The 57,671-nt window shown below is 60.9% G+C and carries 52 protein-coding genes (2 of these 52 only partly in view); 26 read left to right on the forward strand and 26 right to left on the reverse strand.

Features of this window, described 5'->3' with window-relative positions; genetic code table 11:
- Positions 1-704 carry the end of a tetratricopeptide repeat protein gene (locus tag BX592_RS03400; RefSeq protein ID WP_134190237.1) on the forward strand. It extends 715 nt beyond the left edge of the window, so 704 of the gene's 1,419 nt are visible here — the last part of the coding sequence; its start codon lies beyond the left edge, outside the window; the stop codon is at positions 702-704.
- Here the strand turns inward: BX592_RS03400 and BX592_RS03405 are convergent, their stop codons facing one another.
- A complete protein-coding gene (locus BX592_RS03405; RefSeq protein ID WP_134190238.1) occupies positions 705-1,715 on the reverse strand; it encodes a DUF2891 domain-containing protein in 1,011 nt (336 codons plus the stop codon).
- Between the two features lie 62 nt (positions 1,716-1,777).
- The gene (locus BX592_RS03410) at positions 1,778-2,512 is read right to left on the reverse strand and encodes a FadR/GntR family transcriptional regulator (protein ID WP_134190239.1); all 735 of its coding nucleotides are present in this window, start codon (positions 2,510-2,512) and stop codon (positions 1,778-1,780) included.
- A gap of 232 nt (positions 2,513-2,744) precedes the next feature.
- On the opposite strand from BX592_RS03410, the gene BX592_RS03415 reads away from it, so the two are divergent.
- The 4 genes from BX592_RS03415 (at position 2,745) to BX592_RS03430 (ending at position 6,252) form a co-directional block, all read left to right on the forward strand.
- Positions 2,745-3,851: a mandelate racemase/muconate lactonizing enzyme family protein gene (locus BX592_RS03415; RefSeq protein WP_134190240.1), complete on the forward strand. Its 1,107-nt coding sequence runs from the start codon at positions 2,745-2,747 to the stop codon at positions 3,849-3,851.
- Between the two features lie 117 nt (positions 3,852-3,968).
- Positions 3,969-4,910, forward strand: a complete 942-nt coding sequence (locus BX592_RS03420; protein WP_134190241.1) for an AEC family transporter — start codon at positions 3,969-3,971, stop codon at positions 4,908-4,910.
- A gap of 213 nt (positions 4,911-5,123) precedes the next feature.
- A complete protein-coding gene (locus tag BX592_RS03425) occupies positions 5,124-5,786 on the forward strand; it encodes a VOC family protein (protein ID WP_134190242.1) in 663 nt (220 codons plus the stop codon).
- Positions 5,787-6,063: 277 nt separating this feature from the next.
- The gene (locus BX592_RS03430) at positions 6,064-6,252 is read left to right on the forward strand and encodes a carbonic anhydrase (protein WP_134190243.1); all 189 of its coding nucleotides are present in this window, start codon (positions 6,064-6,066) and stop codon (positions 6,250-6,252) included.
- Positions 6,253-6,308: 56 nt separating this feature from the next.
- Here BX592_RS03430 and BX592_RS03435 read toward each other — a convergent pair whose 3' ends face one another.
- Positions 6,309-7,355: a GGDEF domain-containing protein gene (locus BX592_RS03435; RefSeq protein ID WP_134190244.1), complete on the reverse strand. Its 1,047-nt coding sequence runs from the start codon at positions 7,353-7,355 to the stop codon at positions 6,309-6,311.
- 280 nt (positions 7,356-7,635) lie between these two features.
- On the opposite strand from BX592_RS03435, the gene BX592_RS03440 reads away from it, so the two are divergent.
- Positions 7,636-8,049, forward strand: coding sequence for an ACT domain-containing protein (locus tag BX592_RS03440; protein ID WP_134190373.1), 414 nt, complete (start codon positions 7,636-7,638; stop codon positions 8,047-8,049).
- A gap of 122 nt (positions 8,050-8,171) precedes the next feature.
- Here BX592_RS03440 and BX592_RS03445 read toward each other — a convergent pair whose 3' ends face one another.
- From BX592_RS03445 to BX592_RS03475, 7 genes are all read right to left on the reverse strand, one after another.
- Positions 8,172-8,843: a SagB/ThcOx family dehydrogenase gene (locus BX592_RS03445; protein ID WP_134190245.1), complete on the reverse strand. Its 672-nt coding sequence runs from the start codon at positions 8,841-8,843 to the stop codon at positions 8,172-8,174.
- Between the two features lie 219 nt (positions 8,844-9,062).
- Positions 9,063-9,971 (reverse strand): SMP-30/gluconolactonase/LRE family protein, encoded by a 909-nt coding sequence (locus BX592_RS03450; protein WP_134190246.1) that lies wholly within the window; start codon positions 9,969-9,971, stop codon positions 9,063-9,065.
- Between the two features lie 15 nt (positions 9,972-9,986).
- The gene (locus tag BX592_RS03455; RefSeq protein ID WP_134190247.1) at positions 9,987-10,811 is read right to left on the reverse strand and encodes an FCD domain-containing protein; all 825 of its coding nucleotides are present in this window, start codon (positions 10,809-10,811) and stop codon (positions 9,987-9,989) included.
- Positions 10,812-10,848: 37 nt separating this feature from the next.
- Positions 10,849-11,799: a 3-hydroxyacyl-CoA dehydrogenase gene (locus BX592_RS03460; protein ID WP_134190248.1), complete on the reverse strand. Its 951-nt coding sequence runs from the start codon at positions 11,797-11,799 to the stop codon at positions 10,849-10,851.
- Between the two features lie 21 nt (positions 11,800-11,820).
- Positions 11,821-12,873: an ABC transporter permease gene (locus BX592_RS03465; protein ID WP_134190249.1), complete on the reverse strand. Its 1,053-nt coding sequence runs from the start codon at positions 12,871-12,873 to the stop codon at positions 11,821-11,823.
- A 21-nt stretch (positions 12,874-12,894) separates the two neighbouring features.
- Positions 12,895-14,412 carry a sugar ABC transporter ATP-binding protein gene (locus BX592_RS03470; protein ID WP_134190250.1) on the reverse strand — a complete coding sequence of 506 codons (1,518 nt, stop codon included), beginning with the start codon at positions 14,410-14,412 and terminating at the stop codon, positions 12,895-12,897.
- A gap of 2 nt (positions 14,413-14,414) precedes the next feature.
- Entirely contained in the window at positions 14,415-15,662 is a 1,248-nt protein-coding gene (locus BX592_RS03475) for an ABC transporter substrate-binding protein (RefSeq protein ID WP_134190251.1), read from the reverse strand.
- Positions 15,663-15,972: 310 nt separating this feature from the next.
- Between BX592_RS03475 and BX592_RS03480 the strand changes: the two genes are divergently transcribed.
- Positions 15,973-16,404 carry a hypothetical protein gene (locus BX592_RS03480; protein ID WP_134190252.1) on the forward strand — a complete coding sequence of 144 codons (432 nt, stop codon included), beginning with the start codon at positions 15,973-15,975 and terminating at the stop codon, positions 16,402-16,404.
- A gap of 64 nt (positions 16,405-16,468) precedes the next feature.
- Here BX592_RS03480 and BX592_RS03485 read toward each other — a convergent pair whose 3' ends face one another.
- Together BX592_RS03485 and BX592_RS03490 are read right to left on the reverse strand one after the other, a co-directional pair.
- Positions 16,469-16,885: a hypothetical protein gene (locus BX592_RS03485; protein ID WP_134190253.1), complete on the reverse strand. Its 417-nt coding sequence runs from the start codon at positions 16,883-16,885 to the stop codon at positions 16,469-16,471.
- Between the two features lie 13 nt (positions 16,886-16,898).
- Complete coding sequence (locus tag BX592_RS03490) at positions 16,899-17,300, reverse strand: YidH family protein (RefSeq protein WP_208327836.1); 402 nt, start codon at positions 17,298-17,300, stop codon at positions 16,899-16,901.
- A gap of 423 nt (positions 17,301-17,723) precedes the next feature.
- On the opposite strand from BX592_RS03490, the gene BX592_RS03495 reads away from it, so the two are divergent.
- From BX592_RS03495 to BX592_RS03515, 5 genes are all read left to right on the forward strand, one after another.
- Positions 17,724-19,142: an anaerobic sulfatase maturase gene (locus tag BX592_RS03495; RefSeq protein ID WP_134190254.1), complete on the forward strand. Its 1,419-nt coding sequence runs from the start codon at positions 17,724-17,726 to the stop codon at positions 19,140-19,142.
- Between the two features lie 168 nt (positions 19,143-19,310).
- Positions 19,311-20,801 carry an arylsulfatase gene (locus BX592_RS03500; RefSeq protein WP_134190255.1) on the forward strand — a complete coding sequence of 497 codons (1,491 nt, stop codon included), beginning with the start codon at positions 19,311-19,313 and terminating at the stop codon, positions 20,799-20,801.
- Positions 20,802-20,910: 109 nt separating this feature from the next.
- Entirely contained in the window at positions 20,911-21,714 is an 804-nt protein-coding gene (locus tag BX592_RS03505; RefSeq protein WP_134190256.1) for a hypothetical protein, read from the forward strand.
- A gap of 121 nt (positions 21,715-21,835) precedes the next feature.
- Positions 21,836-22,360 carry a GNAT family N-acetyltransferase gene (locus tag BX592_RS03510; RefSeq protein ID WP_134190375.1) on the forward strand — a complete coding sequence of 175 codons (525 nt, stop codon included), beginning with the start codon at positions 21,836-21,838 and terminating at the stop codon, positions 22,358-22,360.
- Positions 22,354-22,923, forward strand: a complete 570-nt coding sequence (locus tag BX592_RS03515; protein WP_134190257.1) for a GNAT family N-acetyltransferase — start codon at positions 22,354-22,356, stop codon at positions 22,921-22,923. Before BX592_RS03510 ends, BX592_RS03515 begins: the two co-directional genes overlap by 7 nt.
- A 48-nt stretch (positions 22,924-22,971) precedes the next feature.
- Here BX592_RS03515 and BX592_RS03520 read toward each other — a convergent pair whose 3' ends face one another.
- A complete protein-coding gene (locus BX592_RS03520) occupies positions 22,972-24,438 on the reverse strand; it encodes a metal-dependent hydrolase family protein (protein ID WP_243849276.1) in 1,467 nt (488 codons plus the stop codon).
- A 923-nt stretch (positions 24,439-25,361) separates the two neighbouring features.
- Here BX592_RS03520 and BX592_RS03535 point away from each other — a divergent pair.
- The 5 genes from BX592_RS03535 to BX592_RS03555 all read left to right on the forward strand — a co-directional run bounded on the left by BX592_RS03535 (position 25,362) and on the right by BX592_RS03555 (position 31,317).
- Positions 25,362-25,739: a DUF2946 domain-containing protein gene (locus BX592_RS03535; protein ID WP_134190258.1), complete on the forward strand. Its 378-nt coding sequence runs from the start codon at positions 25,362-25,364 to the stop codon at positions 25,737-25,739.
- 92 nt (positions 25,740-25,831) lie between these two features.
- Positions 25,832-28,279, forward strand: coding sequence for a TonB-dependent receptor (locus tag BX592_RS03540; RefSeq protein WP_134190259.1), 2,448 nt, complete (start codon positions 25,832-25,834; stop codon positions 28,277-28,279).
- A 75-nt stretch (positions 28,280-28,354) separates the two neighbouring features.
- The gene (locus BX592_RS03545) at positions 28,355-29,842 is read left to right on the forward strand and encodes a PepSY-associated TM helix domain-containing protein (protein ID WP_134190260.1); all 1,488 of its coding nucleotides are present in this window, start codon (positions 28,355-28,357) and stop codon (positions 29,840-29,842) included.
- A gap of 337 nt (positions 29,843-30,179) precedes the next feature.
- A complete protein-coding gene (locus BX592_RS03550) occupies positions 30,180-30,443 on the forward strand; it encodes a hypothetical protein (RefSeq protein WP_134190261.1) in 264 nt (87 codons plus the stop codon).
- Positions 30,444-30,450: 7 nt separating this feature from the next.
- On the forward strand, positions 30,451-31,317 hold the full coding sequence (locus tag BX592_RS03555) for a hypothetical protein (protein WP_134190262.1): 867 nt from the start codon (positions 30,451-30,453) through the stop codon (positions 31,315-31,317).
- Between the two features lie 405 nt (positions 31,318-31,722).
- On the opposite strand, the gene BX592_RS03560 is transcribed toward BX592_RS03555, so the two are convergent.
- The gene (locus tag BX592_RS03560) at positions 31,723-32,154 is read right to left on the reverse strand and encodes a hypothetical protein (protein WP_134190263.1); all 432 of its coding nucleotides are present in this window, start codon (positions 32,152-32,154) and stop codon (positions 31,723-31,725) included.
- 382 nt (positions 32,155-32,536) lie between these two features.
- Here BX592_RS03560 and BX592_RS03565 point away from each other — a divergent pair, with 382 nt between their 5' ends.
- A complete protein-coding gene (locus BX592_RS03565; protein WP_341803183.1) occupies positions 32,537-32,785 on the forward strand; it encodes a hypothetical protein in 249 nt (82 codons plus the stop codon).
- 25 nt (positions 32,786-32,810) lie between these two features.
- Here BX592_RS03565 and BX592_RS03570 read toward each other — a convergent pair whose 3' ends face one another.
- The 10 genes from BX592_RS03570 to BX592_RS03620 all read right to left on the reverse strand — a co-directional run bounded on the left by BX592_RS03570 (position 32,811) and on the right by BX592_RS03620 (position 44,128).
- Positions 32,811-33,164, reverse strand: a complete 354-nt coding sequence (locus tag BX592_RS03570; RefSeq protein WP_134190264.1) for a BON domain-containing protein — start codon at positions 33,162-33,164, stop codon at positions 32,811-32,813.
- A 146-nt stretch (positions 33,165-33,310) separates the two neighbouring features.
- Positions 33,311-34,303 (reverse strand): ABC transporter permease, encoded by a 993-nt coding sequence (locus tag BX592_RS03575; protein ID WP_134190265.1) that lies wholly within the window; start codon positions 34,301-34,303, stop codon positions 33,311-33,313.
- Between the two features lie 16 nt (positions 34,304-34,319).
- The gene (locus BX592_RS03580) at positions 34,320-35,315 is read right to left on the reverse strand and encodes an ABC transporter permease (protein ID WP_134190266.1); all 996 of its coding nucleotides are present in this window, start codon (positions 35,313-35,315) and stop codon (positions 34,320-34,322) included.
- Positions 35,316-35,400: 85 nt separating this feature from the next.
- Positions 35,401-36,927, reverse strand: coding sequence for a sugar ABC transporter ATP-binding protein (locus tag BX592_RS03585; protein WP_134190267.1), 1,527 nt, complete (start codon positions 36,925-36,927; stop codon positions 35,401-35,403).
- 68 nt (positions 36,928-36,995) lie between these two features.
- Complete coding sequence (locus BX592_RS03590) at positions 36,996-38,126, reverse strand: substrate-binding domain-containing protein (RefSeq protein ID WP_134190268.1); 1,131 nt, start codon at positions 38,124-38,126, stop codon at positions 36,996-36,998.
- A gap of 110 nt (positions 38,127-38,236) precedes the next feature.
- The gene (locus BX592_RS03595; protein WP_341803236.1) at positions 38,237-38,593 is read right to left on the reverse strand and encodes a DUF1330 domain-containing protein; all 357 of its coding nucleotides are present in this window, start codon (positions 38,591-38,593) and stop codon (positions 38,237-38,239) included.
- Positions 38,594-38,896: 303 nt separating this feature from the next.
- Positions 38,897-40,201 carry an NAD(P)/FAD-dependent oxidoreductase gene (locus BX592_RS03605; RefSeq protein WP_134190269.1) on the reverse strand — a complete coding sequence of 435 codons (1,305 nt, stop codon included), beginning with the start codon at positions 40,199-40,201 and terminating at the stop codon, positions 38,897-38,899.
- Positions 40,202-40,459: 258 nt separating this feature from the next.
- On the reverse strand, positions 40,460-41,911 hold the full coding sequence (locus tag BX592_RS03610) for an aspartate aminotransferase family protein (RefSeq protein WP_134190270.1): 1,452 nt from the start codon (positions 41,909-41,911) through the stop codon (positions 40,460-40,462).
- A gap of 34 nt (positions 41,912-41,945) precedes the next feature.
- Positions 41,946-43,280: a glutamine synthetase family protein gene (locus BX592_RS03615; protein WP_134190271.1), complete on the reverse strand. Its 1,335-nt coding sequence runs from the start codon at positions 43,278-43,280 to the stop codon at positions 41,946-41,948.
- 53 nt (positions 43,281-43,333) lie between these two features.
- The gene (locus tag BX592_RS03620) at positions 43,334-44,128 is read right to left on the reverse strand and encodes a gamma-glutamyl-gamma-aminobutyrate hydrolase family protein (RefSeq protein ID WP_134190272.1); all 795 of its coding nucleotides are present in this window, start codon (positions 44,126-44,128) and stop codon (positions 43,334-43,336) included.
- Positions 44,129-44,892: 764 nt separating this feature from the next.
- Here BX592_RS03620 and BX592_RS03630 point away from each other — a divergent pair.
- Complete coding sequence (locus BX592_RS03630; RefSeq protein WP_134190273.1) at positions 44,893-46,386, forward strand: aldehyde dehydrogenase; 1,494 nt, start codon at positions 44,893-44,895, stop codon at positions 46,384-46,386.
- 205 nt (positions 46,387-46,591) lie between these two features.
- Here BX592_RS03630 and BX592_RS03635 read toward each other — a convergent pair whose 3' ends face one another.
- A complete protein-coding gene (locus BX592_RS03635) occupies positions 46,592-47,377 on the reverse strand; it encodes a TetR/AcrR family transcriptional regulator (RefSeq protein ID WP_134190274.1) in 786 nt (261 codons plus the stop codon).
- 275 nt (positions 47,378-47,652) lie between these two features.
- On the opposite strand from BX592_RS03635, the gene BX592_RS03640 reads away from it, so the two are divergent.
- The 4 genes from BX592_RS03640 (at position 47,653) to BX592_RS03655 (ending at position 53,497) form a co-directional block, all read left to right on the forward strand.
- Positions 47,653-48,834 carry an isovaleryl-CoA dehydrogenase gene (locus tag BX592_RS03640; RefSeq protein ID WP_134190275.1) on the forward strand — a complete coding sequence of 394 codons (1,182 nt, stop codon included), beginning with the start codon at positions 47,653-47,655 and terminating at the stop codon, positions 48,832-48,834.
- 66 nt (positions 48,835-48,900) lie between these two features.
- The gene (locus BX592_RS03645) at positions 48,901-50,508 is read left to right on the forward strand and encodes a carboxyl transferase domain-containing protein (protein ID WP_134190276.1); all 1,608 of its coding nucleotides are present in this window, start codon (positions 48,901-48,903) and stop codon (positions 50,506-50,508) included.
- A 55-nt stretch (positions 50,509-50,563) separates the two neighbouring features.
- Complete coding sequence (locus BX592_RS03650) at positions 50,564-51,358, forward strand: enoyl-CoA hydratase/isomerase family protein (protein WP_134190277.1); 795 nt, start codon at positions 50,564-50,566, stop codon at positions 51,356-51,358.
- A 111-nt stretch (positions 51,359-51,469) separates the two neighbouring features.
- Entirely contained in the window at positions 51,470-53,497 is a 2,028-nt protein-coding gene (locus tag BX592_RS03655; RefSeq protein ID WP_134190278.1) for an acetyl/propionyl/methylcrotonyl-CoA carboxylase subunit alpha, read from the forward strand.
- Positions 53,498-53,521: 24 nt separating this feature from the next.
- Here BX592_RS03655 and BX592_RS03660 read toward each other — a convergent pair whose 3' ends face one another.
- Complete coding sequence (locus BX592_RS03660) at positions 53,522-54,289, reverse strand: GntR family transcriptional regulator (protein WP_243849280.1); 768 nt, start codon at positions 54,287-54,289, stop codon at positions 53,522-53,524.
- A 233-nt stretch (positions 54,290-54,522) separates the two neighbouring features.
- Between BX592_RS03660 and BX592_RS03665 the strand changes: the two genes are divergently transcribed.
- The 3 genes from BX592_RS03665 to BX592_RS03675 form a co-directional block, all read left to right on the forward strand.
- Entirely contained in the window at positions 54,523-55,272 is a 750-nt protein-coding gene (locus BX592_RS03665; RefSeq protein WP_134190279.1) for an enoyl-CoA hydratase/isomerase family protein, read from the forward strand.
- Positions 55,273-55,392: 120 nt separating this feature from the next.
- Positions 55,393-56,790 (forward strand): MFS transporter, encoded by a 1,398-nt coding sequence (locus BX592_RS03670; protein WP_134190280.1) that lies wholly within the window; start codon positions 55,393-55,395, stop codon positions 56,788-56,790.
- Between the two features lie 28 nt (positions 56,791-56,818).
- Positions 56,819-57,671: the 5' portion of an aldehyde dehydrogenase gene (locus BX592_RS03675; protein WP_134190281.1), read on the forward strand. It continues 659 nt past the right edge of the window; only the first 853 of its 1,512 coding nucleotides appear in the window; its start codon is at positions 56,819-56,821; its stop codon lies off the right edge, out of view.

Raw genomic sequence — 57,671 nt, forward strand, 5'->3', positions numbered from 1 at the left:
GTGAGGCGATTGCGAAGCTGATCGGTGATACGCCCGGTTGCGTGGTTCCGCAAACGCGCCTCTACACGGCTGACGCACTTCGCAAGCTGTTCGCGGATACGGCGGCATTTCCATGGACTTTTCCGCTACTCGTACGCCGGGCCGGCACGCACGGCGGCAGCGACTTCGAACTCGTGCAGCACATCTGGCAATTGCGTGCGTTCGTCGAACGGCTGGGCGACTGCGATTACTATTTGACGCCTTTCGTCGACTATCGGTCCGCGGACGGTCATTACCGCAAGTACCGTTTTTTCTATGTCGACGGTGAGATCCTGCCGTATCACCTTGCGATTGGCGACCACTGGAAGGTGCATCACGCGACCACCGCGATGGCGGTCACCCCATGGATGCAAACTGAGGAACAGGCGTTTCTCGAGCATCCGGAACACGTGTTCGGGGCCGCGCAATACGACGCACTGCGTTCGATTGGTGACACGATCGGTCTCGACTATTTCGGCATCGATTGCGCGCTCGATGCGCACGGCGCGGTCGTTGTGTTCGAAGTGAATGCGTGCATGCTCGCGCACGGCGATAACGCTGCATTTCCGTATAAAACGCCGGCCGTCGAACGGATCAAGCACGCATTCCACGCGATGCTCGCCCGCATCGTGCAGCGGACGAGCCACGTCGAACCTGACGAGGCGCGCATCGCGAACGCGGCTTGATTACGCTTCCAGCGCGAGCGTCGCGAATGTCGCGAGCCAGTGCTCGCCCATATAGTCGCCCGCGACGTGCGCGAGCGACGCTTGCAGATGATGTTCCGCCGCGTCGAGCAGCACGGTGCGACGCGCGTCGTGTTCTGCAAGCGCCTGGGCAAGCGAGCGTTGACACCACGCGCGGCTCAGATTCAGCCCGTCGAGATGCGCGATCTTGCCATCGCTGCGATCGGACACCGTCGCGGGGATAAACAGCGTCGCCGGCTCGCGCGCTGCGAGCGAGGGTAGAAAGCGCGCAAACCATGCGTCGAATTCGTCACGCGCGAGCACGCGTCGCATCAACTCGGCTTCCATCAGTGACGGCGAGAGAAATTCGTCGCCTGATGGTTCCCACGCCTGACATCCGGCATCGTTCAGATACCAGCGCCTGGCGGTATCGACGATCAATGCTTCGAGAGGCTTGCGTGAAGTTGAACGCGCGAAATCGAGCGTGAGCGCAAGCGCAAACGCGGTGTTGAAGTGCGTGCCGACACGAAGCGGATAAGTCGACTTCGGCAGAAATTCTTCAAAGCGCTCGACAAATGCGTCGGTAAGTGGCGCGATTGTTTTTGCCCAGCGCGCGGCTTGCGGGAGAGTCGACGTATTGATCTGCGCCGCGAGCGCCAGCAGCCACGCCCATCCATACGGACGTTCGAAGCCGCGGTTATGCGGCAGATCCAGGTACGCGCGTTCGCCCGCGACATTCGTGTCGGTGAAATGCGTATCGACGACCTGCACGATGCGAGCGGCTTCCGGTAAATCCGGAAAACGATCGACGAGACGCAGCACCAGCCAGTAGCCATGCACACATGAATGCCAGTCGTAGCTGCCATAAAAAATCGGATGCAGCGCGCGTGGGCTTCGCACGTCCTGTGGGCCAGCGAGCGCATGCGTCAGCTTGTTCGGGTATTCGCGCGTCAGATGGTTCAGCGCCAGCGCGGCAAACTTTGACGCGATGTCGACGTTGAGTTGGGCATTCATTGAAGACCTTTCTGTTGAAAGGAAATGGCGTTAGCAGGCGGCCGCGAGCGTGACGGACGCATTCAGAAACACTGGATCTCATAGCCGAACCGCGACGCGGCACTGACGATATGCCGGCCCATGATCTCGCGGGCAGCGACCGGATTCTTATCCGCAAGCGCGTGCACCAACTCCTGATGCTCGTTGCGCGCCGCATTCGGGATATTGCCGAACATCGGTCCGTGACGCGAAAAGTTCGCGGCAATTAGCGGACGCATCGGCTCCAGAACCGTGCGAATCATCGCGACCAGATAGTCGTTGCCTGACGCGGATGCGACGGCGCGGTGAAAGTCCAGATCCGCGTTGACGGTTGCAGCGGACGGCGCGCCTTCAAATCGCATCCGGTCCACCGCGTCCTGAATCGTCTTCAGCTTGCGCGGGGTCATATGCAGTGCCGCGAGCGCGGCCGACTGACATTCGAGCGCGGCACGTACTTCGAACATGTTGCGGATCGTGTTGTCGCCTTCCAGCAACTGCGCGCTAACGAGTTGAAGCGGTTCGGCGGCCGTCTGCCGCGCAGTCGCGACGAACGCACCGACCCCTTGCCGCGATTCGATCAGGCCTTGCGAGCGCAGGCTCGCGATCGCTTCGCGCACGACGTTGCGGCTCACGCCGAAGTTCTCGGACAGGAATTGCTCGGTCGGCAAGCGGTCGCCGGGACGCAGGCGTCCGGAAGCGATCTCTTCGCTCAGCGAGCGCGTGATGTGCTCGGCGAGATGAGGTCTGCGCTCGACCCGCTGGACGTTCAGTTCGCTCATGGCTGGGATACCCTTGTTACTTGTCACGTTATTCTACATCCGGATCGGCTGTCGGATGACTCGGGCATCGCGCTATGGGCAGCGGGTCAAGGGAATCGATTCTGTACTGAAAAAGAACAATGTTGTTCACTTGCAGGACAACCGGATGTCACCTATCATTCAGCCAACATCAGGCGCGCAAACGGTCGGGAACTGCTCTGCTCGCCCAGTCTTTTTTTCGAGGTACGTCCGTATGAAGATTGCCAGCATCGAAACCATTCCGTTGCGCATTCCGTTCACCACAGGTGGGCCGTCCGCAGGCGGTGTATGGGGCGCGAAAGACCTGCAGGTGGTCGATTCGCTCGTCGTGAAAGTGACCACCGACGGCGGCATCACCGGTTGGGGCGAGACGTTCGGCTTCACTGCGGTGCCGGCCGTCAAGCTCATCATCGATTCGATCCTCGCGCCCGAACTGATCGGCCGCGACGTCAGCCAACGCGAAAAGTTACAGCTCGAGTTGCAGAAGAAGTTTCATATCTTCGGCCGCAGCGGCGCATTCCTATTCGGCTTGTCCGCAATCGACATCGCGTTGTGGGACATCGCCGGCAAGGCCGCGAACCAGCCGGTCTTTCAGTTGCTTGGCGGCAGCGATGCAAGCTCGCTTGCGTGCTACGCGAGTCTGATCCGCTATGCGGACGCCGAACTGATCCGGCGCAATGTGCAGCGCGCAATCGACAGCGGCTACCGGCATCTGAAGCTGCACGAAGTCGACGTCGAGTGCGTGCGGGCCGCGCGTGAGACGGCGGGGCCGGACATCGAGATCACGCTCGATGTGAACTGCCCATGGACCGTTCGCGAAGCGCTCGATATGACCGCGAAACTGCGTCCGTTCAATCTGCGCTGGATCGAAGAGCCGGTCTGGCCGCCGGAGAATTATGCGGGCCTCGCGGCGCTCAGAAAGCAAGGCGGCATTCCCGTTGCGGCCGGCGAAAACGCATCGACGTTGCTGGACTTCCAGCACATGCTGGAAGCCGGCGCGGTCGATTTCATCCAGCCGAGCCCGGCGAAGATGGGCGGCATCACCGAGTTGCGAAAAGTGTTTGCGCTTGCGGCCGCGCATAACGTCGACGTGATGGTGCACACGTTCTACGACGGCCCGGGGCTGCTTGCCAGCGTGCATGCCAGCGCCGCGCTAGGTGGCGGGAAGGCGCTCGTCGAATGGCGCTATTTCGATCTCGAAGCGCAGTTATACGGTGACGCGATCTTGCCGCGCAACGGGCGCATCGCGGTGCCGCAACAGCCTGGTCTTGGCATCGAACCCAACCTCGACGTGATTCGCGACTATCGCATCGCGCTGTAACGAGCCACGTCGTCGTATTTCCCTACCTGCCGAAACTGGCGCGTGCCGACCGGACGCGTCGGTCAGCGCGCGCGGACTCGGCCGCGCACAGATAACAATCGAAGGAGCAAGGAGATCATGTTTGACAGAATTGTCGGCCCCATCGTGCCGGTGGCGCTGGTTATCGTGATTGGTTTTATCGCGGGCAAACGCAAACGGCTTGATCATTCGGATAGCCTGTTGATCAGCCGGCTGGTGCTTGGCTGGATTTTTCCTGCGCTGCTACTGGTTGGCATGGCCAGTACGCCGCGCGCGCAATTGTTCGATTTCAAGCTGATTTTCGCGACGTTTATCGGCATCATCGGTATGTATCTGGCCGCACTGCTGATCGGCTGGCTGCGCTATCGCGAGTTGAAGGCTGCGACGTTGAAGGGCTTCGTATGCGGGTATCCGGACGCTGCGTTTATGGGCATCCCCATTTTGCAGGCGATGTTCGGGCCATCCAGTCTGTATTCGGTGCTCGTGCTCAACCTGATCGCGAGCCTGCTGATGATTCCGCTGACAACCATGCTGCTCACCGTTGCGAGCGGCAACGGCGGGGGTGTGCAAGCGTTTGTCGCGAGCGTGAAAAGCGCGGTGCGCCGTCCGCTGATGTGGGCGCCCGCGCTGGGCATCGTGCTGTCGCTGCTGCAGTTGAAGCTGCCGCCCGTGCTCGCGGAAGCGTTCAATCTGCTGGGCAAGGCGACCCCGGGCGTATCGTTGTTGTGCCTCGGGTTGATCATGTCGTCGGTAAAGCTGAAGTTGTCCAGCGAGGTGTGGGGCAATCTCGGTCTCAAGCTGCTGTTGCACCCTGCGCTGATGTTCGCGGCTACCGTGCTGCTAGGCGTGCGCGGCCTCTACGCGCAGCAGATGATTCTGCTATGCGCACTGCCATCGGCGACCATTCCGGCGATGTTCGCCAACGAAGCGGGCGCTTATCAGAGTGAAGCGGCCACGTCGATCCTGGTTAGCACGGTGCTGTCCGTTGTCACGTTTTCCGCGGCGATTTATCTGGTGGACAATGGACTGGCCGCAGTCTGAGGGTCCACCTGTCCGCGGCTGTTCATCGTGTTGACCCACTTGACGAGACCAGGCGGCTTTTCCAAACTCTTGCATCGGCAACCCGCATTCTGAAGCAACGTCTCTTGTACGACGATTCGGCTTTGCCAATTCGATGCGCCACAGTCGGCCATCGATTCGTTCGCATGTGCTGTCCTTGTAGCCCGCTGATACACCCCATCGCAAGGAGTTGACATGAGTAATGAACAGACGCGCAGCGACGCTGCATTGTCTTCCGGAGGAGCACGAACGGTCGACATGAAACTCGAGGTGATCGTCATTCCGGTATCGGATGTCGATCGCGCCAAGCAGTTTTACGCGAGCTTAGGCTGGAGGCTGGACGTGGATATCGCGAAGGACGACCAGTTTCGTGTCGTGCACTTCACCCCAACCGGCTCTTCATGCTCGGTCCTGTTCGGCAACGGTGTCACTACAGAGAAACCGGGCTCGGTGCAGGGACTGCACCTGATCGTTTCTGACGTCGTCGCGGCGCGCGCAGCGCTTGTCGCGCGCGGTGTCGACGTAAGCGAGGTCTTTCACGACGTCGGCGGTGTCTTTCATCATGCAGGCGAAGAAGGGCGCATAAGTGGCCCGCAGCCGGAGCGCAAGACCTATGGTTCTTTCGCTTCGTTCAGCGATCCTGACGGAAACGGCTGGGTCTTCCAGGAAGTCACCACGCGTCTTCCGGGAAGGGTGGACGCCCCGCTCACGACATTCAATTCCGCAATGGAACTCGCGGGTGCGCTGCGCCGTGCGGCGGCTGCGCACGGCGAGCATGAGAAGCAGACCGGCAAGCCCGATGAAAACTGGCCGGACTGGTATGCCGGGTTCATCGTGCGCGAACAGGGCGGCGCGTAATCACCGTGGCCTGCGTGGTTTGCGCCCGGTTCCGGTTTACGCAAACCGCGCGGCAGCCGTTGTCGCGATTTGACCTGCGCAATCCCCGTCCACCCGGAGGAGAACACGCGATGAATGCAATCAGGAATTGCTGCCAGGTGAACCATCGAACGAACAGCGGACGCCGGTTGTGGTTGAGGGCGGCGCTTAGTAGGGTGACGCTCGTCGCCGGAACCGGGTTCGACGGGACGCTCGCGGAAGCCGCCGCGCTCACGACACGTTCAACGACAGCGTGCAGTTGGGCAATCTGACGGGTCTGCTCGACAAGATCAAACCGGCGATCGCAGTCGCGCGATCGAATGTTCAGCAGACGATTGCGGCGGGGCGCGGCGGCAGCCCGATCCTGCACGATCTCGAGAGCAAAGGGCAGATCAGGATGGTGGGCGCGATGTACGAACTGAAGGGCGGCGCGGTCAAATTTTCGTGACGCGACGAACGCGGCTTTGGAACGCGCCGCGACCGCGTCCACAAAAAGACGGGACCTCAGCGCGAATGCGCTTTGAAGCCTTCCCCTTGCATCCCGGCCCGATCGACCGCGGCGATGCGATTGCGGCCGTTTTCCTTCGCGTGATACAGCTGCGCATCGACGAGATTGATGAACGCGGTCCTGTCGGCGCGGCTGGTCGGCGCGATCGTGCCGACTCCAAAGCTTGCGGTCACGCGTTGCTGGTGCGGCGAGCGAATATGGGCAATCGCCTCGTCCGCAATGAGTGCGCGGCAGCGTTCCGCTATTTTGATCGCGGCGTCCGCGTCGGCACCGGGCAGCACCAGCACAAATTCTTCGCCGCCAAAGCGGCCGAGAAAGTAATCGGGGCCAGCTGCTTGCGCTAACACACGCGCGACCTGCTTCAGGCATTCGTCGCCTTGCAGGTGACCGTAGTAGTCGTTGTATGACTTGAAGAAGTCGATATCGACCATGATCAACGATAGCGCGCCGCCGGATTCGATTGCCGCGGACCATGCGCGCTCGATTACATCGTCGAACTTGCGGCGATTGCCGGCGCCCGTCAGGCTGTCATGGAACGACAGGTGTTCGAGCTCTCTTTGCAGTTGCGCGAGTTTTTCCTCGGTCCGCTTGCGCTCACTGATGTCGAACATGAAGCCGATCAGTGCCTCCACGTCGCCCTTATCGTTGCGCACCACATGCACCACATCTCGTAGCCACACGTAGCCGCCGTCGCGTGTGAGCGCGCGGTAGTCGGCTTCGTGATCGGTGCCGGCCTTCGATTGCGCAACGCAAAAATTGACCACGGCCTCGCGGTCGTCTGGATGCATCCGCTCGGCCCAGTCGTTGACCGTTATCCACGTCGATGGCGCCCAGCCCAGCAGCGCTTCGATCTGCGGACCGATATAGCTGAACGCCATCGTCGCCCAGTCGATTTTCCACGGGATCGCTTTCGTCGATTCCAGCAGCGTGCGATAGACGGCGCTGTCGTCGTCGCCGGGCACGCGCTGCGCCGGCGCAAGGGTGGCGGTGTGCCGCAGGAAAGCAGCCTGCAGGGAAGGCTCCGGGTGACTGTGGTCCGTCATGATCGACTTTGCGTGGTTGCCTGAGGTTGGCTGAACGCGGTCAGCCTGACGCTAGTCTGTATCTACGGCAGCGGGCGGCAGGTTCTGAAGGGGTATCACGGGTTTTCCACTAAGCGGGAATGAGCGCACACTGGGGGCGTCGCACGCTTGCAGAACACGCCGCGGATGTTCGTAGCTCGCTCAATGATGATGAAATATCCTGAATTTCAAATGCCTTCCTGTTTTGTACGTCAATGCGACAAGTTTCGGCGGGCCCATTAACGTATGGAGAGATTTTTCGATGACTTCCCCCATTAGCGACCTGAACCAGTTGCTGGCGTCGATGCGTCCCGAACTCAACGACGGTGTGTACGTCTTCGCGTCGGTTCCATTCGAAACTGACATGGGTGCATTGGCTCCCGTCGCGACCTTTCGCGAGAAGGAAGGGTTGACACTCGTCGTGGAGGAAGCAGCAGCAAAACGAGCCGGACTCAAGGTCCTGTTCCGCTGCGCGTGGATCACGCTCACCGTTCATTCGGACTTGCAGGCCGTGGGTCTGACGGCCGCTTTCGCTAAAGCGCTCGGCGACGCGGGCATCAGTTGCAACGTCATGGCAGCCGCTTATCACGATCATATTTTTGTGCCCGTCGATTCAGCAAAGGACGCAATGACGCAATTGAGTCTTTTGCAGGAAAGGGCGCAAGACAACATTTGAGTTTCGCCGCGCACAACGGAGAGAGTCGTTTGACACGGTCGAGTTTTCTTCTTCCCGGTTCTGTTTTTATTCGCACCGGCGGCACACGCTAGCGTCGATATCCCGCGGCCTTTCGCAGCAGTTCAAGCTGGAAAGCCCACCGGAATCAGATAAACGGCTTTTTGCGCATGAGGCAACGCGAGAGCTCGCGCTGCCTTAGGCCCATCGACGGCAGCAATGGGCACCGCGACAAGCCCGAGCACGGTGGCCTCGAGCAGCATGTTCTGCGCGGCGTGCCCGACCTCGTGGTCGGTATACGCTTGCGCTCTCGCGCCATATCTCGCGGAAAGCCGGCCCGCGTCGGCGGCGATGACTAGCACCGCCGGAGCCGCTCCGACCGACGCCTGCCCAAGTGCCAGCGCTTGCAGTTTGGGGCGCAGGTCGGGTGACGTCCGCGTCTCGGCGCGATGACCTTGAGGCAGGTAGTGCATCACCTCCGTGGCGGTCACTACGTAAAGTTCAAGCGGATATAACGCGCCGGCTGATGGAGACGCGCGTTTGCCGTCCGCGCTGGTGATGCCTTGCCCGGCCCACAACAGCTGGCCAATGGATTCGACAGGCAACGGGTTGGGCCCGTATCTGCGCACGGACCTGCGCTGCTCGATGGCTTCCTCGAGAGAGACCTTGCCGGTGGTGTTGGCCTTAGGCAGCGAGATCTCATTGGTGTACGGCGCGTGGCTCTGCTGCGCCTGACTGGTAGAACCCGCGGCAAGCGCGCCTGCGGCCAGCCCAACCAACAGTTCACGGCGTTTCATCGGGCGCCTCCATGAGCGAAGGAGCAGGCCGCGAGGTGGACCCCGCGGCCTGCGCGAAATCTCAATCTTTCACGTCGCCGACCTTATCATGAAGGCGTTGAGCTGAGAACCTGCAAACGCCGCATTGCTGATGCATGGTGGGAGAACGGCGCTCAGTTTCGCGGCGTTCTGCATCAATTATGCAATCGAACTATTGAATGGTTGCGCGCCCAACTTTCTTCAGGGTGCCTGAATGCCTCGCGCATTCACGTATACCGCATATAACGCCGAAGTCGCGGCAATGAACAACCGGTTGCGCTTCGGTCCGCCGAACGTGAGGTTTGCAACCGTTTCCGGCGTGAGAATCTTGCCGATCAGCTTGCCGGTGGCATCGAAGCAATGCACACCATCGCCCGCGCCAACCCACAGATTGCCGTCCTCATCCAGTCTGAACCCATCGGGGATGCCCGGATCGATCGTCGCGAACACGCGACCGTTCGTCAGCCGCCCACCGTTTGTCACATCGAATACGCGAATGTGATGCGGTGCGTCCGGCGCGTGAGAGCGGCCGGAATCCGCGACGAATAACTGTCGTTCGTCTGCGGAAAACGCGAGTCCGTTCGGTTTGACGAAATCGTCGGCGACTACCGCGACCTCACCCGTCTGCGGATCGCAGCGATATACGTGGCATCCGCCGATTTCGCTTTCGGCCTTATGCCCCTCGTAGTCGGTGAGAATGCCGTATGGCGGGTCGGTAAACCAGACGGTGCCGTCGGACTTGACCACCACGTCGTTCGGCGAATTGAGCCGCTTGCCGCCCACGCGATCGGCGAGCACCGTGATCGTGCCATCCGGTTCAGTGCGTGTGACACGCCGGTTGCCATGTTCGCAAGTCACGAGCCGCCCTTGACGGTCGCGCGTGTTGCCGTTCGAAAAGCCGGACGGATAGCGGAACACGCTTACCTGTCCGGTCTCTTCTTCCCAACGCAGCATTCTGTTGTTCGGGATGTCGCTTAGCACCAGATAGCGGCCATCCGCAAAGTACACCGGACCTTCGGCCCAGCGCATCCCGGTATGCAACGTTTCCAGTGAGCACACCGGAATCATGTACTGCGAGAAGCGCGGATCGATCGCTTCGAAATAAGACATCACGTATCTCCGTTGTTATGGCCGCGGCCGTAGAGGCCGCTCTGCCTTTTCCGTCGTTTTCCGGGTGGTTTTCTCCGCTGGCTGCGGCGCTTGCGCAGTTGCGTCCGGCGCGCGCGGCGCCTGCTTGCCGCGAACGTCCCAGTAGAACGACTCGACGTTGGTCAGATGGTCGCGCATCACCTGCTCGGCGCGGTCCGGATCGCGTGCCGCGATCGCGTCGAAAATGCGTGCGTGGCAGTCGATCGCCGCTTGCAGCGCATCGCGATGCTGCAACGACGTATAGCGCTGATCCTGCAGCACACTCAGTACGCTGCGGTAAAGAGCGTCGATCAGCGGATTGTGCGAGAGGCTTGCAATGCCGAAGTGGAACGCGTCGTCGGTTCTGGCGAACTCGTCCATGTTGTCCGCGCTCGCTTCGTTTTCGCGCAGCAGTTTCTCGAGACGCTTCAGGTCGTCGGCCGAAGTCCAGCGGCACGCTTCGCGCGCGAGCGCCACTTCGGTGAATAGCCGCGTCTGTTGAAACTGTTGCATGCCGCGCGGCGTCGATGCGAATAGCAGCGCGGCACCCGACAGGTGTTCGAGCAATTCGCTCGGATCGGGCTCCACCACGCGCGCGCGCTCGCCCGCGCTCACCGAAATCAAGCCCTTCTTGTTGAGCCATAGCAGCGCTTCGCGCACAGCTGGCCGGCCGACGCCAAAACGCTCCATCAGCTCCCGCTCCGAAGGCAGCGGGGCGCCCACGCCGACTTCGCCCGACAGGATCATCGCTTCGAGATGCTGCGCGACCTGATCGAACAGGCGCTGTCTTTTGATCGCGAAAGGGGGCGTAGGCGTGGACATGGGGAGCTCGTAATAGCAGGAAGATGAAACTGTAATGCTACACGTTCCCCTGTTCGCGAAGCACGCGCCGTTTGGCGGCAACGAACGCGGCGAGGCAGCGGTCGCGCCACGCGCGGCGCGCGGGTAGCGCGTCGGCCGACGTCACCGTGCGACGCTGCTGCTCGATGGCCGTGACGAGCGGCGCGCCCCATTCGCGCGGGTCCGCCTGCTCTTTCGCGAGGCCGTAATACATCGGCCCCAGGTTACGGCAGTATTCGGCGACGCCTTGCTGTGCGTTCAGATCGATTGTTTCGAACGGGCCCATAAAGAACCAGCGTAGGCCGAGCCCGTCGGCCACCGCCTTGTCGACATCGGCGACGCTCAGCACACCGTCTTCGACCAGACGGAACGCTTCGCCGAGCAGCGCGCTTTGCAGCCGGTTCACGACGAAGCCATTGATTTCCCGCGACAGCCGGATCGGCGCCTGGCCAATCTGCTCCATCAGTGTTGCGGCACGCTCGAGCACGGCCGGATCGGTCCACGGCGCCGGCACCAGTTCGACGAGCGGAATCAGATGCGGCGGATTGATCGGATGCACGACGAGGCATCGGGCGCGCGTCGTCAGGTGATCGGTAAACGATGATGCCGGCAGTCCCGATGTCGAACTGGCGAGCACGACGTTCGGCGCGGCGAGCGTGTCGAGCCGCTGATACAGCTCGCGCTTGATCTGCACGCGCTCCGGCGCGCTTTCCTGCACATAGTCGACGCCGGCGAGCGCTTCTTCGAGTGTCGCGCACGGATGCAACCGCGCACAGACCGTATCCGCGTTTTCGTTGCCGCCGAGCCCTTGCTTCGCAAGACTGTCGATCGATTCGCGCACAAACGCGAGCGTTTGCTGCACGGCCGCGGGCACCGCGTCCCATACGGCGACGTCGAAACCGGCGCGCGAAAACACCAATGCCCACGACGAGCCCACTACTCCACATCCCACTACCGCAATCCGTGTCATAAAGAATCTGCTCCGGGAGAATTAGCTGGCGGCTTTTACCGCGGCTTTACGACGACGGATAGCCGCGTACACGGACAGCGCGACTGCCACGATCAGAATGCCGCCATTGAAGAAATACTCGACATAGAACGGCGCACCCAGTTGCTGCACGCCTGAAAACGAGAATGCGACGATCAGGATCGCGAGCAGCGTGCCTCCGACGTTCACGCGTCCCGGCCGGATCGACGTTGCGCCGAGCAGCGAGCCCGCGAAGGCGGGTAGCAGATATTCAGCGCCGACCGAGGGCGTACCCGAGCGCAGAATGCTGCCCAGTAGCACGCCGGCGATGCCGCACAGCAGCCCTGACGCCGCGAATGCGCCGCTGATGTAGCGGCCGGTTCGCAAACCGGAGAGCTCCGCTGCCCGTGCATTCGAGCCGATCACATAGAGACTGCGTCCGACCGGCAGCCGCTCGAGCACGATCCACAGCACGATTGCGACGACGGCGACGTACACCGCCGGCAGCGGTACATTGCCCAGCACTTGCGACAGATTCGAAAAGCTATCCGGCAGATTGAAGCCGGCGATCTGCTGACCGCCGGTGTACCAGTTCGATACGCCGTACAGCAGCGAGCCCATGCCCATCGTCGCAATGAACGAGTCAATCTTGAACCGTGTGACAAGAATGCCGTTGATCAATCCGACCACCGCGCCGATCGCAACCACCAGCGCGGCCGCAACCGGCCACGACAAACCGTTGTTCACCTGAAAGCCGATCACCAGCACCTGTGCCATGCCGACGTGATAGCCGACCGACAGATCGAAGCGCCCGGTCGCAAGCGGCAGCATCACCGCGAACGCAAGCAGCGCGGTCACCGATTGGCTGGTCAGCAGGTTGCCGATGTTGCCGCTGCTCAGGAACGTGTCCGGCCGCAGTGCGGAAAACACGATCAGCACGAGCGCGAACACGAAAATCAGCCCGTAGTTCGCGAACAGGTCGGCTGCGCGCTTGCCGGCCGACGGCGGCGGCCGGCGCGGCGATGTCTGCTGCGTTGCGCCGCTGGAATCGACGCCGTTTCTGCTGGTGCTGTTCATACGTTATCCGAGTGGGTAAGTCTAGCCATGCGCGCCGGTGCCGCGCTCGCCAAGCGACGAGCGCGCGATCAGCGCATCCATCGTCAACGCGTCGCCAGCGACCTCCGAGGCCACGCGGCCGCGATCGATTACTAGCGCGCGGTCGCAGACAGCCGCGACTTCTTCGAGGTCCGACGACACGACGATCACGGCCGCACCGTCCGCGGCCGCTTTGCGCAGCATCTGGTGAATCGACAGCTTCGCGCCGATATCGACGCCAGCGGTCGGCTCCTCGAGAATCACGACTCGCGCGCGAGCCTCAAGCCAGCGTGCGAGACAGACCTTTTGCTGGTTGCCGCCGCTTAACCAGTCGATCAGCGACGCGGGATTGCGTGGCCGCACATCGAACTGCTCGAGGCGCGCCTGCACCGTTTGCCGCTCGATGGCGCTCGCGCGTGGCTGCCAGAGGCCGCGCGACGTAATTAGCGGATTCGGGAACAGGTTCTCGGCGAGCGTCATGCCGGGAAACGTGCTCTCGCGCATCCGGTCGCCGGCAAGCAGCACGATGCCCGCGCGAATCCGCGCGCCGATATCGTCGCCGCGTGGCAGTTCGCGTCCGTCGAGCACGATGCGGCCGGCGTCGGCCGGCAGCGCGCCAAAGATCGCGCGGCCCGCCGCTTCCTGACCGCCGCCGCGCAAGCCGACCAGACCGACCACTTCGCCCGGGCTCGCGTCGAACGACAGCGGCCCGCGGCCTTCGACGACCAGTTCGTCGACGCGCAACACGGCCGGTTGCCGGGTCGCATCGTGACGCCCAATTTCGACGCTTTCGATCGAGCGACCCAGCATCTGTTCGATCAGCCGTTGCGGGTTGGTGTGCGCAATCTCGGTCGTATGCACGTGGCGGCCGTCGCGAAACACGGTGACGCGGTCCGCGAGACCGAACAGTTCGTTCAACCGGTGCGATACATAGATGATGCTGGTGCCCGCATCGCGCAGCCGGCGAATCGCTTCGAACAGGCGCTGCGCGTCGGCTTCAGGCAGGGCCGCGGTCGGTTCATCGAGCACGAGCGCGCGTGGCTTGCCCGCGAGGCTGCGCACGATGCCGAGCACCGCTTTTTCCGCGAGACTCAGCGTGATGACGAGTCGCTCCGGGTCAGGCGGCTCGATGTTCATCGTCGAGTAGAGCGGTGCGACCTGGCGCATCACCGCGGCCCAGTCGATCAGCCCGCCTTTGCGCGGATAGCCGGCGATCAGCGCGATGTTTTCGCCAACGCTCAGATCGTCGACGAGCGCGAGATCCTGGTGCACGAACGCGATCGGCAATGCGCCGCCGGCGGGGTCGGCCGCGTTGCCGTCGAGCAAAATCTCGCCGCCGTCAGCCTGATAGACGCCTGCGAGAATCTTGATGAAGGTCGACTTGCCCGCACCGTTTTCGCCAATCAGCGCGTGAATTTCGCCGCGGCGCAGTTCGAACGACGCATCGTTGAGCGCGAGCGCGCCAAAAAAGCGCTTCGTGATGCCGCGCGCGGCAAGCAGCGGCACGGTGCCGGACGCCATCGCTAGTCTCCGCTCTTGCCGCCGCACGCGGTGTGGGTGCCGCGCCAGATGTTCAGGTAGTGGCAGGCAAAATCGTTGCTCGGAATGAACTCGTTGTTCTTGCCGCCTTCGCTGTCCGCGTTTTGCTTCGTCACCAGATAGGTCGGTTGCACGAACTTCGACGGCGCCTGGCCCGCCATTGCGCGCACGATCGAATCGACGGCTTCGTAGCCGAACAGCGTGCTCGGCTCCGGCACGGTCGCGACTTCGTATTCGCCCTTGCGGATCATGTCGTAGGCGGACGGCGGGCCGTCCGAGCCGACCAGATGCACTTCATCAGGCTTCACGCCGGACGCGCGCAACGCGGACGCGACGTACGGGTAAAAGTTGTCGCAGCACGTCGTGCCCCACCAGCCCTTGCCCTGGTTCGCAACGATGCCCGAGATGACCGACGGAATCCGGCGTGTCTGGTCGGCGATCGGGATGTTCACCATATCGATGAACTTGCAGCCGCTGCATGCCTTGATCGGGTCCGTCGCGGCTTCCGCCTTGAAGCGCGCGATCGCAAAACTGTTGTCGAGGAAGTGCAACTGCTTCGCGGTGCCGTTCGACTCGGCGATCACATACGCTGCTTGCGTTTCGCCGATCTCAGCCGGATTCGATGAGATGTTGTTGTACAGACCGAGCTTCGGATCCGGACCGGGGAATGCCGTTGCGTGAATGCCGATCACCGGGATGTTCTGCGCGATGGCCTGCTTGATCGGGCCTTGCAATGCGCTTGCGTCAGCCGACGTGACAATGGCCGCGGGCTTGCTCGCGACCGCCTGTTGCATCGCGGCGAGCGTGCCGGTCACGGTGCCTTGTCCGTTCAGCACGACCGCTTTCCAGCCTAGCGCTTTGGCCGCATCAGTGACGCCGCGGCCCCAGTTGACGAACGAGACATACGACTGGTCCGCCGATACGTAGACGATCGTCAACGGTTGCGTCGACGCGCGCGGTCCGCTCGTCGGCCCTTTCCATTCGGTTTGCGGCTGCGTACGAGCCTTGACGATGGCCTTCGCGTCGTCGACGGAAATGGTCTTGCGGATTTGCGGCTGTGGCCACGCATCGTAAGGTGTCGCGCGCGTCTGCGCGAACGCGTGGCCGATCGTCAGTAAGCCGGAACAAAGAAACGCGAACATCGCGGCCCGTCGCCGCTGCCCGCCGCGCGAGCGACGGCCGCCGCCCATTGCTTCGCTTTCGTACGGCCGCTCACCGTTGGTATTCGACATGACGTCTCCTCAGTGGATCGCCGTGACGGCGAAATTTTTGGATACTTTTGATGCTTAGTAGCTATTCAACCAGTATGACAAGTTGATATGTCGGTAGTCAGCAGTGTTTACCCGTAATAGGTTTATGTGACAAATGACCGGAATAAGGGTGTGGGTTCGGCGTGAGTTATCTGTCAGTGAAATGACAGTCGCGCGGGTTGAGGCCTTACTGCCGCTGACACTTGTCGGCGAAAGTTGACGACAATAAGTACGAGGAAAAGATCGCGGGTCGTGCTCCGTCGTCGGGCGCGCCGCTTATCTAAAAGGAAACATGAAACGACTGCTGCTCGCCGCGCTCGTGGCCACCACTTTCGTGACGTGCGTGCACGCGCAAAGCAACGCGCCCGGTCCGCTCGTCACACCGTCGGGTCAATTGCAATTCGTGCATGTTGATCGCGATTTCGCGGGAATGCTGGACAAGGACGTGTTCGATCGCTTCAGTGCAAACACGCTTAAGCATTTCGATGAGGTTGGCAGCGCCAGTGACAGTGTCACACGCATGCTCGTGCAGACTGATTCGGGTCCGGTGCTCTATGACTTTCGCCAACGCCCGCCACGTGTGCAACGCGCAGGTCAACGCATCACGGTCAAACGCGTGTTCTGGCAACGCGATGAAGTCGTGATGCAAAGCTCACACGGCTGGTTCCGGCTCAAAGGCGGCGTGCTGACGAAGCTGCAGTCGTCAGTGACGACGTATCACTGATGCATTCCGCTCAATTCGATACGTAGCCGGACCACGCACGCATTAGAGGATATGCCTCTGATGCTCAGTGCAAATGGCGGGAGCGGAGCTTCATAAACCGGTTAGCGATGCGCGTGACGGTGCCCCGAAGAATCAGATACGGAATGATTGCGAGGACGAACGCAACAAACACCACCCCGGCGGGGTACACGGTGTGCACGACAATCAGCTGGAACACGATGTCGAGAACCATGGCCAGAATGAAGACCTTGCCGACGCTTCTCCATCCGTCCTTCGCCATCTCCGCGCGATGAACGGGATCCGTCATCAGGGCCCAGAAATAGGGAGGCCTGCCAAGCCGTGCGTCTTTCAGTCCTGACCGGATCGCAATCACGGTTGCGATGGTCGGTTGCAGAACGAGACGGAACCTGAACGGCCCGTCCACGCGATCTGTCATAACTTCGAAGACGCGCGTCCAGAAGTGAATCCACAGTTCGTTCATTTCACGTCCAGCCTCAGAGCAGCCGGATGACGATGCTCACAAAAGTAAACGATCCGGTGACTGCCATGATCAGTGCGATGATAAAGACCGGCCGCCAGATGCTAAAGCGCTGATACTCGCGCAGTCCCACCACGGTTCGCCAGTATTCGATGGTGCCCATGATCATGGACATCGTACCGAGCGCGGTCAGAAACAGTCCGACGCGTCGCGGACTATGCGGATGGGTTAGGTGGACGCCAGCCTGTTCGAAAGTTTCAAGCAACTTGAAAATCGTAAAGCCGAAACTGAGCATCGAAAGAGAGGTTCGGACCCATGCCATCAGCGAGCGGTCGGCGGCCATAAGTGTGCGCCTGGCGGCGAGATCGGTCCGATCGACCGCCAGTTCATTAGTCGAGCGTACCGGTGCTGCGTCCACGTCAGCCTCCTGATCGCCTCGCTCACCGAGAACGCGACAAGAACGTCTTCAGAAAAGCGCCGTTTTAGTCTAGTGCAACATGCAAGCGAGTGCGAGTGGAGGATTTCGGCATCCTGATCGTGCTTCTGACTTCTCGCCAGTGACAGATAAAAAGTCTGAAAGCCTGGTAAAGAAAAATTCTTGATTCAACTGCGACCATCAAGCGAATGAGTTGTGCTTTTGAGTTGAGAAATTCCATCGATGATTTGCGCCATATGCTATAACACCCTGCAGAGTCTGCACGGCACATGCGCCACGAACGACTCTGTCCTGTCTTAACGAAACCCTTTTTCGTAACGTGTGAGTTGGCCCTGGCAATGCGAGCGTGTACGCGCTTGCACAGGCCAGCATCCGGATACTGGCGTCAGCTACCGGGAGATCACCGTGACAGATCCAAAGTCGCTTCCCTGCGCCGTTGCAGACGGGCACGAAACCCCGCCGCAGAATGCGCCACCGTGCTTCCATCTGCTGGCAAAGCCAAGTGGCTCCACGTGTAACATCGATTGCCAGTACTGCTTCTTTCTCTCCAAGGATGCGCTCTATCCGAACGGGCAACACCGGATGTCGGAAACGACGCTGGAAACGTACATCAGTCAGTTGCTGGAATCGCATCGCACGCCGCACGTAACCGTCGCGTGGCAGGGTGGCGAGCCCACGCTGATGAGAGTCGGCTTCTTTCGAAAAGCAGTGGAACTGGTTGAGAAGTACCGCAAGCCTGGACAGGTCGTAAAGCACACCTTCCAGACCAACGGCCTGCTGATCGACGATGAATGGGGCAGCTTCTTCCGCGAACATGATTTCCTGGTTGGCCTGAGTGTCGATGGTCCGCGCGAACTGCACGATACATACCGTGTCGATCGCCATGGACATGGAACGTTCGATCGGGTCATGCGTGGCTGGGAGATGCTGCAGCGACACGACGTCGAATTCAATATCCTCTGTACGGTCAACGCCGCCAACGAACATCATGGCCGCGCGGTCTACCGTTTTTTCCGCGACGAACTGGGTGCCAGTTGGATGCAGTTCATCCCGATCGTGGAACGTGCAACCGATCAGACGATTGATCTGGCCAATCTCGGCTGGAAGCAACAGCCGGGTCGCAAGCGTGTGCTGTACACGCAGACCGGCAATCGCGTCACCCATCGCTCGGTCGGCCCGCGGCAGTACGGTCAATTCCTCGTCGATATATTTGAGGAGTGGATACGCCATGACGTTGGCCGCGTTTATGTCCAGCTATTCGATGTCACGCTGGAGGCGTATTTCGGGCGCCATCTGTTGTGCATTCATGCGCCCACCTGCGGTCTGGGTCCCGCGCTCGAACATAACGGCGATCTTTACTCCTGTGATCATTTCGTCGAGCCCGGTTACCGGCTGGGCAATATTCACGAAACGCATATGCGCGAGCTGATGGCGTCGCCGGCTCAGCTTGAATTTGGACTGAACAAACGCGCATCGCTCACCGCGCAATGCCGCAGTTGCGAAGTCAGGGCGCTGTGCAACGGAGGCTGCCCGAAGGACCGCTTCGCGCTTTCGCGCGATGGCGACCCGGGGCAGAACTATCTGTGCGCCGGTCTGGAGTTGTTCTTCACGCACTCGCGCCCTGCGATGCAAACAATGGCTGCACTGCTGAACAGCGGCCATCCGCCCGCTGATGTGATCGCGCATACGCTCGCGGAGGATAAGCGGCGCGGTCCTTACGCGCCCTGTCCCTGTGGCAGTGGCCAGAAGTTCCGCTTTTGCCACGGTAACGGCGCATCCAGCAGTCGATTCGCCGGAGGAACCGTGCGGCATCAGCACGCGTAGCGATAAGCAAGTCGCACCTGTGCAAGTCGACTGCGGCTATACGGATCGGATGTGCGGCATTCAGGCACGCAGACGACGAGTGGCTGAAGCATTCCCGCCGTGGATGCTGTCTTGTGGCCAGGGCTGCGCACAGGTGACCTGGCGTTATCTGAGAGGAAAGGAAGCATCATGCCAACACAGCAACCGAATATTCTGATTCTCTGGGGCGATGACATCGGCTGGTGGAACATCAGTTTCAACAGCCGTGGACAGATGGGCTACCGGACGCCGAACATCGACCGCATCGCGAACGAAGGAGCGGCCTTCACGGACTACTACGCGCAACAGAGCTGCACGGCGGGACGCGCCGCGTTTATCACCGGTCAGAACCCGATTCGCACGGGCTTGACGAAGGTCGGCCTGCCCGGCGCCGACATCGGCCTGATGGATGAAGACCCGACGATTGCCGAGTTGCTCAAGCCGTTGGGCTACGCGACGGGTCAGTTCGGCAAGAACCACCTCGGCGACAAGGACAGGTTTCTGCCGACGATGCACGGCTTCGACGAGTTCTTCGGGAATCTGTATCACCTGAATGCGGAGGAAGAGCCCGAGGAACCGGACTACCCGAAGATGCCCGAGTTCAAGAAGCGATTCGGGCCCAGAGGCGTACTGCACTGTTTTGCAGACGGCAAGGGCGGACAAACCATCGAGGATACGGGCCCGTTGACCAGAAAGCGCATGGAGACCGTCGATGAGGAAACCACGGAACATGCGCTCGCATTCATCGACAAGGCGCATCGGGAAGGCAAGCCTTTCTTCCTGTGGTACAACACGACGGCCATGCATTTCAGGACTCACTGTGCGGAAAAGCATAAAGGCAAGAGCGGTCAGGGCGACTATAACGACGTGATGGTTGCCCACGATGAGAACATCGGCAGGATGCTCAAAAAGCTCGATGACCTCGGCATTGCCGACGACACCATCGTCATGTATTCGACCGATAACGGGCCGCACTACAACAGTTGGCCTGACGCCGGCATTACGCCGTTCCGCTCCGAAAAGAACACCAATTGGGAAGGGGGCTGGCGCGTACCGGCATTTGTGCGGTGGCCGGGGAAAATCCCCGCGGGCACCATGCTCAATGGAATCGTCGCGCATCAGGACTGGATGGTGACGCTATTGGCCGCGGCCGGTGTGCCGGATATCAAGGAGAAACTCCTGACCGGACATAAGGTGGGCGACAAGACATTCAAGGTTCACCTCGACGGATTCAATATGCTTCCGTATCTGTGTGGAGAAGCACGCGAAAGCCCACGACAGGTCTTCTTCTACATCAGCGATGACGGAGACATCCTGGGCATCCGGATGAAGGATTGGAAGATGGTGTTGCAGGAACAGCGCGCGACGCGGCTGCAATGCTGGGCGGAGCCATTCGTCCGATTGCGCGTGCCGAAGATGTTCAACTTGCGGCGCGATCCATTTGAACGAGCCGACGAGAGTTCGAACACGTATTGGGACTGGCTGATTTCGCATGCGTATCTGGTCTATGCGATGCAGGCGGTTGTTGCCGGGGAAATCGAAGAGTTTCAAAAGTTTCCGCCGCGCCAGAAGCCTGCGGCATTCAATCTGGATGCGGTCTTGCGACATCTGGAAGAGGCGGGCGGAAGCAAAGGTCACTGACACTGCGTGCGCAATTGCGCGAACAACGAGATGCGCCGGTGGCGATCAGCATCGGCGCACCTTCCGGGGAATACACAGCGGGCGTGACGACACCACCGGAGGTGTGTACATGCAGGCGCAGTCCTCGATCCCGAATGCAAGGCGGGCGGCGATCGTCGCGATGCTACTTGTCGTTGCGACGGCGGCAAACGCACAGACGGCAAACGCACAGACGGCCGTATCGCAGGAGCATGACGGATGGCAGTTTTCGGTGACGCCTTATCTCTGGATGGCAGGGCAAAGCGGCACAGTGCGCGTGGGGCAGGTCGTTCCGGCACAGAACGTGAATGTGGGTTTCTCAAACGTGTTGAGCAACCTCGATTTTGGCGTGATGGGTACGCTCGAAGCACGCAAGGATCGTTGGCTGATGATTGTCGATGGGTTTTACATCAAACTGTCGAGAAGTTCTGATCCGATCCTCGGCGGTGACCTGGGTACAGCAAGGCTATCGGTGGACAACGGCATCGTGCAGTTTGCCGGCGGTTACCGCGTACTGCAAAGCGAAACCACACCGGTCGACGTGCTCGCCGGCATTCGATACACGAATCTCAATACCGACCTTTCATTCTCGCCGAGTCCTCTGTTGCCCGCGGGCGCCCAACATGGTGATCGTGTCGACTGGGTTGATGGTTTCCTGGGCGTGCGCGCCACCTACAAATTCGCGGACCGGTGGACGATCTGGGGCTATGCCGATGCGGGCGCGGGTGGCAGCAACTTCTCGTGGCAACTGATTGCCGCGCTACTGTGGGATGCGACGAAATCGGTGAGCCTGAGTGGCGGATTCCGGATACTCGCCCAGGACTACAACACGACTTCGTTCTATTACAACGTTAAAACGGCCGGACCATTCCTCGGTGTGCGTGTGCGGTTCTGAGCTCGCGGCGGATGAAGGCACTCAATCGAGGGAAAAACAAGCCGGTTTATTTTGTCGCGTCAGGAAATCAGTTATCTTCCGCCAACTGACAATCGATCTCCGCGATCCCTTCCTGAGCGCTATGTGCCCGATTCAACTCAATCGCGTCGTTCGCGATGACGCGACCGACTTGATCCGCGCAAACCGCGCGAGTCAGGACTATCACTTGCCATGGGTGACATCCTTCACAGATCAGGCGGGTTTTGATGCGTGGTTCGCGCGTTGCCTCACCGGGCCTAACGTTGGCCTCGTGGCCCGGGAGCGGGTTTCGCGTGAGATCGTCGGGGTTGTCAATATCAATGAGATTGTCGCTGGCGCTTTTCATAGCGCTTATCTCGGATACTACGGAATGTCGAAATTCGGCCGGAAGGGAATGATGACCGAAGCGCTGAAAAGCGCAGTCGACTATGCGTTTGACGATCTGGGATTGCATCGGCTCGAAGCGAACATTCAGCCGGCCAACCGCGCGTCGATTGCGTTGGTACGTCGGCTCGGGTTTCAGCAGGAAGGTTTCTCACCGCGCTATTTGCGCATCAATGGCGAGTGGCAAGATCACGAACGATGGGCATTGCTCGCGGATAGGCGCGAAGCGGACTCATCATGTTGACTGTGGTCGCTGTGGCGCCTAAGGATTTCGCACGTTGGGCTGAACATATCGATCGCCTTTTTGCCGAGTCCGGCCGCAACGGACAACCGCTGTTCTCACCGTTCGAGTGGTCACCTTATGCTGCGTCGCCTGAACGCCAAAACCGGTTCGGGAGCAGCCTGCTTGTTCCAATCCGTGACGCGAACTGGATGCGCGCCTGGTGCGTGCAGGACGCGGACGGACACATCGTTGGCCACCTCGACCTGTCCGGATCGAGCGTACCATCGGAAAACCATCGAATGATGCTCGGCATCGGATGCGAGCCGGCGTTTCGGCGCCAGGGCATCGGGACCATGCTGATGCGATATGCGATCGATTTCGCAGTCGCAAACAGCATCGAATGGATCGATCTATGCGTATTCGGCGACAACGCGCCGGCCATCGCGTTGTACGAGCGGTTCGGCTTTATCGAATCGGGTCGCAGGCCGGACCGATTCCGGTTGCTGGGGCGCAGGGTAGAAGACGTGATGATGACATTGCACGTTTCGCTAACCCCTGCGCGCCACTCCATGCCGACCGGCTGAAATAATCCGTAAGCCGTGCGGTCTCAAGGTATGCGACGACTGCAAGATTCAAGCGACTATTGTGTTCTTGTACAGCCGTCCATCCTTCATCACGATCCGCAGGTTCTTTTCCGGATCGGCGATCACGTCGAGGTTCTCGAGTGGATTGCCATCGACGAGCAGTAAATCAGCGTACCCGCCTTCCTCGATCACGCCCAGTTTCCCCGGGTACGGGTTCCGCTCGCCCGTGAGCGCAAGCAACCGGCCGTTAGCGGCGGTCGCCATGGTCAATGCCTCGGCAGGTGAATACCACCGTGTCATATGGGTCAACATGACACCCTGGCGAGCCGCCAGCACCGGCGAAAAAATCAGATCCGTGCCGAATGCCGTTTTGATGCCATGTTTGCGCGCGAGCTTGTACATGTTGTCGGTTCCCGCGATGACTTCCATAAACTTTTCACGGGCAGGACCGGTCAGCGAAGCCGCATCGTTTTCATCGACGAACGGTTGCGTGCTCAGCCACGTGCCGTTTTTTGCCATGATCGCGGCCGTTTTGTCGTCCATCAGATGACCGTGTTCGATGCACTGAACGCCGGCCGAAATCGAACGCTGAATGGCCTCCGGCGTGTAGGCATGGACTAGCACATAGCTTCCCCAGTCCGATGCGGTTTCGACCGCCGCACGTAGTTGCGGTTGAGTGAACGTCAGCATGTCCAGTGGGCTGCGAGGCGTGGACACGCCGCCGCATCCGACCAGTTTGACCTGCGACGCGCCTTGCAGAAACTGTTCGCGAACACGCAGGCGAACTTCGTCTTCCGTATCGGCAATCGCGATACTACCGTCCCGTTCCATCTGGCTGATCTGTCCGCCGGATCTTGGGATGTCCGCGAGCGGCCGGAAATCTCCATGCCCGCCGGTCGTCGTGATCATCGGCCCCGACACATAGATACGGGGTCCGGAGACCATGCCGCCATCGATCGCCTGTCTCAACACGAATGCCGGCCCCCCGGCGTCGCGAACCGTGGTGAAGCCCCGCAGCAACGTGCGCTGGGCTTCCGCGCTCGCCGCAAGATAGACGAACCCCATGTCGACCTGGAGCAAGACCTGAATGGGCAGCGCTGCTAGCAGCGAATGCCAGTGCATATCGATGAGGCCCGGAATCATGACCCTGCCGCCGCAGTCGATCAGCATCGGGTTGCCAGTCGAAGGCGGTTGACCGCTGCCGATGTGACCGATGCGGTTTCCGTCGACGGATAGGTAAAGCCCGTGACGTAACGTCGACGACTTGCCGTCGAACAGCATGAAGTTTGTGAACGTCACCGGACGATCCGGGGCCGCGGGTGGGTTGGTCGTTTGACCACGGGCGAGGTCCGGCAAGATGACGCTCAACATCGAAGCGGCCATGCCGGCGACAAATCCGCGACGGGACAAATCGGTGCTGATGCGCCGATTCGCATACTGCGCGAGCGCCTTGTTGCACAGGCAGGAGAAGGATGAACTGATCGACGTTTTTCCACCGTATTTTTGCCAGGACATAAAGCACTCCTTGAACGTGAGCTTTTAGGCCGGTTGCAGACGACAGGGAACGACCAACGTTTACCGAGCAGCGAAAGAGGAATAGGCGGGCGAGTATGCGAAATCCGTTATTGACGACGCGACGGTGTATTGTCGCGCGATTCAGGCTCCGGCGTGGAAATTGCCGGATCAATTGAAAACCTCGCGCCAGATACTATCCTTCGACGTGATGTGTCCGATCGCGGGCACCCGAAGCGAGCGTTTCCGCCGACTGTCGCCTCTTTGTTATCGAACGATACGGAACCCAAACGTGGCTGCAGGCGTGGAGTCCGCGTCGCAGGTCACCTATCTGACGGAGAAAGGCGTGCAGTATGCGCAAGGGTGGTATTTCGCCAAGGCGATGCCGGCGAATGAGTTATTTGCGTGGCTAGCGAAGTATTCGGAAGCACCGCAACCGAGCGTGCGGTCTGATGCTGTGACATCGTCGCGGCGCAGTGGGGCACACCTTCAATGAGCGCCACGATCATCCGATCGTTTTGCGTCGCAGTGGCCTTCGTTGTATTCACGGGCGGTTGTGCATCGACTGCGTCGACAGGATCGACCGAGTCCGCAAGCCAGCAGACTGCGCGGTCAGCTTCGGCCGGCACGGATACTTATCTTCTGCACAATCCCGACGGAGCGACGCACAATGGCCCAGCGTCCAGGCCGCCCAGGCTCAGCGTGGGGACCAGTTATCCCGATACGCAATTGATACTGCCGTGGTTTCTGAACGACATCATCAATTTCGTGAACTATCGGTAGTCTGACGCGATCGCCGCAAGCCCTCGTTCAAGGCTCTTTGGAGGCGCGGGCGGCCGATCCGAAACGGCTTCGGCTGTGCATCGGCCACTGTGTGTCATGGGCCTACGTGTTAAACTCGCCGCCGATTATCTCCTCCCGGCACCATGACCTTTCGCGCACGCAAACGGCTGACAGCATGGCTTGGCATTTTCGCCATGTGTCTGGTCGCGTTCGTACCGCTGGTCAGTCAACTGGTGATCTCGGCGCATGCCGACGAGCCTGGTACCGCGATCTGCTCGGCGTACCAGCCCGGCGGCAATACCGTCCAGCCGATGAACGGTGATTCGCTTGCCGCATGTGGCTACTGCGACTTCCTCGCGGGTCACGTCGCGGTGCCGACTGTGCCTCCACTGCTGCCGGTGCTCATCGTCTGTGTCGCGCTCGCGGCGGCGCCTGTGCTCTCCATCCGTTTCACGCCGCTCGGTGCGTTCCCATCCGGTCGTCCACGCGCCCCTCCTGTCGTCCTCATCCCGAGTCTGTAAAAGAATCGCGACGCCTTGACGGCGCATCGTGACGTATAGCCGCGCCTTCGTTCGAGGCATGCGGCCAGCCTTGCTTTGAGGGGAAATTTCACATGTCCATTCCGCGCCTTGTGGGCACGGTATGCGTCGTGCCGCGCGCATTCGCACGTGCACTGCTTCTGTTCACCACAGTGGGCCTGACCCACGGACTGGCCGTTGCGGCCGGCGATACACCGGCGTTCCCGTCTCCGCCTGCATCCGGCAACGACACATCGAGCGCAGCGCCGGCAAGCGAAACGACCGGGAACACCCATGCGTTGCCAGCGGTGCAGGTCACCGGCGCGCGCTCCTTCGCCGAAAAGAACCAGCTTCCGCAAACCACGGAAAGCATCACTGCGAAGCAGATCGGTGAAACGATCAATGCGACGGACTCGTCCGACGCGCTGAAGTATCTTCCTGATGTGCTGGTGCGCAAGCGTTATATCGGCGACACGCAGGCGCCGATGTCGACACGCACCACCGGCATCAACGCGAGCGCGCGCAGCCTGATCTATGCGGATGGCGTGCTGCTCAGCACGCTGATCAACAACAACAACCAGAACGGCTCGCCGCAATGGTTCATGGTCTCGCCGGGTCAGATCGAGCGCGTCGATGTGCTGTATGGGCCGTTTGCCGCGCAGTTTCCGGGCAATTCATATGGCGCGGTGACCGAGATCACGACGCGCATGCCGACGAAATTCGAGGCCAGCGTCGACGTGCAGGGTGCGATCCAGCACTTCGGCCTCTACGACACGCATGAGAGCGAGCCGTCGCAGCAATACAGCGCGACGCTCGGCGACAAGCTCGGCAAGCTGTCGTGGTTTGTCTCCGCAAGCCACCTTGATAGCTTCAGCCAGCCGATCACGATTGCCGAGGTCGCGCAATCGACGACACCGGCCGCGGCGAACCTGCCCGTCGTGACCGGCGCAATTGCCGATCGCAACCGCACGGGACAACCGATCCAGGTGATCGGCGCCAGCAACTTCATCCATACCATTCAGGACAATGCGTCGCTGAAGGTCGCCTACGACTTCACGCCGACGCTCAGCGCGACCTACGCGCTGGGCTACTGGCAGAACAATCAGAAGGCGCGCGCACAGACGTACCTGCAGACCGCGAATGGCACACCATTCTTCGGCGCAACCAGCGGCAGCGTGAACATCGGCGGATTCGCGTATAGCGCATCGACCATCGCCGGACAGTTCACCGCGAACAATGTCGATCAGCAACATCTGATGCAAAGCCTGACCGTCGACAGCCACACGCAAGGGCCGTTTGACTGGCAGCTGATCGTCAGCAACTTCTACTATCTGCAGGATCTGAGCGGGTTGTCGACGGGCGTGTATCCCACTGCGCTGGCCGGTGGTCCCGGCCGCACGACCGACATGGGCGGCACCGGCTGGACCACGGTCGACCTGAAGGGCACGTGGCGGCCGCAAGGCATCGCCGGCGCAAACATCGTGAGCTTCGGCGGGCACTTCGACCAGTTCAAACTCGTGAGTCAGACCTTCAACACGACCAACTGGGCGTCCCAGGGCGAAGACGGGTCGCTCTTCAGCAACTCGCTCGGCAACACGCAGACCTTCGCGCTGTGGGCGCAGGATGTCTGGCGCATCGCGCCTTCGCTGCAAGCGACCCTCGGTGGCCGCTACGAAATGTGGCGCGCGTATAACGGCTTTAACTTCGCGACCGGCAGCAATGGCGTCGGCGTCGCGGTCAACCAGCCAAGCCTGAGCCGCAACGGCTTTTCGCCGAAGGCATCGCTGCGTTGGGACCTGACCGACATATGGTCGATCACCGGTTCGTTCGGCAAGGCGTTGCGCTTTCCAACTGTCGGCGAGCTGTACCAGACCGTTCAGACCGGCACGACGTTCGTGCAAGCCAATCCGTTCCTGAAGCCTGAAAGCGTGCTGTCCGGAGAACTTGCGCTCGAACGCGACGTGAGTGACGGCAGGATGCGGCTGTCGGTGTTCGACGAATACGTGTCCAATGCGCTGATCTCGCAGACGGCGACCGTGCCCGGCTTTCCGACGCCGGTATCGTTCACGCAGAACGTCGGCAAGACGAGGGAAACCGGCGTCGAGATCGCCGGCTCGCAGGACAACGTGCTGATCAGCGGGCTCACGCTGTCCGGTAACGTGACCTACGTCGATGCGCGCATTCTCGAGGACGACGGCTTTGTGTCGACCACCGGCAGTACCGCGGTCGGCAAGCAGGTACCGAACGTGCCGACGTGGCGCGCGACGCTCGCGGTGACTTACCGTCCGGACAGCCTTTGGGCCTTCACGCTCGCTGGACGCTACAGCTCGAGGATGTTTTCGACGGTCGATAACAGCGATATCAATCCGGCGACGTTTCAAGGCTTCCAGAGTTACTTCGTGATGGACGCACGAGTTCACTTGCAGTTGGACAAGCACTGGGGCGCGGCGCTCGGCGTCGACAATCTGAACAACCGCAAGTACTTCCTGTTCCATCCGTTTCCGCAACGGACGTTTTACGCGGAACTGAGATACGACCTTTAAGCGACGCGCCGCACCGGCCGCAAATAAACCCGGCCGGCAGACGGTAAAGCGCAACACGCACTTCGGAGGCGACGAATGTCCACTGCTGCAACCGACCCACGCCCGGCGATCGCTGCTATGCATCCAGCGAGTCGCGGGTATCGCACGCTATGGCGCTGGCATTTCTATGCCGGACTGTTCGTGATGCCGTTTCTCGTCGTGCTGGCGATCACCGGCACGCTGTACTGTTTCCAGCCGCAGATCGAGCCTTTGCTGTATCCGCACCGGTTCGTGGTCGAGCCGCGCGCAACACCGCGTCTTGCTGAAGCCACACTGCTCGCCAATGCGCGCCGTGCGCTGCCCGTGGGTTCGGTCGCGCTGACCGCACGTGTTTCCGTTCGCGCGGATCGCAGCGCGGAGTTTATTTTCCGCCTGCCGGATGGCGACAGGCAAAGCGTGTACGTCAATCCGTATGACGGCGCCGTACTCGGCACGTTGAGTGTCGATAACCGCTTCATGCAGGTCGACCGGATGATTCACCGCAAACTGTTGCTGGGAAAGCCCGGCGAACTTCTGATGGAGCTGGTCGCGTGCTGGACGCTTGTGATGATCGGCACGGGTGTCGCGCTTTGGTGGCCGCGTGCGGGGGCGACGCTGCGCGCTGCGCTTGTGCCGCGGTTTTCGCTACGCGGCCGGCCATTATGGAAGAGCGTGCATGCGGCGCTCGGTATCTGGCTCGCGGCGGGCGCGCTCGCGTTCGTCATCTCGGGTTTGCCATGGACCGGCTCGTGGGGAAAACAGTTCAAGTCCGTTGCGACAAGCGTCGGACTAGGTTCGCCGCGGAGTTCATCGGGCGGACTGCCGCTGCGTTCGACACTGCCGGGCGCGAAGGCGCCGCAACGTGCGGATGGATTTAGCGATGTGGTGCCCGTGCAGCCGATGCATGAAGCGCATCGGCCGCGCGAGTCGGGTATGGATGCGATGCCGGGCATGACGATGGACGATCTGCCGCTGCGGCAAGTGCCCTGGGCGGTCGGCGCGACACGCGTGCCGGAGTCGCGGGACGCGGGTCCCAACACGTTGACGCTGGACCAGATCGTTTCGCAGGTGAGCGCGCTCGGCTTGTCCGATGGCTACGACATTGCATTGCCGGTTTCGCCGAGCGGCGTGTATACGGTGTCGTATTTTCCGGCTGATCCGAAGCTCGAACGCACGTTATCCATCGATCAGTACAGCGGCGCCGTGCTGAAAGACATTCGCTACAGCGACTATGGCGCAGTGTCAAAAGCGGTCTCTTACGGCACGTCGCTACATATGGGCCGCTATTTCGGCGTTGCAAATCAGTTGGTCTGCGCGGCCCTTTCGTTCGGGCTGGCAACACTTGCGGTCACCGGCTGTGTGATGTGGTGGAAACGAAGGCCTGGCGGCACGCTTGGCGCACCGTCGCGCGAGCGCGCCGCCGTGCCGATGCGTGGATGGAAGATCGGCCTTGTCATCCTTGGCGTGGTGTTTCCAATGATGGGTGTGACGCTGGTCGCGGTCTGTCTCGCCGACCTCATGCTCTTTGGCCGCCCGTCGCGATAGGTCGCGGCATGACTTGCATTGCATTTACGTGCATATAAGAACGACATGAAGATCGCACGAAAGTGCAGTCGCAGACTCGCGGTGTGCACACGGCGATGATGTTGAGCCGTGGTGGACTAACCGCTAACGTCGCCGTCGGCGAACCATTAGACAAAGTCCGATATTCCGTTCCGCACTGTGTGCGACAACGAACCAAGGTGGCTTGACAATCTGCCGACGGACTCTAGCCTTAAATCACATCAAATACTGCTTCCCCATCGTCGCACCGTTAAGAAATAAAAGACTTCGGGACGAAGCGAGACGATTGAAATTGATTGATTAACGCGGAGGCTCGTACATGTTACTTCCTTATCTGGAAACCTGGCGTAGTCGACTGGAAGGTTCGGATTCCCCGCTCGGCTCCGAAGGGAATCGCGGGACTTTCGATAGACAGCTTCTTCTCGAATTAAATGACCTATCAAATTTTCTTGAAAAGATACCGGGGGCGACGGATCTTGCAAGCGTAAAAGAAGAATTAGCTCAAGTCCTGGCGAGAGGAAAGCCCGTTGGTATGGGCGGAGGAGTCAAAAAGTGCCAATCTTGCGGTCGCGATATTCCTTGAGCACGTCATGGCGACGCGAAAAAAGGCCAGCGGAGAAGGTGGAACCCCGGTTGAACGACCATCGATAGAGAACGGTTTCTTCTATATAGAAGACCAGCAGGAGGGCGAAGCTGGCACGGATTTCGACTGGTTTCCGAAAGATCCGTCAATGGACCCGCCCGCCGGGCAGTATCGTCTTTCCGAGGACGCGCGCACAACTTACTCCTGGTGTGTTGATTTCGTCAAAGACGACGAACAATACCGCGACTTCATCGGTCGACTCCGAAAGATCGTTTTTGGCGGCCTCGTTTGCGAGCCCATCGCAAGAGATGCGCGAAAACGGCTAGACCAGCTCGACGATGACCTGGTTAATTGGGCAAACGATCAAATACGGCCTCATCTTCTGAAATCCATAAAATTGCGTTTGACATGCATGTTGCTGATGCTTCTGGTTGGCCTTGCCTTGTCGATCGTTTCGACGTTTCAGCTCGCATCGCTAGGCAACTGGATACTGCTTCTTGGTACAGCCTCCGGAGCAACCGCGGCGCTGATGTGGCATCGGATCGACATAGAAGATCTGTCTGTCTATCGAACCGCAATGACGAAGGCAACACATCATGAAATCGATTTTATGATTTCGCTCGTCATGGTCTTAGGGGTCGCGTTTGTCGTGCAGAACAAGTGGATAACGCTTCAGCTAGGCGGTACAGCGCTTGAAATTTCAGGCAGCGCTCCGGGAGCGTTGGCCATCGGTTTCGTCCTTGGATTACTCAGCGATAAGCTGATGCAGCTCATTTCGCCTACGCTAGAACGTGTGAGCAGGGCATTCAAGAGTGCTGTTTCGAAGAACATTGCACGGTCTAAGGCCGCGAGGCAGCGCGGCAGTATCGGCTAGGTCTGTGGAGGCGGCGTAAGCGCGCTTGCGCCATTCCAGTCGCTCCGGCGCGAAACATGGAGCAACAAAAGCGCAATGCCACCGACCAGTACCAGGGCGCTCGGCGCGAGTAGGTACCACGGATGTCCGTGAGGAATGAGTTTCCAAACCCATGCACCCGCCGTGCATGCTTTGCGTGGTCTACAACGCGGACACATCCGAAAGAATTTGCTCAGCGTGCACAAATGATGCCGTATCGAAGCGCTGTGCCAGGTGCGCGCCTTTTCGTTTTTCGAGTCGGTGCGTCGTACAGTCGTTTCGATGGCTCGCCGCAAGAGCAGCTATTTGTGACTTCATGTGTTTGCAGACATGCTGAATTAAATGCGCACGCGGCCAGCGCATTCAAATCCCATACATACCGGCTTATCAAGCGCTGCATGAGACCTTGGTCCAATTGCCCACGCTTATGTCGGCTTCTACCCTATAGCGCAGGCGTGCTGGTTTAAGGCCGCTGATTTCATTGGTCAGCGGCGGATCGATCAAAAAGCGCTTTCGTAGATAGCGCAAATGCCAGCTGCCATCAGCGCGCATTGGCGCGCTGAATTCGGAAGCGTTTGTCATTCGATGACGTTCCTGCTGCCGCGCAATGATTGGCGACGACGAGGTCACGAACACCGCAGAGGACGAGGGGCTGCACGAACGTCCGCACGCGTTACTCACGACGATGAGGCACTCCATGGGATTCGTGTTATTAGCCGCAATTTTCCTGACGTCGTCTGGATTTCTTGTCGGCGCTTCGTTAGCGCCGACCTCGCCCACGACGATTGCGCCCGCTCCGGCCTCCAGTTCAGGAGACACCGAGCCTACGTCCGCGCAGTTGCATCCGGCGTTGCCGGGGATAAAGGACACTCAGTCAGCAGGATTCTGAACCGTCTTCGTAAATGCGGCGCTCGAACACAAGTGCGTAGGTATGGATACGTTTGACTGGAGAGCACCGGTTTAGCAGGTTGGCGATAAAGTATTCCAGCGAGAGTCGACACAAATGAGCACCATCACACCAGCTCGTCGAAGACGCGGACCTCGAGCGGATTCGCGCGCGCGGCGCTTGCGTGTCGATGCTGCGATGAACCAGCAGGGTAACCGGTCATGCAGGTGGGTTCTGTTCGTTGTGATCTGTGCTTCCTTGCTGCCGTTAACCGGATGTCCATACTATGCGGAACCGGCTCCGGCTACCGTCGTGATGACACCGGCCAGCTTCGACCGGTCGTTTTCCGCCGCGTCCGGCGCAATGGCCGATCAGGGTCTGACGATCACCGTGCGGGATCCGGCCAGCGGCACAATCGTTGGCGAACTGCGCGGCAGCACCGTGACGGCGAACGTGAGCCGGCAAGCCGATGGCTCCGTAGTCGTGCAATTCAATTCAAGCTCGCGCGATTCCACCCTGTTGGAGCGCATCTCACGCAGCTACGATCGGCGCATGGGACGCTGAGTGCTTGCGGCACCACCGGCAAGCGTCAGTAACCTTTCGTATATATCGTCAAGTGGTTGCTCACCGACGTCACACCCGGCACGCCCATCGTCACTTCCGAAGCCTGCTGGATCTGATGGCCGTCCGACACGCTGCCCGATAAGGTTATGACACCCGCGCGCGCCTTGACGAATACGTTCGACACGTTGAAGTTGGGCGCTTTCGATAACGCCTTGCGCACATCGCGAGCCAATTGTTTGTCTGTTGGTGTCGCTTTACCTGAATTTGCAGCCGGACTTGACGCCATCGGCATCGCGTTGGCGGTTTGCGCATGCACGCCTGGCGTGAGCGTCACGCATCCGATGACGAAGAGCAGACCCGCAACGTCAAATGCTTTCATGATTGCCTCCCTCATGCGGCCGAGCACGATGGTGAGACAAAGATAGTCAATATTCCGCTTCCGGCAAAGCGGCTTCGCGGCCAGGAAAAAAGCCGCGTCGCGACTCGCGCCCGCTGCACTATCGCGAGCCTGTCAGCGAGTTGGTGCTACCGGACCACGCGCTCGCGACCATACAGCATCATCATCACGATGATCACCAGACCGAACACCACCTGACGGAATACATCGGCCGGGAGTCTGATGCCGATTTCCGCAAAGTAGTCCTGCGGCTGCAACACGGACAGGATCGACTGCAAAAGCGTAATCAGGATCACGCCCGCGACGGTCCCCAGATAAGTCCCGCGGCCGCCGAGCACATTGGTGCCGCCCAGCACGATCGCCGCGATCGTCGGCAACAGATAGGGGTCGCCCATCGCCTGATACGAGCGATTCGCCCAGCCGGCAAGCAGCACGCCGCCGGCCGCGGCGCATGCGCCAGACAGCGCAAAGGCAATCAGCGTCACGCGTCGGCTGTCGACACCGGACAGAAACACCGCGCGCTCGCGATTGCCGATCGCATAGATTTCACGCCCGAGCCGCGTGCTCCTCAGCATATAGACGGTGAACGCGCCGATCACGATCCAGACGAGCAGCGGATTTGAAACGCCTGGAATCAACTGGCCGCTCGCGAGTGAGATCATCAACCCGGTGGCTCGGTCCTGCGGCGCGAAGCCGCCGGTGTGATACACCATCAGGCCTTGCGCGACTGCATTCATGCCGAGCGTGAAGATCATCGAAGGCGCGCGTAAATAGGCAACGCCCAGGCCGTTCACGAGGCCGACCAGCACACCGCAGAAGATCCCGAAAGGGACGGCGAGCGGTCCGCCAAGCGTGGGGCCGAGAATGCCCGATGCGCCGGTGGCCATCATGCCGCCGATCGCGATCGTCCACGGGATCGACAGGTCGATCTGGCCAAGCAGGATCACGATCATCTCGCCGGTCGCAATCGTGCCGAGGAACGCGGCAACCTGCAGTTGCTGCGCGAGATAGTCGACGGACAGAAAGCCCGGTTTGGCCGCGGCGCCGAGCAGGAGTAGCAGCACAATGCAGCCGAACGCGATCAGCGTCGCGGTGTCGATCTTGGGCAACGAACGAAGCATGGCGGGTTTTTACCGGTTAGCGGAAGAGATCCAGCTTGTTACGAACGCGCAGCAGGCGAAGCGAGCCGAGGCTGACCGCGAAGAGCAGGACAACGCCGACAAATAGAGGCTGCAGCACCGGATTGATATTGAACACGACGAGCAGATCGCCCACCGTACGCATCACAAAGGCCCCGAACACGGAGCCGACCACGCCGCCCGAGCCGCCGAACAGCGATGTGCCGCCGATCACCAGCGCGGCGATCGAATTCAGCGTGTAGTCGCCACCGAGCGCCGCGCGCGCTTCGCCGGAAAAAGTGATGCACGTCAGCAGCAATCCGCCTAGCGCGGCGAAGAACCCGGCGAGCGTATAGGCCGAAAGTTTGACCCGCGCGATCGGCACACCGGACATGTAAGCGGCCTGTTCCGATGAACCGACCGCGTAAGCGGCCCGGCCAAGCATGGAGTTCCGGTAGGGCAGCCAGACGAACACAATCGCGGCGATGATCAGCAGCAGGGAGGAGGGCACGCCAAACGTCGAGCGCGTCATCAGATCGGCGAAGTCGCCGTTGATGTCGCCGCCCGGCTGAGGACGCAGCGCGAGCGCGACGCCGAAATAGATCGCGCTGGTCGCAAGCGTCGCGATCAGCGGCTGCAAGCGGCCGTACACGACGATCAACCCGTTCACCAGGCCGCACACCAAACCCGCGGCAAGCACGCCGACGATGCCGAGCGCGGTCATCGCCGGACTGCCGACCACGATGGTCGATGCGAGGCAGTTGGCCAGCATGAAGATCATGCCGACCGAAAGATCGAGTCCGCCGGTCAGCACCGGCAGCGTCTGCGCCATCGCAACGAGCGCCAGCAGCGCCCCTTTGTTAGCCGCCGTATTGACGATATCGGAGGTCAGGCCGATCGACTGGGCCGCTCCATAGACGCCGAACATGACAGCGAAGATCACCATCGCGACCAGCGCGCCGCGCTGCGCCGCGAACCAGTAGCGCCAATTGCCTTTGCGCGTTCTGCCCGTCATGATTTCCCTCGTTCGGCGTTTATCCGGTTACGTGGCATTCGAGTCGTGCTCGTGGGGTGGTGGTTCGGATGACGGTCAAGTCGCGTTAGCGCGCGGCCGAGGTCAGGTTCAGCGCGGCGCCGACGAGGTTGTGCTCGGTGAGGTCCGCGCCTTCCAGCATTTGACTGATCGTGCCGTCGTAGAAGATGGCGACGCGGTCGCAGCAACCGATCAGTTCGTCGTAGTCGGTCGAATAGAACAGCACAGCGGTCCCTTGTTCGGCGAGCCGTCGCAGCAGCTGATAGATTTCCTGCTTGGTGCCGACGTCGATCCCGCGTGTCGGATCGTTCAGCAGCACAATGCGCGGCTTCGTCATCAGCCATTTGCCGATCACCACCTTCTGCTGGTTGCCGCCGGAAAGCGCGGCCACGGGGCCGTCGAGGCCGTCCGACTTGATGGCCAGCTGACGCACCACCGCATCGATCATCTCGACTTCGGCTTTCTGGTCAATCCGGCCGAATTGGCTTACTGCATCGAGTGCGGCGAACGACAGATTCTCGCGCACCGTCATCGGCAGCATCAATCCTTCATTCTTGCGATCCTCCGGAATCAGCGCAAGGCCGAGCTCGCGCGACTTCGCGTGACGGGGGCTCGCGATCTTCACCGGCTTGCCGCCGACTTCAATCTCGCCGTCCACGCCGATCAGCACGCCAAAGAGCGCAAGCAGGAACTGCCGCTGTCCCTGGCCGTCGAGCCCGCCAAGGCCGACCACCTCGCCGGCATGCACGTCGAGCGACACATCCTTCAACTCTCCGGCCCACGAAAGATGGCGAACCGCGAGCGCGGGTTTCCCCTCGCGTTGGGTGCCACCTAGCGGAGGGAAGGCGCTCGCATATTCGCGGCCGATCATCATCTCGACGATCGCATCATCCGATCTCGTGCCTGCGGCGAAGGTCTCGATGTAGCGTCCGTTGCGGAACACGGTGCATTCGTCGGCCAGTTCGGCGATCTCATGCATCCGGTGAGAGATGTAGATGATCGCCATGCCCTCCGAGCGGAGTCGCTTCAGAAGGGCCAGGACTTTGGCGACGTCGGTGGCCGTCAACGCCGAGGTCGCCTCATCGAGGATCAGCACCTTCGGCTTGCGCGCGAGCGCCTTGGCAATTTCCACCATCTGCTGGCGCGACAGCGGCAGGCTCGATACCGGAGCGGCAGGATGAATGTCCTCGCCGCCGACTCGCGCGAGCATCTCCTCCGCTTTGCGCCGCTGCGCTACCGTGTCGATCAGTCCGAACCGGCGCGGCGGATGCGTGATGCCAATATTGTCGGCGACGGTGAGATCCGGCAGCAGCGAAAGCTCCTGAAAGATGCATGAGATGCCGGCGTCCGCCGCGGCGCCGGGCGTAGCGAAGCTGACCGGCGCACCGTCGAGATAGATGCGGCCGCGATCAGGCTGTACCACGCCGGAAAGGATCTTGATGAAGGTGGACTTGCCCGCGCCGTTCTCGCCGAGCAGCGCGTGGATCGAGCCCGCGCGGCAGGAGAACTGCACGTCCTGCAGCGCCCGGACGCCCCCATATTGCTTCGAAATACCCTCTACCCGCAGCAGTGGACCCTGCGTTGCGTCGCTCATCGTCCTTGCGTCTCCGTCATGCCCGCCGCAACGATCACGTTGTGAGGTTCGTTGCGGCGCGATGCAGTTCAGTTGTTCTGGCTGCTCTGCTTCGCGATTTCCTGAGCCGAAAAGCCGATGTTGCAGCTCGGGAAGTCGTTGCCGGCGAAGAAGCTGCCGGGCAGGTCCGGGAATACGTTCTTGCCGGGCGTGAACGGCGAGTAGTCAATTGAAGTGGGCAGTGCAATGCTTTGCGGCATCGTCTTGCCCTGCAGCGCTGAAATTGCGGTCTTGATCGCCACCGCGCTCTGCGCCGGGCCGGTGCCGCCAGACTGACAGGTCAGGCTGGCTTTGTTGCAAAGCATCCGAAAGGCGTTTTCCGTTTCGCCGGAAATCGGCGCCTTGAATTTGTTCGCATCGAGCATCGCTTGCACCGTGCCCTGCGATCCACCTTGCACATAGATGCCGTCGAAGACGCCGCCGGCGGCGATCGCGTCCGCGGTGGCTTTTTGCGCATCGCCGGGCGCCCAGTTACCGATCACGTCGACCACCTTGACCTTGCGTCCCGACTTGTCGAGCACTCCGTGAAATCCCTTATCGCGTGCGAGGTCCACCGGCTGGCCGGACGGACCGCGCACGTGCAGGAAGGTCAGGTCGCCGGTCTTCTTGCCTTCTTTCAGCAGGAAGTTGGCGGCGATTTCACCCAGGCCGAGCTGGTTCACGTTGACCGAGATCTGGTCCGGGCTGTCGATCACGTTGTCGAACGACACGACGACCACGCCCTTTTCATTGGCCTTGTGCACGACGCCCTTGAAGGCCGCGGAGCTATTCGCGTCGATGATGATCGCGTCGAAACCCTGATCGATGAAATTATTGGCGGCAGCGATCTGCGCGGCGATGTCCTGGCCGACGGAGACGACCTTGAATTCCTTGATGTCTTTCTGCACCGCAGGCTGCGCGACATAGGCCTTGGCGACGCGGATCATCTGGACGCGCCAGTCATTGGCGATAAACCCGTTGACCAGCGCGATCCGGTAGGGACCCTGCTTCGCGGGCCACTGAAAGAACTTGGTGTCCGCAGCTTGCGGTTTGAAACAATCCGGATTGGCGCCTGGTCCGCTCACCACCTTCGGGCCTGCGGCAAATACCGTCGTAGACAATGCGACTGCCAGCAGCGTTCCAAACACTTTGGGATGCAAAGCTTTCTGTAAGTTCTTCATTGAGCGGCTCTTATCGGCTGGATTGTGGGTACGACGCTTGGTTAGACGCTTAATCAGCTAAGTCTGGTGAGCGGCAATAGGGCTGTCAAGACGCATCACGATACGCCCACTTAATGGGATGCGACGCCTTCCAGTGCGACGATGGTTGATGTCGCACTGCGTTCACGGATCGCCTTAAGAGGGGCGTACTCCGGTGATTCATACCATGCAATCAGCGAATTCATATCGGGGAATTCGAGGATGACCAGTCGAATGCGATGCCAATCGCCTTCAAGGACTTTGGTCAGACCACCTCGGCCTAAATACCGCCCGCCATAGCGCGTTTCAGTCGCGGGCACTTCCCGTGTGTACTCTTCGAACAGGGCAGGGTCGGTTACGTCGATATCGGCAATCAGGTAGCCATTTGTCAGCCGGCGCCATCCGTCGACTGCACGGCTGTGCCGGCTTGAATGAGTGTGACGATAAATAGATGACGGGTGGGTCTTCGCGCGCGGGGTGACGCGAGGGTCCGCTCAATGATCGAGACCTTGTGCGAAAGTCTTCTGGTACTTCATGCCGGTATCGCACTTTAAGGCGACGATCGTAGCGTCGGACGCGAGGCGCTCGGCCGATCTCCGCGCGATCCTCGAAGTGATCGGGCGTATCACGTCTTAATGGGCCCGTATGCGAGATTCAGTCCCAGCGTTACAGCGGCGATGGGTGCCTGGCACAACCACGCTGGCAACCTCGGAAACGACAAGCGTGCAACGACGGCGGACCTGAAGCGTCGCCTAAAACAACTCGCGAACCCGGTGATACAGCATGCCGAGTTCAAGCGCGGGACCACGCAAGGCCGGGCCTCCCGGAAAGCGCGCATGCCCGATTCTCGCGAACAGATCGAGTGCGGCGCGGTCGCCAGCGATGGCCTGCGCGATCACGCGCCCGGCGACGCCGGTCAACGCGACACCATGCCCGGAAAAACCTTGCGCATAGAAATAGTTTCGATCGATCGCGCCAAAATCCGGCGCGCGATTGCGCGTGACGTCGACGAATCCGCCCCATGCATACTCGACGCGCGCGTCGGCCAGTTGCGGGAATACATCGGTCATCCGCGTGCGGATCGCTTCGGTCAGCCGCGCCGGTGCCGCGCCCGTCGAAGTCGCCCGGCCACCGAACAGCACGCGGTGGTCGGCCGATACGCGAAAGTAATCAAGGAAGAAATTGTTATCGCATACCGCCGCACGGCCGGCGATGAGCGCATCCGCGTGGGCTTCTCCGAGTGGCTCCGTCGCGACGATATACGATGCAATAGGGGCGATGCGCGCGGCGATTGCGGCAGGCAGTACGTCGCCGAGTGTCGCGTTTCCACAAGCGGCGACAAAGCGGCAGTGCACGGTACCGGCCGTTGTGCGCACAACGGGTTGCGCGCCGCGTACCACTTCGATGACCGGCGAATGCGCGAATAGTCGTGCGCCTTCGTTGCGCGTCGCTTGAGCGAGGCCGAGGCAATACTTGAGCGGATTCAGGTGCCCGGACAATGGGTCGAACACGCCGGCAAGATAGCGATCGGACGCAATGCGCTTGCGGATCGAATCGCGATCGACCCATTGAAGGTGCGGATAGCCCCAGCGTCTGGACGCAGCGTCCATCCATGCGCGCAGGTCGGCAATGCGCTTTTCCTTTGTCGCGACGGTCAGATAGCCATGCGTAAGATCGCAATCGATTCCATAACGCTCGATCCGCTCGCGCACGAGCGCGACACCATCGACCGACAGCGCCCAGGCGGCACGCGCGCCGTCCGTGCCGAGCTGCTGCTCGAGCACTTCATCTTTGGCAAAGCCGACCAGCATCTGTCCGCCGTTGCGGCCTGACGCGCCCCAACCGGGACGGTGCGCGTCGAGCACGATCACCGATAAGCCACGTGCACGGCATTCCAGTGCAACGGATAAACCGGAAAAGCCCGCGCCAATCACGCAAACGTCCGCGTTATGCGTGCCTTCGAGGCGCGGGTCGTCCGCGGACGGGCGTGCGGTGGTGGCTTCGTAGTACGAGTCGCGGATGAGTTCGTCGGCGCGTCGGTTGAGAGCGGTGGACATTAGTGCGATCGATGGTTGTCAGGAATCGGGCGGCACCCGGACGCGGATCAAGATTCTAACGGCGTTTGCATTTTATTGCGGGTCGTCGTGCGGGTTATATCGCGGTGAGCCATTTTTTAAGGAGATTACTTGTTGCCTGTGGAAGTGCCATCGCGATACGCGAGCACACCCAAGGGGCGGCTGACGCCCGATTCCGTAAACCCGGGCATTCACTTCAATGAAATGGGCCGTCGGTCTCAGCCCGTGCACCGTCGCAGATCAGCAAACCTCTAACTGCTGCGCCGTCGCATCAATCGCCCGCTCAGCCTTCTCAACAATCTCATCAATTTCACTCTTTGTGATAACAAGCGGTGGCGACAACAGCATTCTGTCTCCGGTCGCCCGCATGATCAGATGACCGTTGAAACAGAAATCACGGCAGATCGTGCCCACCTCCGCACCGTTTTCAAAGCGCTGACGCGTGCGCGGATTGCGCGCAAGCTGCAAGCCCGCGACCAGTCCAGTGCCAGCCACTTCGCCGACAATCGGATGATGGTCGAACGTGTCACGCAATAACCGCTGAAAGTAAGGTCCGGTGTCATGTTTGACACGCTCGACTATCTGTTCGTCACGCAACAGCGTGAGATTGGCAATGGCCACCGCGGCCGCAACTGGATGTCCGGAATAGGTCATCCCATGATTGAACTCGCCGTTTTCGATCAGCGCGCTCGCGATGCGATCATGGATGCCGACCGCGCCCATCGGCACATAACCGCTCGTGAGTCCCTTCGCGAGTGTGATCAGATCCGGCTCGAAGCCGAAATGCTGATGCGCGAACCATTCGCCGGTGCGGCCGAAGCCGCCGATCACTTCGTCGGCAACCAGCAGCACGTCGTATTGGCGGCAAATGCGCTGAATTTCCGGCCAATAACTCGATGGCGGGAAGATCACGCCACCCGCTCCCTGGAACGGCTCACCGATAAACGCCGCGACGTTTTCGGCGCCCAGTTCGAGAATTTTTGCTTCGAGCTGACGCGCGCGTTCGAGACCGAATGCGTCCGGTGTGACATCGGCAGCAGCCTCGCCGAAAAAATACGGTTGCTCGATATGCACAATGTTCGGGACCGGCGAAGGCATCTGCTCGTGCATATAGTCCATCCCGCCGAGCGTGGCGCCCGCGATGGTCGACCCGTGATAGCCGTTCTTGCGCGAAATCACATACTTTTTCGAAGCTTTGTCTTGTGTCGCCCAATATCGATGCGCGATGCGCAGCATCGTGTCGATGCTTTCCGAGCCGCTATTGCAATAGAAAAAGTGATTGAACGGCGCGGGCGTGAGTTCCGCCAGTAACGCAGACAGTTCGATAACGGGCGGATGGGTCGTCTTGAAGAATGTGTTGTAGAACGACAGGTCGTGCATCTGCCGGTAAGCGGCATCCGCGAGTTCCTTGCGCCCATAGCCGGCGTTCACGCACCACAATCCTGCCATGCCATCGATGATCCGGTTGCCGTCGGAATCCCATAGGTAAACGCCTTCCGCCTTTACGATCACGCGGCTGCCATTGCGGTTCAGCGTGCCCATATCGGAGAAAGGATGAATATGATGCGCGGCGTCGAGCGCGCGATACTCGGCTGTGCTGCGCGCATTTCGCGACGATTCGGCACGCTGCTGCTGAGCGTTGGCAGCTTGTGCGGGTGGCGCAAAGACGGCTGTTTCTGTCGTCAGGCTCATAGTGCCTCCAAGGTCAAACGGATGGCGCTGCGCATTACACGTGCAGCAGCAAATGCCTGCGTTCCCACGAACTGATCACGCGGAAGAACGCTTCGTATTCGGTTTCCTTTAGCGTCAGGTAGGCTTTGACGAATCGCTCGCCGAGCGTTTCCGCAAGCGGCGTGCACGCGGCCATTAGCGTAAGACCCTCTTCGAGATTGCGCGGTAGCTGATAAGGCATCTCGTAACCGTCGCTCGACAGCGGCTCGGTCGGATTCAGACGTTGGGTCATGCCGAGATAACCGGCTGCAAGCGTGCCGGCAATTGCCAGATAAGGATTGCAGTCGACGCCCGGAATGCGGTTTTCGATCCGTCGCGCGGTGGGACCGGAGTGCGGAATGCGGAAACCCACCGTGCGGTTGTCGTAGCCCCACTGCACATTGATCGGTGCGGCCATGAATCGCGACAACCTGCGATACGAGTTGATATACGGCGCGAAAATCGGCATCAACGCAGGCGTGTATTTCTGCAGGCCCGCAAGATAGTTGTGAAATAGCCCGGTCGGTTCGCCGTCGCGTCCGGTGAAGAGGTTCTCGCCGGAGTGGATGTCGACAAGGCTTTGATGCACATGCATGGCCGAACCCGGTTCGCCTTCCATCGGCTTTGCCATGAAGGTCGCGTACATCTGATGACGTAGCGCCGCTTCGCGCACCGTACGCTTGAACAGAAACACGCGGTCCGCGAGGTTAAGGGGATCGCCATGCAGGAAGTTGATCTCCATCTGCGCGGCGCCCACTTCGTGAATCAGCGTATCGACTTCGAGTTCCTGCACGTCGCAATACTCGTAGATGTCTTCGAAAAGCGGATCGAACTCGTTGACCGCCTCGATCGAATACGCTTGCCGGCCGGTTTCCGCGCGTCCCGTGCGGCCGATGGGCGGCCGTAACGGCAGGTCTGGGTCCTTGTTCATATCGACCAGATAGAACTCGAGCTCGGGCGCGACGACCGGCTTCCAGCCCTTTGCCTGATAAAGATCGAGCACGCGGCGCAACACACGGCGTGGTGAAATCTCAACCGGCGTGCCATCGAAATGCACGCAATCGTGAATGACCTGCGCGGTCGGGTCGACGGCCCACGGAATGATGCGGATCGTCGATGCGTCCGGCACGCACACCATGTCGGGATCGGTGACCCCGGTCAAACTGCCGTCGGACGGATAGTCTCCCGTGACGGTTTGCACCATGACCGCTTGCGGCAAGCGCATCGCTTCGCCTGATTCGAACTTGCTACGCGGAATGATCTTGCCGCGCGCGATGCCGGCCATGTCCGGAATAATCGCTTCGATTTCGGTGATATGGTGCTTCTTCAGAAATTCATCAATGTCGTCCATGATGGTTCTCGCGGTATTGTTGCGCGACGCGGTAAGTGGGTTTATGAGCCGGTTTATGGATTCACAAACGATGCATCCGCGACGCCGGTGCCGGTTCTGATGCGCATTCGTTCACAGCACGCGTCACCAAACGCGCGAAAGATCGCGCGCGATAATGGATCGGCGGCAAATTTCCATTCGGGGTGCCATTGCACACCCAACGCAAAAGCGCGTGCACGGGTGACGCTGACTGCTTCGATCAAACCATCGGGCGCGCGTGCTTCAACGGTCAGGCCTTCGCCAAGCCGCTCGATTCCTTGCGCGTGCAACGAGTTCACGTGCACCGTCTGCGCATCTGACGCGAGACGCGACAACAGACCGCCGTTCACCACCTGCAACAGATGGGACGGCCCGTATTGGGTGTCGAGATCATCGTCCTTGCTTTCCCGGTGATCGTCGTAGCCGTGAACGGTATGTACGTTCTGATGCAGCGTTCCGCCGAACACGACATTCATTTCCTGAAAACCGCGGCAAATCGCAAGTACTGGAACACCCGCGTCGACCGCAGCGCGCAACAACGGCAACGTGGTCGCATCGCGCGCGGCGTCATGCAGCGTGCCCGCTTCGCTTGGCGGACCGTTATAGCGATGCGGCTCGACATTCGAATAGCTGCCTGTGAAAAGCAATCCATCGATCGCGCCAATAATGTCGGTGGCCAGCTGCCGGTAGCCGAGCGCAGGCAGCACAACGGCGAGCGCTTGCGCGCCGTCGACCACCGCAGTCAGATACTTCTCGCCGGCCACATGCGACGGATGCGCGCCGATCAGGGTTCTATCAGCGCTTACGCCGACTATTGGTTTTGTTTGCATGACTAATGTTCAACCGCAACGGATGTTTGGGAACGCAACGACTTGCGTCAATAACGCTGCACAGATTGATCGCCGTCAGCGCATCGCGCCACGCGTTGTAAACAGACCAGCGGAGCGTCTCGCTGCACGTCGACGCACAAACGTCAGGCATCGAAGGACGCATGCAGGTGCCGGCCACGCGATGCCCGGACGCGCGCATAGACGCCGACGCGCCGCGCGAACACGTGCACCGGTCACAAGAACTGGGGAGATAACAGGGAAAAAGACGCGAACAGAGGCGCTAGGGCAACAACGAAGCGACGCCGTCTGAGTGAGTGGCGACGAAAGCGCGTGCGTAGACGACGTTGTGACGTCTGACCGAACGGCAGGAAAGAATGGTGAAGACGGACAGGAAGCGGCGCAACGCGAGCGTCGTGTAGATGCCGTTGTTGCTGTCGGCGTTGATGCAGTCAGTGCGAAGACACCTCGCGGGCTGACTACGGTTCCACCTTACCAAAGGGCCTCTGACTTTCACGATGACACCCGACTGGGCGATGTTGAAAGGAATGAGCGTACATATTCAGGATATACGAGCCAGTAATCGTGTCAATTTCTTTATTCGTTCTGCTCGACAGATATGCACAATGGGCTACATGGTTTCTCCGCTGCGATGCATGGAAACGGTCTGGCTAGAATGTTTGAATCCGTTGCGAGTTGTTCATACATTACCCGTTTGTGTCACGCAAACTTCAAGAATGTGAAGCTCAATCGACCGAGGCATGCCGATGAAACAGAAGACACTGGCTTATTGGCAACACAAAGCGGTGACGCTTTCGATCGAAGGCCGCGCGTTTATCGATGGCGAGTATCGATCTGCATCGACGTCGGCCAGTTTCGATTGCCGCAGTCCGACTGATGGTGGATTGCTGACGAAAGTCGTTGATTGTCGAGCGCCCGAGGTCGAACTGGCGGTGCAGGCGGCGCGCCGTGCATTCGATGCCGGTAGTTGGTCGGGGCTCAATCCGCGCGAGCGTAAAGCGATACTACTGCGCTGGGCTACTCTGATGCGCCAGCATCAGGAAGAACTGGCGCTGCTTGAAACACTCGATGTCGGCAAACCGATTGCGGATACCACGACAGTAGATGTGCCCGGCGCGATCTACTGCATTGAATGGTTTGCGGAGGCGATCGACAAGGTGAGCGGCGAAGTCGTGCCGGCCGATCAGCACGTTATCGGTCTTGTGACGCGTGAACCGGTCGGCGTCGTCGCCGCAATCGTGCCATGGAATTTTCCGTTGCTGATGGCATCGTGGAAATTCGCACCGGCGCTCGCGGCGGGCAACAGCGTCGTGTTAAAGCCGTCGGAGAAATCGCCGCTCACTGCACTTCGCATCGCTCAGCTCGCGCACGAGGCCGGCATACCGGCGGGCGTGTTCAACGTGCTGCCCGGCGTGGGTGAAACCGGCAGACTGCTCGCGCTGCATCGTGATGTCGATTGCGTGACGTTCACGGGTTCGACGAAGGTGGGCAAGATGATCATGCAATACGCGGGGCAGTCGAATCTGAAGCGCGTATGGCTTGAACTCGGTGGCAAGTCGCCAAACATCGTATTGGCGGATTGTCCGGATCTTGAGCGCGCAGCGCGTAGCGCAGCTGGCGCGATCTTCTACAACATGGGAGAGATGTGTAGCGCCGGTTCACGCTTGCTGGTGCATCGTGCAATCAAGGACGAATTGATCGATAAGCTTGTCGTCGCGGCGCGCGGCTATAGACCGGGCAATCCGCTGGACCCGGCGACATCGATGGGCGCGATCGTCGACGGCGCGCAACTTGCGCGCGTGCTCGATTACATCGAAGCTGGTCGCACCGAAGCGAAGCTGCTACATGGCGGCGCGCAGATGCTGCGCGAAAGCGGTGGTTACTATATCGAGCCAACCGTCTTCGAGGTCGCGACCCCCGACGCAAGGATTGCGCGAGAAGAAATATTCGGTCCGGTACTGTCCGTCATGACATTCGACACAGTTGACGAAGCAGTGCGGCTCGCCAACGACAGCGACTATGGTCTTGCCGCCGCCGTATGGACCGCGAATCTGAGCACCGCACACGACGTTGCGCGCCGCTTGCGCGCGGGAACGGTGTGGGTGAATTGCTACGAGGAAGGTGGCGATATGAATTTTCCGTTTGGCGGCTACAAGCAATCGGGCAATGGCCGCGATAAATCACTGCATGCGCTCGAAAAATACACGGAACTCAAGTCGACGCTGATCCGGCTGCGCTAGGTGGCGGTGCATCATCCCATACGCAAGCCGTGCGGCAATCGCGTCACGTCAGCACACGCACGCCTTCGGGCATCGCTTCGACACCGATTCCGTCGCCTGGGAGCAGGCCATGACTAACAGATGCCGCATTGCGGTCACACCGCGGCATAAAATGTTTGCTCTGATGCGCGTTCGCGACAGGTCGACCATCGAACGCGGTGCGACCCTACGCGCTGCCCGGTCCGTTCTCCTTGCGAGAACGGCGCGTATCGCGCACCGGTTGCGCTTCGCGCTGTGCGGTCTCGGCCTGCTCGAGCCGGCTCGCCGCTTCGCACACTTCATTGCGGAATTGCGCCAGTGCCGCGCGTGCGATGTCGGGCGGCTGTAACGCGGACCACAGCACATCGATCAGCCGATCCGCAGTCGCATCGATATCGGTGCGGCGATTGGCGAGCGTCGCTTCCCACAGCACGTGCTCCATCGGCCCGAACACGAGCGAACGCAACAACCGAAGCGGCATGTCCGCGCGCACCTGCCCGCTAGCCTGCCCTTGAGCGAGCACGCGCATTAACGGTGCGGTATACCGCCGATGCAGGCCCGTGAGCGCCTCGCCCAGTTCATGCTGTTGCGTGCGCCCTTCGGAAAGCACGAGTGAACAGAGTCCTGTGCCGTTGACGAGCATCAGCCGCAAATGGGTACGGACGATAAACGCGAACTGCTGACGAACGCCGCCGTCGCGCGGCAGGCCCGACTCGATGGCTTCGATAATTTCGTCGTACCAGTCCCCAATGACGCGCGCACACAGTTCACGCTTGCCGCGGAAATAGCTGAAGACGGTAGCTTCGGATATGCCGAGCCGATGCGCGATCTCGGCGGTGGTCGCGCGCTCGTATCCTTTTTCGGCGAACACATCGCGGCCGGCTTCGAGAATTTCCTTCACGCGTTGCTGCGATTTGCGTCCCGCCGGCTGCCTTCGTGATGCAGGCGCCTCGTCCCTTGTTACGCGCATCATATGAGCCCAGTTCAGATTTCAGTGCCGGATGGCCCCGGCTCGGTTCGATACTAGCATGACAGGTAAGGTTCCGTTGCGTATTCTGATTTATGAGCTTCGCTCAGAAATACCTATTGACGCTTACGTAAATCTGGCGTGAAATGCGCAGTGTAGCGACGTTCAGTGCGAAGTCCTGCCTGACATGGTCGTCGTAATCCTGAGCCTTGCTCAAAAATCGCCGGTTACTGCGGTGCGGCATACGCGTTGAGCATCCGGCAGGACCCTGGGAGAAACGAATGAGCACCCTGCCCGGACTGCAGTTCCCGCTTGGCGAAGAAATCGAAATGCTGCGCGACAGCATTTCGAACTTTGCGGCGAAAGAGATCGCGCCGCGCGCCGGCGAGATCGATCGGACCGATCAATTTCCGATGGACCTGTGGCGCAAGTTCGGCAATCTCGGCGTGCTCGGTATGACCGTAGCCGAAGAGTACGGCGGCGCGAATATGGGTTATACCGCGCATATGGTCGCGATGGAAGAAATCTCTCGCGCGTCGGCGTCGGTCGGCCTGTCGTACGGCGCACACTCGAATCTTTGCGTAAACCAGATTCATCGCAACGGCACTGAAACGCAGAAGCGCAAGTTTTTGCCGAAGCTCGTGTCGGGCGAACACGTCGGCGCGCTCGCGATGAGCGAATCGAATGCGGGTTCGGACGTAGTCAGCATGAAGTTGCGCGCGCGGAAAAAGGGTGACCGCTATGTGCTGAACGGTACCAAGATGTGGATTACCAACGGTCCCGATTGCGATACGTTGGTCGTCTATGCGAAGACGGATATCGAAGCGGGCTCGCGCGGTATCACCGCGTTCATCGTCGAAAAAGGCATGCCCGGTTTTTCGGTTGCGCAGAAGCTCGACAAGCTCGGTATGCGCGGCTCGCATACGGGCGAGCTGGTGCTCCAGGACGTCGAGGTGCCGGAAGAAAACGTGCTCGGCGAACTGAACGGCGGCGTCAAGGTGCTGATGAGTGGGCTCGATTACGAGCGCGCGGTTCTGGCGGGCGGACCGACCGGCATTATGGCGGCGGTGATGGATTCGGTCGTTCCATATATTCACGACCGCAAGCAGTTTGGCCAGCCGATCGGTGAGTTCCAGCTGATCCAGGCCAAGGTTGCCGATCTTTACACGACGTATCAGGCCTGCCGTGCATATCTGTACGCGGTCGGCCGCAGTCTCGACACACTCGGCAAGGACCACGTACGCCAGGTTCGCAAGGATTGCGCGGGCGTAATTCTCTACACCGCGGAGAAGGCCACGTGGATGGCGGGCGAGGCGATCCAGATTCTCGGCGGTAACGGGTATATCAACGAATATCCGGTCGGCCGCTTGTGGCGCGACGCAAAGCTGTATGAGATCGGCGCGGGCACGAGCGAAATCCGCCGCATGCTGATCGGCCGCGAACTGTTTGCGGAAACGATGTAACGCTAGTTTCGCAACAGCATCATCGGCAGCTGGGTTGTACATCGGAGCACGAGGAGAGGGCACGCAATGCCGGTCATCGAAACGAAATTGAACCCGCGCTCAGACGATTTCCGCGCGAACGCAGCTGCGCTCGAAGCGCTCGTCGCCGATCTGCGCGACAAGATCGCAAAGCTCGCACTCGGCGGTGGCGAGGCCGCGCGCGACAAGCACATATCGCGCGGCAAGCTTCTGCCACGCGAGCGTCTCGCACAGTTGCTCGACCCCGGCACGCCGTTTCTTGAGCTGTCGCAACTCGCCGCGTTCGGCATGTACAGCGACGATGCACCGGGCGCCGGTGTAATCACGGGCATCGGGCGTGTCGCCGGACAGGAATGCGTGATCGTCTGCAACGATGCGACGGTTAAGGGCGGCACCTACTACCCGGTTACGGTCAAGAAGCACGTGCGTGCGCAGGAGATCGCGGCGGAAAATCGCCTGCCGTGTGTGTATCTGGTCGATTCCGGCGGCGCGAATCTGCCGAATCAGGATGATGTGTTTCCCGATCGGGATCACTTCGGACGGATCTTCTATAACCAGGCGAACCTGTCCGCCGCGGGTATTCCGCAGATCGCCGTCGTGATGGGGTCGTGTACCGCCGGCGGTGCGTATGTGCCTGCGATGAGCGATGAGTCGATTATCGTGAAGAACCAGGGCACGATTTTCCTCGGCGGTCCGCCGCTTGTGAAAGCCGCAACCGGCGAAGAAGTCAGCGCGGAAGATCTCGGCGGCGGCGATGTCCATACGCGACTATCGGGCGTCGCGGATCACCTCGCGCAAAACGACGCGCATGCGCTTGCGATTGCGCGCAGCATCGTCGCGAACCTGAACCGGCGCAAGGATGTACCACTTGCACTGCAAGAGCCGAAGCCGCCGCGTTACGACCCGGCAAGCCTCTACGGTGTGATTCCGGTCGACACGCGCAAGCCGTTCGATATCCGCGAAGTGATCGCGCGCATCGTCGACGATTCCGCTTTCGACGAATTCAAGGCTCGCTACGGTACGACGCTCGTTACCGGCTTCGCGCACATCTGGGGACATCCGGTCGGCATTGTCGCGAACAATGGCATTCTCTTTTCCGAGTCGGCGCTAAAGGGCACGCATTTCATCGAGCTCTGCTGCCAGCGCAAGATCCCGCTCGTGTTTCTGCAGAACATCACAGGCTTTATGGTGGGCCGCAAGTACGAGAACGAAGGGATTGCCCGCAACGGCGCGAAGATGGTGACTGCCGTCGCCACGGCGAAGGTGCCGAAGTTCACGGTGATCATCGGTGGCTCGTTCGGCGCGGGCAATTACGGGATGTGTGGCCGCGCGTATTCGCCGCGTTTTCTGTGGATGTGGCCGAACGCGCGCATTTCGGTGATGGGTGGTGAGCAGGCGGCATCGGTGCTCGCAACGGTGAAGCGCGACGGCATCGAAGCCAAGGGCGGCGCATGGAGCGCCGCCGAAGAAGAGGCGTTCAAGCAGCCGATCCGCGCGCAATACGAACATCAAGGTCACCCGTATTACGCGAGCGCGCGCCTGTGGGACGACGGGGTGATCGATCCGGCGCAAACGCGTGACGTGCTCGGCCTCGGTCTGTCCGCTGCGATGAATGCGCCGATCGAGGAGACGCGCTTCGGCGTGTTCAGGATGTGATGAGCGGAATGTAACGCGCAGTCTGCAACGGCACCTGTGCAAGGAGTGTCGAATCATGATTGAAAAGAAGCCCCAGACGCTGATTGTCGAATTCGCACATCAGGTGGCGACGGTAACGCTGAATCGCCCGGAAGTGCGCAACGCGTTCAACGAAGCGATGATCGTTGAACTCACAACGGTGTTTCGCGAACTGAGCGAGCGCGATGACGTGCGAGCAGTCGTGCTAGGCGCGAACGGCAAGGCGTTTTGCGCGGGCGCGGACCTGAACTGGATGAAGCAGATGGCCGGCTACTCGGATGACGATAACCATGCAGACGCATTACGCCTTGCCGACATGCTGCGCTCGATCTACCGCTGCGGCAAGCCGGTCATCGCCCGCGTGAACGGCGACGTCTACGCGGGTGGGATGGGCCTGATCTGCGCGTGCGACATCGTGATCTCGGTAGATACCGCACACTTCTGCCTGTCCGAAGCGCGCCTCGGCCTGATTCCCGCAACGATCGCGCCTTACGTGATTCGCGCGCTCGGCGAGCGCGCATCGCGCCGCTACTTTGCGACCGCTGAGCAGTTCGACTGTGCGACCGCGCTGCGTCTGGGCTTCGTCAGCGAAGCCGTGACTGAGGACAAACTCGACGACGCGGTACAGCAACTCGCCGCGATTCTCTGCTCGAACGGACCGCGCGCGGTACGCGCATGCAAGCAACTCGTGCAGGACATCGCGGGCCGCGAGATCGACACCGCGCTGATCGAAGACACGGCCGTGCGCATTGCACAAGTGCGCGCGAGTGCCGAAGGGCGCGAAGGCATCGCGTCGTTCCTCGAGAAGCGCGCACCGGCGTGGCGCAACTGACGTGCGCACACCGGGCGACGCACCGCAACGATCGCAACCATCGCATCACGCGATATCCGCCACAAACCCGCGACGAACGAGCAACGAACCCACAGCGCCAAGGCAAAACTCATGTTCAACAAGATCCTGATCGCGAACCGGGGCGAAATTGCGTGCCGCGTCGCCGCCACCTGCAAGCGGCTCGGCATCGCAAGCGTGGCAGTCTATTCCGATGCCGACGCGAATGCCAAGCACGTCGCGGCCTGCGACGAGGCGGTGCATATCGGCGGGTCAACGGCGTCGGAAAGCTATTTGCGCATTGAGCGGATCATCGACTCAGCGCGCGCGAGCGGTGCGCAGGCCGTGCATCCTGGCTATGGTTTTCTGTCGGAAAACGAAGACTTCGCGCAGGCGTGCAAAGCGGCGGGCATCGTTTTCATCGGGCCGCCGGTGGACGCAATCGCGGCCATGGGGTCGAAGGCGGCGGCGAAGGCATTGATGCACTCGGCCGCAGTGCCGCTCGTGCCGGGCTACCACGGCGACGATCAGGACCCTGAGCTGTTGCGGCGTGAAGCCGACGCGATTGGCTACCCGGTGCTGCTGAAAGCGAGCGCGGGCGGTGGCGGCAAGGGCATGCGCGTGGTCGAGCGTGGCGAAGATTTCGCGGCGGCGCTCGCGTCATGTAAACGCGAAGCGGCGAGCAGCTTCGGTAACGATCGGGTGCTGATCGAAAAGTATCTGACGCGGCCGCGCCACGTCGAAGTGCAGGTGTTCGCCGATATGCACGGCGCAGCGGTCTACCTGTTCGATCGCGATTGCTCGGTGCAGCGACGCCATCAGAAAGTGCTGGAAGAAGCGCCCGCGCCGGGGCTTTCCGACGCGTTGCGTCGCGCGATGGGCGAAGCGGCGGTCGCGGCGGCGCGGGCGGTCGGTTATGTTGGCGCTGGCACCGTCGAGTTCATCATGACCGGCAGCGACTTTTACTTCATGGAGATGAATACGCGGCTGCAGGTCGAGCATCCGGTGACCGAAATGGTGACCGGGCATGATCTGGTCGAATGGCAGTTGCGAGTGGCGGCCGGCGAAGCGCTGCCGTGTGCGCAAGCGCAATTGCAGCTAGCCGGCCATGCAATCGAAGCGCGCATTTATGCGGAGCATCCGGCGCGCGGTTTTCTGCCGTCAACCGGCAAGCTAAAGCATTTGCGCATGCCTGAAGGCGTCGAATTCGCGCTCGCTGCGCTGCCCGGTGGACCGCGCGCGCGGGTACGCATCGACAGCGGCGTGCGCGAAGGCGATACGATCACGCCGTTTTACGACCCGATGATCGCAAAGCTGATCGTCTATGGCGCGACGCGTGCGGACGCGTTGCAACGGATGAGCCGTGCACTGCAAGCATGCGAAGTGGTGGGCCCGCATACGAATGTCGAGTTTCTACGGCGCATCGTTGCGAGCGAGCCGTTCGTGAGCGGCGATCTGGACACCGGGCTGATCGAGCGGCACCGCGACGCGCTGTTCGCGCCGGCCCAAAAGCCGCTCGATGCGGCGCTTGCGCTCGCGTGCGCGGCGTTGCTCGAGCGCGAAGGCGATGCGGCGGGCGGCGCCGCAAGCGGCACATCGCCATGGGAAGCGCTGGCGCATTGGCGGCTCAATAGCGGCTATCAGCGCACATTCAACTGGGTCGATGTCGAAAGCGATGCGCCGCTGGCGGTCACGTTCGCGCGCGATGGGGCCGAGCAGACCCTCGAGCATGCGGGACGACGCGCGCCGTTCGCGTGGTGGGGCGGTGGCGAACCGCACGGATACGGCGCAACGCTGGGCAATTCGCGCGTGACGGGCCGCGTGTTTATCGACGGCGACATGTTTCATGTGTTCTGTCGCGGCGAGTCGCTAGCGTTCGAATGGCAGAATCTGCTCGCGCATGCGGCCGACGCCGAGCATGGCGAAGGCCGCTTGACCGCACCGATGCCGGGCAAGGTCATTGCGGTGCTGGTCGAGCCCGGCGCGAAGGTGGAGAAGGGCGCGCCGCTGATCGTAATGGAGGCGATGAAGATGGAGCACACAATCGGCGCGCCGGCTGCGGGCATCGTCGCGGAAGTGCTGTATGCGGTCGGCGATCAGGTCGCGGATGGCGCGCAGCTGCTGGTGCTGGCGAGCGAGTGATTCACCAAAGCGCACACGCTTAAGTTACTCAACGTGATTCAACACATCCAGCGCGGCCTTACACGCGCCCTGTAGTTGCGCACGCATCAAATCCTGCACCCGCGGATCATGTTTGACGATCGCGTCGCGAATCTGCACTGACTGCTCGTAAGACGAACGCATCCGCCCGCCACGCGCCATCGCGATACGCCGAACACGCCGTACCGGCCCGATCAGCGCCGCATGGCTTTCCTGCAGCGTTTTGTTATCGGCGATCGTCATCACGACCGTATAGAAGCGGTCGAGCGCATCGACATAACTTGCGGGATCGTCGGCGGCGACGGCGGCTTTCATCGCGCTGACCACGTCGTCGAGCTGCGCGCGTCCGAGCGCGGTGATGCGGTCCGCGGCCAATTGCACCGCAAGGCATTCGAGCGCCGAACGCACCGTATAAATCTCTTCGACATCACGCACAGTCACTGAGCGCACGAACGCACCGATGCGCGGCAACACCATGACCAGACCTTCGCGCTCGAGTTGCGCGAACGCTTCGCGCATCGGCGTGCGGCTGACATTCAACTGCTTGGCGACTTGCACTTCCGACAGACGGCTGCCCGGCGCGAGCACGCCTTCGACAATTGCTTCGCGCAACGCCGGCACGACCACGCCTTCGCTCAATGAATCGCTGGTCGCGTGGATAGTGCGCATGCGCGCGTGATACTTGCGGCCGATCGTATCGAGCGGGTCCACGGCGGCGACTTGTTGCGCGTCCGCCTTTTGTTTGTCCTTCCCGGCATTCTTTGCGGTTCGCAATTGGAGCTCCCTTCTCCTGTCCCGAGTTGCGGCCGATTTTGCAGCTGATTTGCAGCCGCATAGCAGTCGAATTCGACCTGAACGGCGCGCACGGTAACGCGCTCGAAATCGGTTCTGTGTCTGCCCGATCCTTCATCAACCCACGGTAATAACTGCTTCTCCGGCCTTGCGGTTGACACGGCGGGATTGATTGAATACGCTGTATACAGATTATACAGCACACAGGAGAGCATGTGGATCACGTTTCTTTGCCGCAACCGGTACTGATCGAGAAGGCCGGCGCGGTGCTGACGTTCACGCTGAACAACCCGGAAGCGGGTAACGAAGTGACTGGCCCGATGTTCGACGCGATGATCGCCGCGTTGCGCAGTGAGGCTATCGAGCCTCGCGCGCGCGTGCTGCGGCTACGCGCGAACGGCAACGCATTCTGCAAGGGGCGCGAGCGCGCTGGCCGCGACGCCGCGTCGATTCACGCGGAAGTCGCGCGTCTGATCGAATTGAAAAAGATGCTGCGTAGCACATCGCTGATCACCGTCGCCGAAGTGCAGGGTGACGCATTCGGCTTCGGCTTTGGTCTCGCCATCCTGTGTGACTTCGCGATCGTGTCGAGCGACGCGCGCCTCGCGTTCCCCGAAATGAAAGCCGGCCTGCCGCCCGCCGCGATCATGGCGTACCTCGGCCGCTATGCGTTGCCGAAGCAGGTGTTTCCGATGGTGCTGTTCGGCGATCCGATGACGCCCGCCGTCGCGCTCGACGCGGGCCTGATCACGCAGGTCGTCGCGTCCGACGCGCTAAGCGGCGCGGCCGAGCAACTGGTCGAGCGGATCATCGCGCTGAACGAAGCGGGTGCGCGTCAATGCAAGGCGTTCTTCCAGGCGGCTGAAGAAAATGCACTCGAGCAGAACTTCCGCATCGCCACCGAAGCGCTGACCGTGACGAGCCTGCGGCTGATGCAAAGCAAAGCCGCGAGCGCCGGCCACTAAACCGCACCCAATGATTAGAGCGTCGGACGACACAATCGCCGACGCAACGATTGACTCAATTCCGGCCGCCATCCGCGGCCATGCAGAACAACAGATGGAAACCGGCTGGAGACGCAGAACATGAATGTGAATGCAGGTGCAAGACTCGACCGGCTGCCGATGTCCGGATTTCATCGCCGGATCATGTGGCTGATCGGCATCGGCATGTTTTTCGACGGCTTCGACATCTATGTTGCGTCGACCGTGCTGGGCGCGACGCTGAAGACAGGCTTTTCGACGCTCGCACAGAACGCGTTGTTCGTGTCACTGACGTTTCTCGGCATGATGCTCGGCTCGCTGATCACCGGCTTTCTCGGCGACCGTTTCGGCCGCCGTTTTACCTATCAGGTGAATCTGGCGCTGTTCGGGCTCGCATCGCTTGGCGCGGCGATTTCGCCGACGATGACCATGCTGATTGCGTGCCGCTTTCTGATGGGCATCGGTCTGGGCGCGGAGAATGTGGTCGGCTATTCCACGCTCGCCGAGTTTGTGCCGCCGCATAAACGCGGCCGGCTGCAAGGTCTGATGGCGGTGTTTGTCGTGACGGGCCTGCCGATCGCCGGACTGATCGGTCTGCTTGTGATTCCCGCTTTCGGCTGGCGCGCGATGTTCGTGCTCGGCGGTATTGGCGCGCTTGGCGTGTGGTACGCGCGCAAGTCGCTGCCCGAGTCGCCGCGCTGGCTCGAAGCCGCGGGCCGCGAGCAGGAAGCCGAAGCGATTATGCAACGCATCGAAGGCCAGGTTGAAAGCGAACTGGGCAAGAAGCTGCCGCCACCGGCGATCGCGACCTCGAAGCCGGTGAACCCGAAGGCGATCGGCTTCGGCTCGCTGTTCACGGGCACGATGTTGCAGCGGATGATCGTCGGCTGCGTGTGTCTGATCGTGATCAACACGCTGCTGTACGGCTTCGTCACGTGGCTGCCGACGTTCTTCGTGCACCAGGGCTTCAGCATCGCGAAGTCGTTCGGCTATGCGCTCGTGATGTCGATCGGCGCGCCGATCGGTTCGGCAATCGGCGCCTTTACCGCCGATTCATGGGGTCGCAAGAAGACGATCATCATCGCGTCGGTGCTGGCGATTCTATTCGGCGCGATCTATCCGTTCGTCAGCAATCCGGTGTTGCTGCCGGTGGTCGGCTTCCTGCTGACCATTCCGATCTACGTGCTGGTCGCGCTGCTGTTCGCGGTGTACGTGCCCGAACTGTTCCCGACCGAAGTCCGTCTGCGCGCGTCCGGCATCTGTAATACGCTGGGACGTGGGGCCACCATCGTGACGCCGTTCATCGTCGTCGCGCTGTTTGCGCAGCATGGTGTCGTCGGCGTGCTTGCGCTGATGATCGGCCTGCTGGCCGTTCAGATTGTCGTGGTTGCATGGCTCGGCGTCGAACCGACCGGCCAGCGCCTCGAAGACCTTCAACCGGGCGACGCGCTCGCGCACGACGGCGTCAATGCAGCCGCCCGGGTTTCGCCGCTCAAGTGATTCAATGGAAAATGCAAGGAAAACCGCAATGGATGCAGTCAACAAGCAGCACCTCGAAGCGCAGCTTCTGATCGATGGTGAATGGGTCGGCGCCGAAGGCGGGCGCACGATGGATATCGTGAACCCGGCGACGGGTGCGGTGATCGGCAGCCTCGCGGCAGCGTCGGAAGCGGATGTCGACCGCGCGGTGCGTGCCGGCCACGCGGCCTTCGAGCGCGGCGAATGGCGCGATATGCCAATCCAGCAGCGCGCGCGCATCATGAACCGTTTCGCCGATCTGTTCGAAGCGGACCTCGAGAACTTCTATAAGCTCGAAACGCTGAACAACGGCCGGCCGATCTCGGAGACGCGCGCGCAGATTTCGCGTCTGCCGCAGTTCTACCGCTATTTCGCCGCGCTGGCGCTGACGCGTCGCAGCGATGTGATTCCAATTGAAGGCCCGTACCTGTGCTACACGCAGCGCGTGCCGCTCGGCGTGGTCGCGCTGATGACGTCGTTCAACCATCCGCTGATGATTCTGTCGAAGAGCCTCGCGCCCGCGCTGGCGACGGGCAATAGCGTAGTCATCAAGGCTTCCGAACAGACGCCGCTGACCACCGTGCGCCTCGTGCGTCTGCTCGAGGAAGCGGGCGTGCCGAAGGGCGTGGTGAACGTCGTAAACGGCGAGGGCCGTATTTGTGGCGCCGCGCTCGCGAAGCATGAACTGATCCGTAAGGTCGTGTTCACCGGCGGCACCGACGTGGGCCGCTCGATCGGCGAAGCGGCCGCGCGTACGTTCGCGCTGACCACGCTCGAATTGGGCGGTAAGGGCGCGGTGATCCTGTTCGACGACATGGACCTCGAGCGCGCGGTCAACGGTGCCGCATTTGCGTCATTTATCG

It is taken from the genome of Paraburkholderia rhizosphaerae, from assembly GCF_004366595.1.
In the GTDB taxonomy this organism is placed as follows: Bacteria; Pseudomonadota; Gammaproteobacteria; order Burkholderiales; family Burkholderiaceae; genus Paraburkholderia; species Paraburkholderia rhizosphaerae.

What these genes read in the sequence shown, in the direction of transcription:
- BX592_RS03570 (WP_134190264.1), bottom strand. Translation starts at nt 33,164, where the DNA reads ATGAAAGCATTTGACGTTGCGGGTCTGCTCTTCGTCATCGGATGCGTG.
- BX592_RS03470 (WP_134190250.1), bottom strand. Translation starts at nt 14,412, where the DNA reads ATGGCGTCCGGCACCGTGCCGCTGCTTGCCGCGCGCGGCATCACGAAG.
- BX592_RS03405 (WP_134190238.1), bottom strand. Translation starts at nt 1,715, where the DNA reads ATGAATGCCCAACTCAACGTCGACATCGCGTCAAAGTTTGCCGCGCTG.
- BX592_RS03605 (WP_134190269.1), bottom strand. Translation starts at nt 40,201, where the DNA reads ATGTCCACCGCTCTCAACCGACGCGCCGACGAACTCATCCGCGACTCG.
- BX592_RS03545 (WP_134190260.1), top strand. Translation starts at nt 28,355, where the DNA reads ATGTCCACTGCTGCAACCGACCCACGCCCGGCGATCGCTGCTATGCAT.
- BX592_RS03635 (WP_134190274.1), bottom strand. Translation starts at nt 47,377, where the DNA reads ATGATGCGCGTAACAAGGGACGAGGCGCCTGCATCACGAAGGCAGCCG.
- BX592_RS03445 (WP_134190245.1), bottom strand. Translation starts at nt 8,843, where the DNA reads ATGAAACGCCGTGAACTGTTGGTTGGGCTGGCCGCAGGCGCGCTTGCC.
- BX592_RS03505 (WP_134190256.1), top strand. Translation starts at nt 20,911, where the DNA reads ATGCAGGCGCAGTCCTCGATCCCGAATGCAAGGCGGGCGGCGATCGTC.
- BX592_RS03590 (WP_134190268.1), bottom strand. Translation starts at nt 38,126, where the DNA reads ATGAAGAACTTACAGAAAGCTTTGCATCCCAAAGTGTTTGGAACGCTG.
- BX592_RS03580 (WP_134190266.1), bottom strand. Translation starts at nt 35,315, where the DNA reads ATGACGGGCAGAACGCGCAAAGGCAATTGGCGCTACTGGTTCGCGGCG.
- BX592_RS03485 (WP_134190253.1), bottom strand. Translation starts at nt 16,885, where the DNA reads ATGAACGAACTGTGGATTCACTTCTGGACGCGCGTCTTCGAAGTTATG.
- BX592_RS03465 (WP_134190249.1), bottom strand. Translation starts at nt 12,873, where the DNA reads ATGAACAGCACCAGCAGAAACGGCGTCGATTCCAGCGGCGCAACGCAG.
- BX592_RS03420 (WP_134190241.1), top strand. Translation starts at nt 3,969, where the DNA reads ATGTTTGACAGAATTGTCGGCCCCATCGTGCCGGTGGCGCTGGTTATC.
- BX592_RS03575 (WP_134190265.1), bottom strand. Translation starts at nt 34,303, where the DNA reads ATGCTTCGTTCGTTGCCCAAGATCGACACCGCGACGCTGATCGCGTTC.
- BX592_RS03475 (WP_134190251.1), bottom strand. Translation starts at nt 15,662, where the DNA reads ATGTCGAATACCAACGGTGAGCGGCCGTACGAAAGCGAAGCAATGGGC.
- BX592_RS03500 (WP_134190255.1), top strand. Translation starts at nt 19,311, where the DNA reads ATGCCAACACAGCAACCGAATATTCTGATTCTCTGGGGCGATGACATC.
- BX592_RS03440 (WP_134190373.1), top strand. Translation starts at nt 7,636, where the DNA reads ATGACTTCCCCCATTAGCGACCTGAACCAGTTGCTGGCGTCGATGCGT.
- BX592_RS03425 (WP_134190242.1), top strand. Translation starts at nt 5,124, where the DNA reads ATGAGTAATGAACAGACGCGCAGCGACGCTGCATTGTCTTCCGGAGGA.
- BX592_RS03640 (WP_134190275.1), top strand. Translation starts at nt 47,653, where the DNA reads ATGAGCACCCTGCCCGGACTGCAGTTCCCGCTTGGCGAAGAAATCGAA.
- BX592_RS03630 (WP_134190273.1), top strand. Translation starts at nt 44,893, where the DNA reads ATGAAACAGAAGACACTGGCTTATTGGCAACACAAAGCGGTGACGCTT.
- BX592_RS03415 (WP_134190240.1), top strand. Translation starts at nt 2,745, where the DNA reads ATGAAGATTGCCAGCATCGAAACCATTCCGTTGCGCATTCCGTTCACC.
- BX592_RS03540 (WP_134190259.1), top strand. Translation starts at nt 25,832, where the DNA reads ATGTCCATTCCGCGCCTTGTGGGCACGGTATGCGTCGTGCCGCGCGCA.
- BX592_RS03435 (WP_134190244.1), bottom strand. Translation starts at nt 7,355, where the DNA reads ATGACGGACCACAGTCACCCGGAGCCTTCCCTGCAGGCTGCTTTCCTG.
- BX592_RS03620 (WP_134190272.1), bottom strand. Translation starts at nt 44,128, where the DNA reads ATGCAAACAAAACCAATAGTCGGCGTAAGCGCTGATAGAACCCTGATC.
- BX592_RS03515 (WP_134190257.1), top strand. Translation starts at nt 22,354, where the DNA reads ATGTTGACTGTGGTCGCTGTGGCGCCTAAGGATTTCGCACGTTGGGCT.
- BX592_RS03555 (WP_134190262.1), top strand. Translation starts at nt 30,451, where the DNA reads ATGGCGACGCGAAAAAAGGCCAGCGGAGAAGGTGGAACCCCGGTTGAA.
- BX592_RS03550 (WP_134190261.1), top strand. Translation starts at nt 30,180, where the DNA reads ATGTTACTTCCTTATCTGGAAACCTGGCGTAGTCGACTGGAAGGTTCG.
- BX592_RS03450 (WP_134190246.1), bottom strand. Translation starts at nt 9,971, where the DNA reads ATGTCTTATTTCGAAGCGATCGATCCGCGCTTCTCGCAGTACATGATT.
- BX592_RS03585 (WP_134190267.1), bottom strand. Translation starts at nt 36,927, where the DNA reads ATGAGCGACGCAACGCAGGGTCCACTGCTGCGGGTAGAGGGTATTTCG.
- BX592_RS03480 (WP_134190252.1), top strand. Translation starts at nt 15,973, where the DNA reads ATGAAACGACTGCTGCTCGCCGCGCTCGTGGCCACCACTTTCGTGACG.
- BX592_RS03610 (WP_134190270.1), bottom strand. Translation starts at nt 41,911, where the DNA reads ATGAGCCTGACGACAGAAACAGCCGTCTTTGCGCCACCCGCACAAGCT.
- BX592_RS03510 (WP_134190375.1), top strand. Translation starts at nt 21,836, where the DNA reads ATGTGCCCGATTCAACTCAATCGCGTCGTTCGCGATGACGCGACCGAC.
- BX592_RS03410 (WP_134190239.1), bottom strand. Translation starts at nt 2,512, where the DNA reads ATGAGCGAACTGAACGTCCAGCGGGTCGAGCGCAGACCTCATCTCGCC.
- BX592_RS03670 (WP_134190280.1), top strand. Translation starts at nt 55,393, where the DNA reads ATGAATGTGAATGCAGGTGCAAGACTCGACCGGCTGCCGATGTCCGGA.
- BX592_RS03615 (WP_134190271.1), bottom strand. Translation starts at nt 43,280, where the DNA reads ATGGACGACATTGATGAATTTCTGAAGAAGCACCATATCACCGAAATC.
- BX592_RS03650 (WP_134190277.1), top strand. Translation starts at nt 50,564, where the DNA reads ATGATTGAAAAGAAGCCCCAGACGCTGATTGTCGAATTCGCACATCAG.
- BX592_RS03520 (WP_243849276.1), bottom strand. Translation starts at nt 24,438, where the DNA reads ATGTCCTGGCAAAAATACGGTGGAAAAACGTCGATCAGTTCATCCTTC.
- BX592_RS03655 (WP_134190278.1), top strand. Translation starts at nt 51,470, where the DNA reads ATGTTCAACAAGATCCTGATCGCGAACCGGGGCGAAATTGCGTGCCGC.
- BX592_RS03455 (WP_134190247.1), bottom strand. Translation starts at nt 10,811, where the DNA reads ATGTCCACGCCTACGCCCCCTTTCGCGATCAAAAGACAGCGCCTGTTC.
- BX592_RS03565 (WP_341803183.1), top strand. Translation starts at nt 32,537, where the DNA reads ATGACACCGGCCAGCTTCGACCGGTCGTTTTCCGCCGCGTCCGGCGCA.
- BX592_RS03645 (WP_134190276.1), top strand. Translation starts at nt 48,901, where the DNA reads ATGCCGGTCATCGAAACGAAATTGAACCCGCGCTCAGACGATTTCCGC.
- BX592_RS03535 (WP_134190258.1), top strand. Translation starts at nt 25,362, where the DNA reads ATGACCTTTCGCGCACGCAAACGGCTGACAGCATGGCTTGGCATTTTC.
- BX592_RS03460 (WP_134190248.1), bottom strand. Translation starts at nt 11,799, where the DNA reads ATGACACGGATTGCGGTAGTGGGATGTGGAGTAGTGGGCTCGTCGTGG.